The sequence below is a fragment of the Streptosporangium sp. NPDC002607 genome (genome assembly GCF_053592655.1).
On record NZ_JBSFWD010000001.1, the window covers coordinates 160439 to 218109 of the forward strand.

The 57671-nt window shown below is 67.2% G+C and carries 53 protein-coding genes (2 of these 53 running past the window's edge); 32 read left to right on the top strand and 21 right to left on the bottom strand.

Annotated features, from left to right (window positions below):
- The 3 genes from ACWD3H_RS00745 to ACWD3H_RS00755 form a co-directional block, all read right to left on the bottom strand.
- On the bottom strand, positions 1-1629 hold the 5' portion of the coding sequence (locus ACWD3H_RS00745) for a sigma factor (protein ID WP_451953534.1). Its footprint begins 198 nt before the window's first position; the window shows 1629 of its 1827 coding nt (coding positions 1-1629); it begins with the start codon at positions 1627-1629; the stop codon falls past the left edge of the window.
- A gap of 185 nt (positions 1630-1814) precedes the next feature.
- Positions 1815-2633, bottom strand: a complete 819-nt coding sequence (locus tag ACWD3H_RS00750) for a hypothetical protein (protein WP_451953535.1) — start codon at positions 2631-2633, stop codon at positions 1815-1817.
- 63 nt (positions 2634-2696) lie between these two features.
- Entirely contained in the window at positions 2697-4307 is a 1611-nt protein-coding gene (locus ACWD3H_RS00755; RefSeq protein WP_355615323.1) for an ABC-F family ATP-binding cassette domain-containing protein, read from the bottom strand.
- 213 nt (positions 4308-4520) lie between these two features.
- Here ACWD3H_RS00755 and ACWD3H_RS00760 point away from each other — a divergent pair, with 213 nt between their 5' ends.
- The 5 genes from ACWD3H_RS00760 to ACWD3H_RS00780 all read left to right on the top strand — a co-directional run bounded on the left by ACWD3H_RS00760 (position 4521) and on the right by ACWD3H_RS00780 (position 11743).
- On the top strand, positions 4521-5867 hold the full coding sequence (locus ACWD3H_RS00760; RefSeq protein WP_451953536.1) for a WD40 repeat domain-containing serine/threonine protein kinase: 1347 nt from the start codon (positions 4521-4523) through the stop codon (positions 5865-5867).
- 387 nt (positions 5868-6254) lie between these two features.
- The gene (locus tag ACWD3H_RS00765; protein ID WP_355547208.1) at positions 6255-6842 is read left to right on the top strand and encodes an RNA polymerase sigma factor; all 588 of its coding nucleotides are present in this window, start codon (positions 6255-6257) and stop codon (positions 6840-6842) included.
- Complete coding sequence (locus ACWD3H_RS00770) at positions 6839-7783, top strand: CU044_5270 family protein (RefSeq protein WP_451953537.1); 945 nt, start codon at positions 6839-6841, stop codon at positions 7781-7783. Before ACWD3H_RS00765 ends, ACWD3H_RS00770 begins: the two co-directional genes overlap by 4 nt.
- 277 nt (positions 7784-8060) lie before the next feature.
- Positions 8061-9893 carry an ABC transporter ATP-binding protein gene (locus ACWD3H_RS00775; protein WP_451953538.1) on the top strand — a complete coding sequence of 611 codons (1833 nt, stop codon included), beginning with the start codon at positions 8061-8063 and terminating at the stop codon, positions 9891-9893.
- On the top strand, positions 9893-11743 hold the full coding sequence (locus ACWD3H_RS00780) for an ABC transporter ATP-binding protein (RefSeq protein WP_451953539.1): 1851 nt from the start codon (positions 9893-9895) through the stop codon (positions 11741-11743). Before ACWD3H_RS00775 ends, ACWD3H_RS00780 begins: the two co-directional genes overlap by 1 nt.
- Positions 11744-11812: 69 nt before the next feature.
- Here the strand turns inward: ACWD3H_RS00780 and ACWD3H_RS00785 are convergent, their stop codons facing one another.
- Positions 11813-12742 (bottom strand): superoxide dismutase, encoded by a 930-nt coding sequence (locus tag ACWD3H_RS00785; RefSeq protein WP_451953540.1) that lies wholly within the window; start codon positions 12740-12742, stop codon positions 11813-11815.
- Between the two features lie 211 nt (positions 12743-12953).
- Between ACWD3H_RS00785 and ACWD3H_RS00790 the strand changes: the two genes are divergently transcribed.
- Positions 12954-13442 (top strand): aldo/keto reductase, encoded by a 489-nt coding sequence (locus tag ACWD3H_RS00790; RefSeq protein WP_451953541.1) that lies wholly within the window; start codon positions 12954-12956, stop codon positions 13440-13442.
- A gap of 27 nt (positions 13443-13469) precedes the next feature.
- On the opposite strand, the gene ACWD3H_RS00795 is transcribed toward ACWD3H_RS00790, so the two are convergent.
- Entirely contained in the window at positions 13470-13919 is a 450-nt protein-coding gene (locus tag ACWD3H_RS00795) for a MarR family winged helix-turn-helix transcriptional regulator (protein ID WP_451953542.1), read from the bottom strand.
- A 69-nt stretch (positions 13920-13988) separates the two neighbouring features.
- Here ACWD3H_RS00795 and ACWD3H_RS00800 point away from each other — a divergent pair, with 69 nt between their 5' ends.
- The 7 genes from ACWD3H_RS00800 to ACWD3H_RS00830 all read left to right on the top strand — a co-directional run bounded on the left by ACWD3H_RS00800 (position 13989) and on the right by ACWD3H_RS00830 (position 19028).
- Complete coding sequence (locus tag ACWD3H_RS00800) at positions 13989-14459, top strand: MarR family winged helix-turn-helix transcriptional regulator (protein WP_451953543.1); 471 nt, start codon at positions 13989-13991, stop codon at positions 14457-14459.
- Between the two features lie 166 nt (positions 14460-14625).
- On the top strand, positions 14626-15423 hold the full coding sequence (locus tag ACWD3H_RS00805) for a tetratricopeptide repeat protein (protein WP_451953544.1): 798 nt from the start codon (positions 14626-14628) through the stop codon (positions 15421-15423).
- 193 nt (positions 15424-15616) lie between these two features.
- A complete protein-coding gene (locus ACWD3H_RS00810) occupies positions 15617-16189 on the top strand; it encodes a hypothetical protein (RefSeq protein ID WP_451953545.1) in 573 nt (190 codons plus the stop codon).
- Between the two features lie 175 nt (positions 16190-16364).
- Complete coding sequence (locus ACWD3H_RS00815; RefSeq protein WP_451953546.1) at positions 16365-17168, top strand: GNAT family N-acetyltransferase; 804 nt, start codon at positions 16365-16367, stop codon at positions 17166-17168.
- A gap of 148 nt (positions 17169-17316) precedes the next feature.
- On the top strand, positions 17317-17916 hold the full coding sequence (locus ACWD3H_RS00820) for a DUF1707 SHOCT-like domain-containing protein (protein ID WP_451953547.1): 600 nt from the start codon (positions 17317-17319) through the stop codon (positions 17914-17916).
- Between the two features lie 297 nt (positions 17917-18213).
- A complete protein-coding gene (locus ACWD3H_RS00825; protein WP_451953548.1) occupies positions 18214-18771 on the top strand; it encodes a dihydrofolate reductase family protein in 558 nt (185 codons plus the stop codon).
- 122 nt (positions 18772-18893) lie between these two features.
- Complete coding sequence (locus ACWD3H_RS00830; protein WP_451953549.1) at positions 18894-19028, top strand: hypothetical protein; 135 nt, start codon at positions 18894-18896, stop codon at positions 19026-19028.
- An 83-nt stretch (positions 19029-19111) separates the two neighbouring features.
- Here the strand turns inward: ACWD3H_RS00830 and ACWD3H_RS00835 are convergent, their stop codons facing one another.
- The 3 genes from ACWD3H_RS00835 to ACWD3H_RS00845 all read right to left on the bottom strand — a co-directional run bounded on the left by ACWD3H_RS00835 (position 19112) and on the right by ACWD3H_RS00845 (position 21594).
- Positions 19112-19606, bottom strand: coding sequence for a TIGR03618 family F420-dependent PPOX class oxidoreductase (locus tag ACWD3H_RS00835; RefSeq protein WP_451953550.1), 495 nt, complete (start codon positions 19604-19606; stop codon positions 19112-19114).
- A gap of 187 nt (positions 19607-19793) precedes the next feature.
- On the bottom strand, positions 19794-20441 hold the full coding sequence (locus ACWD3H_RS00840) for a DUF6461 domain-containing protein (protein WP_355547244.1): 648 nt from the start codon (positions 20439-20441) through the stop codon (positions 19794-19796).
- Between the two features lie 358 nt (positions 20442-20799).
- A complete protein-coding gene (locus tag ACWD3H_RS00845) occupies positions 20800-21594 on the bottom strand; it encodes an MOSC domain-containing protein (RefSeq protein WP_451953551.1) in 795 nt (264 codons plus the stop codon).
- Positions 21595-22070: 476 nt separating this feature from the next.
- On the opposite strand from ACWD3H_RS00845, the gene ACWD3H_RS00850 reads away from it, so the two are divergent.
- The 3 genes from ACWD3H_RS00850 to ACWD3H_RS00860 are packed head-to-tail and all read left to right on the top strand — an operon-like array spanning position 22071 to position 23440.
- A complete protein-coding gene (locus ACWD3H_RS00850) occupies positions 22071-22466 on the top strand; it encodes an ArsR/SmtB family transcription factor (protein WP_451953552.1) in 396 nt (131 codons plus the stop codon).
- A complete protein-coding gene (locus ACWD3H_RS00855) occupies positions 22399-22881 on the top strand; it encodes an SRPBCC family protein (RefSeq protein ID WP_451953553.1) in 483 nt (160 codons plus the stop codon). The genes ACWD3H_RS00850 and ACWD3H_RS00855 overlap by 68 nt, the downstream gene beginning before the upstream one ends.
- Positions 22868-23440 (top strand): maleylpyruvate isomerase family mycothiol-dependent enzyme, encoded by a 573-nt coding sequence (locus ACWD3H_RS00860; RefSeq protein ID WP_451953554.1) that lies wholly within the window; start codon positions 22868-22870, stop codon positions 23438-23440. Before ACWD3H_RS00855 ends, ACWD3H_RS00860 begins: the two co-directional genes overlap by 14 nt.
- Here the strand turns inward: ACWD3H_RS00860 and ACWD3H_RS00865 are convergent.
- Positions 23406-23774 (bottom strand): hypothetical protein, encoded by a 369-nt coding sequence (locus ACWD3H_RS00865; protein WP_451953760.1) that lies wholly within the window; start codon positions 23772-23774, stop codon positions 23406-23408. The two genes, ACWD3H_RS00860 and ACWD3H_RS00865, sit on opposite strands and share 35 nt — an antisense overlap.
- Before the next feature lie 200 nt (positions 23775-23974).
- Between ACWD3H_RS00865 and ACWD3H_RS00870 the strand changes: the two genes are divergently transcribed.
- Entirely contained in the window at positions 23975-25222 is a 1248-nt protein-coding gene (locus ACWD3H_RS00870; RefSeq protein WP_451953555.1) for an alkyl sulfatase dimerization domain-containing protein, read from the top strand.
- An 87-nt stretch (positions 25223-25309) separates the two neighbouring features.
- Here the strand turns inward: ACWD3H_RS00870 and ACWD3H_RS00875 are convergent, their stop codons facing one another.
- From ACWD3H_RS00875 to ACWD3H_RS00890, 4 genes are all read right to left on the bottom strand, one after another.
- On the bottom strand, positions 25310-26821 hold the full coding sequence (locus ACWD3H_RS00875; protein WP_451953556.1) for a flavin-containing monooxygenase: 1512 nt from the start codon (positions 26819-26821) through the stop codon (positions 25310-25312).
- A 65-nt stretch (positions 26822-26886) separates the two neighbouring features.
- Positions 26887-27651: an amino acid ABC transporter ATP-binding protein gene (locus ACWD3H_RS00880; protein WP_350925526.1), complete on the bottom strand. Its 765-nt coding sequence runs from the start codon at positions 27649-27651 to the stop codon at positions 26887-26889.
- Positions 27648-28592: an amino acid ABC transporter permease gene (locus ACWD3H_RS00885; protein ID WP_451953557.1), complete on the bottom strand. Its 945-nt coding sequence runs from the start codon at positions 28590-28592 to the stop codon at positions 27648-27650. The genes ACWD3H_RS00880 and ACWD3H_RS00885 overlap by 4 nt, the downstream gene beginning before the upstream one ends.
- A gap of 26 nt (positions 28593-28618) precedes the next feature.
- Positions 28619-29482 (bottom strand): transporter substrate-binding domain-containing protein, encoded by an 864-nt coding sequence (locus ACWD3H_RS00890; RefSeq protein ID WP_451953558.1) that lies wholly within the window; start codon positions 29480-29482, stop codon positions 28619-28621.
- Positions 29483-29648: 166 nt separating this feature from the next.
- Between ACWD3H_RS00890 and ACWD3H_RS00895 the strand changes: the two genes are divergently transcribed.
- Entirely contained in the window at positions 29649-31268 is a 1620-nt protein-coding gene (locus ACWD3H_RS00895) for a PucR family transcriptional regulator (RefSeq protein ID WP_451953559.1), read from the top strand.
- Between the two features lie 68 nt (positions 31269-31336).
- Here the strand turns inward: ACWD3H_RS00895 and ACWD3H_RS00900 are convergent, their stop codons facing one another.
- Entirely contained in the window at positions 31337-31498 is a 162-nt protein-coding gene (locus ACWD3H_RS00900) for a hypothetical protein (RefSeq protein WP_451953560.1), read from the bottom strand.
- Positions 31499-32368, bottom strand: a complete 870-nt coding sequence (locus tag ACWD3H_RS00905) for an alpha/beta fold hydrolase (protein WP_451953561.1) — start codon at positions 32366-32368, stop codon at positions 31499-31501. It abuts the gene before it with no gap.
- Between the two features lie 155 nt (positions 32369-32523).
- Between ACWD3H_RS00905 and ACWD3H_RS00910 the strand changes: the two genes are divergently transcribed.
- A complete protein-coding gene (locus ACWD3H_RS00910; RefSeq protein ID WP_451953562.1) occupies positions 32524-33192 on the top strand; it encodes a GNAT family N-acetyltransferase in 669 nt (222 codons plus the stop codon).
- Positions 33193-33350: 158 nt separating this feature from the next.
- Here ACWD3H_RS00910 and ACWD3H_RS00915 read toward each other — a convergent pair whose 3' ends face one another.
- Positions 33351-34313 (bottom strand): PLP-dependent cysteine synthase family protein, encoded by a 963-nt coding sequence (locus tag ACWD3H_RS00915; protein WP_451953761.1) that lies wholly within the window; start codon positions 34311-34313, stop codon positions 33351-33353.
- Between ACWD3H_RS00915 and ACWD3H_RS00920 the strand changes: the two genes are divergently transcribed.
- The gene (locus tag ACWD3H_RS00920; RefSeq protein WP_451953769.1) at positions 34216-34437 is read left to right on the top strand and encodes a hypothetical protein; all 222 of its coding nucleotides are present in this window, start codon (positions 34216-34218) and stop codon (positions 34435-34437) included. The genes ACWD3H_RS00915 and ACWD3H_RS00920 overlap by 98 nt on opposite strands.
- Positions 34434-35111: a winged helix-turn-helix transcriptional regulator gene (locus tag ACWD3H_RS00925; protein ID WP_451953563.1), complete on the top strand. Its 678-nt coding sequence runs from the start codon at positions 34434-34436 to the stop codon at positions 35109-35111. Before ACWD3H_RS00920 ends, ACWD3H_RS00925 begins: the two co-directional genes overlap by 4 nt.
- 105 nt (positions 35112-35216) lie before the next feature.
- Here ACWD3H_RS00925 and ACWD3H_RS00930 read toward each other — a convergent pair whose 3' ends face one another.
- Positions 35217-35645, bottom strand: a complete 429-nt coding sequence (locus ACWD3H_RS00930) for a VOC family protein (RefSeq protein ID WP_451953564.1) — start codon at positions 35643-35645, stop codon at positions 35217-35219.
- A gap of 724 nt (positions 35646-36369) precedes the next feature.
- Here ACWD3H_RS00930 and ACWD3H_RS00935 point away from each other — a divergent pair.
- The gene (locus ACWD3H_RS00935) at positions 36370-37113 is read left to right on the top strand and encodes a dienelactone hydrolase family protein (protein WP_451953565.1); all 744 of its coding nucleotides are present in this window, start codon (positions 36370-36372) and stop codon (positions 37111-37113) included.
- 14 nt (positions 37114-37127) lie between these two features.
- Entirely contained in the window at positions 37128-37400 is a 273-nt protein-coding gene (locus ACWD3H_RS00940; protein ID WP_355547307.1) for a DUF6295 family protein, read from the top strand.
- A 32-nt stretch (positions 37401-37432) separates the two neighbouring features.
- Here the strand turns inward: ACWD3H_RS00940 and ACWD3H_RS00945 are convergent, their stop codons facing one another.
- Both ACWD3H_RS00945 and ACWD3H_RS00950 read right to left on the bottom strand, forming a co-directional pair.
- Entirely contained in the window at positions 37433-37759 is a 327-nt protein-coding gene (locus ACWD3H_RS00945) for a dihydrofolate reductase family protein (RefSeq protein ID WP_451953566.1), read from the bottom strand.
- A 282-nt stretch (positions 37760-38041) separates the two neighbouring features.
- Positions 38042-39244: an FAD-dependent monooxygenase gene (locus tag ACWD3H_RS00950; protein WP_451953567.1), complete on the bottom strand. Its 1203-nt coding sequence runs from the start codon at positions 39242-39244 to the stop codon at positions 38042-38044.
- A 141-nt stretch (positions 39245-39385) separates the two neighbouring features.
- Between ACWD3H_RS00950 and ACWD3H_RS00955 the strand changes: the two genes are divergently transcribed.
- Complete coding sequence (locus ACWD3H_RS00955; RefSeq protein WP_451953568.1) at positions 39386-40333, top strand: TetR/AcrR family transcriptional regulator C-terminal domain-containing protein; 948 nt, start codon at positions 39386-39388, stop codon at positions 40331-40333.
- An 81-nt stretch (positions 40334-40414) separates the two neighbouring features.
- On the opposite strand, the gene ACWD3H_RS00960 is transcribed toward ACWD3H_RS00955, so the two are convergent.
- A complete protein-coding gene (locus tag ACWD3H_RS00960; protein ID WP_451953569.1) occupies positions 40415-42583 on the bottom strand; it encodes a transglycosylase domain-containing protein in 2169 nt (722 codons plus the stop codon).
- Between the two features lie 552 nt (positions 42584-43135).
- Between ACWD3H_RS00960 and ACWD3H_RS00965 the strand changes: the two genes are divergently transcribed.
- The 8 genes from ACWD3H_RS00965 to ACWD3H_RS01000 all read left to right on the top strand — a co-directional run bounded on the left by ACWD3H_RS00965 (position 43136) and on the right by ACWD3H_RS01000 (position 57107).
- Positions 43136-43483, top strand: a complete 348-nt coding sequence (locus ACWD3H_RS00965) for a hypothetical protein (RefSeq protein ID WP_451953570.1) — start codon at positions 43136-43138, stop codon at positions 43481-43483.
- Between the two features lie 1151 nt (positions 43484-44634).
- On the top strand, positions 44635-45495 hold the full coding sequence (locus tag ACWD3H_RS00970) for a thioesterase II family protein (RefSeq protein ID WP_451953571.1): 861 nt from the start codon (positions 44635-44637) through the stop codon (positions 45493-45495).
- Positions 45496-45528: 33 nt separating this feature from the next.
- The gene (gene scoE, locus ACWD3H_RS00975) at positions 45529-46413 is read left to right on the top strand and encodes a (3R)-3-[(carboxymethyl)amino]fatty acid oxygenase/decarboxylase (RefSeq protein WP_451953572.1); all 885 of its coding nucleotides are present in this window, start codon (positions 45529-45531) and stop codon (positions 46411-46413) included.
- A gap of 9 nt (positions 46414-46422) precedes the next feature.
- Entirely contained in the window at positions 46423-47013 is a 591-nt protein-coding gene (locus tag ACWD3H_RS00980; protein ID WP_451953573.1) for an FcoT family thioesterase, read from the top strand.
- Positions 47014-47048: 35 nt separating this feature from the next.
- On the top strand, positions 47049-47360 hold the full coding sequence (locus ACWD3H_RS00985) for an acyl carrier protein (RefSeq protein WP_451953574.1): 312 nt from the start codon (positions 47049-47051) through the stop codon (positions 47358-47360).
- A gap of 17 nt (positions 47361-47377) precedes the next feature.
- The gene (locus tag ACWD3H_RS00990) at positions 47378-53752 is read left to right on the top strand and encodes a type I polyketide synthase (RefSeq protein ID WP_451953575.1); all 6375 of its coding nucleotides are present in this window, start codon (positions 47378-47380) and stop codon (positions 53750-53752) included.
- A complete protein-coding gene (locus ACWD3H_RS00995; RefSeq protein ID WP_451953576.1) occupies positions 53749-55350 on the top strand; it encodes a fatty acid--CoA ligase in 1602 nt (533 codons plus the stop codon). The genes ACWD3H_RS00990 and ACWD3H_RS00995 overlap by 4 nt, the downstream gene beginning before the upstream one ends.
- A gap of 833 nt (positions 55351-56183) precedes the next feature.
- On the top strand, positions 56184-57107 hold the full coding sequence (locus tag ACWD3H_RS01000) for a hypothetical protein (RefSeq protein ID WP_451953577.1): 924 nt from the start codon (positions 56184-56186) through the stop codon (positions 57105-57107).
- Between the two features lie 201 nt (positions 57108-57308).
- Here the strand turns inward: ACWD3H_RS01000 and ACWD3H_RS01005 are convergent, their stop codons facing one another.
- Positions 57309-57671: the end of a serine/threonine protein kinase gene (locus ACWD3H_RS01005; RefSeq protein ID WP_451953578.1), read on the bottom strand. 1287 nt of this gene lie beyond the right edge of the window; only the last 363 of its 1650 coding nucleotides appear in the window; its start codon lies beyond the right edge, outside the window — the gene reads right to left on this strand; its stop codon occupies positions 57309-57311.

A 57671-nucleotide genomic window follows, 5' to 3' on the forward strand; every position in this document is an offset into this window, starting at 1 on the left:
CCCGGAACGCGGAGGTCTCAGGTCTCCCCGCGACGGCCCGGGGCCGGCGGACGGAGCCTGCGGATCGGCGAGCGGCGGCATGGGACCGGCATACGGCGGCCGAGGATTCGCCCGCGGCGGCCGGGGGTCCGCCTGCGGGGCTCTCGGGGTCCCCTGAGGGGGCCGGGGGGTCATCCGGGGTGGCCTGTGCTCTCCTCGCGGAGGCCTCGGGCCGCCCCGCCAAGGCGCCGGGCTCGCCTGCGGGCCGCCCGGGTCCGTCGATCGCCATGTGTCGCGGCAGGGGCGGAAGGACCGGTGTCCGTGGTGGTCACGGTGCGGGAGGCGGCCGTCCGGTGCACCGGCCCCGGGAGCCCCCGGCAGCACCGGCCCGCCACCCGAAGGTCCGCCGGTCGAAGGTCCGCCGGTCGAAGGCCCGTTGCCCGGTGGTGGGGGCGGGGTCTCCGCCGGGTGGCCGGTCGGGCCCGGCACCGGCACCCGACGGTCGATCTCGGGGCCGGGCCCGGTGACGCCGACCGGCTCCGTCACTCCGGGCGAGCCGGTCCGCCCGACGGCCGTTTCCGCGCGGACGGGCGCCGGCGCCTGCGGCGCAGGCGCCGGCGCCTGCGGCGCGTCCACCCGTCGGCGCTCCCCCGGCCTCCGGTGCTCCTCCGGCCGCTGGGCGGCCGGAGGCTCCGCCGACGCCGAGAACGCCTCCGGGGCGACACCGGGGCTCGCGTCTTCGGACAGGAGGGTGGTCTGGGTGAGGAGCAGAGCGAGCGCCACCGACGCGGCGACCGCGGCCGCCGTACCGGCCATCACGCAGGGCCGGCGACGACCTCCGCGCGCCGTACCGGCGGGAAACCCGGCACCGTCGAGGGGGCCGGCCCGGTGGGCGACGTCGTGCCGGTAGGGGATCCGCGCGGGGTCGGTGAAGCAGTCCATCACCCGCGCGCGCAGTGTCGGCGGCGGCGCGACCACCGGGAGCAGGTCGAAGACCTTGGCCGCGGAGACCTGCCTGACCCGGTGCGGGGCGCAGGTGTCGCACCGGTTCACGTGGCGGATCACCCGCTCGCGCGTCCGCGCGGTGAGCTCGCCGGTGAAGCCGGTCAGCATGCGGGCTCGGCTCGCGCAGTCGTGGGGCCCCTTGCGGACGAGGACCTCCGCGGTGACGACGTCGCGCAGCTGCTCCCTCGCCGATTCGTACCGCGCGGCCGCGACCTTGGTGGTGACGCCCAGGACCGCGGCGAGGTCGACGGGCCCGAATCCGTGCCGGCAGCTCAGGTCGAGGACCTCCCGGTCCTCGGGCGACAGGCTCCGGGTGGCGTTCCACGCCATCACCCGCAGGTCCGCCTCGCCGGCGTCCGCCGGAACGGGGACCTGTGGGTCAGGCTCCCCGGCAGGATCGCGCCGTACGCACTCCCCCCGAGCGAGTGCGTACAGCCACGCCTCCAGCCGACGGGAGTCGGCGAGCGCGTGAATATGAGCCTCGGCCGCGACGAAGGTGTCGAGGAACGCCGGTTCCGCACCCGCCGAGGTGCCGAGCATTGAATGGCAGTATCGGTAGACGCTTTCCGCATACGAGTCGTAGAGGCCGGAAAGGGCCGCAGGTTCCCTCGCTCGCAGCGCTTCGACCAGGACACCGTCAGTCATGCAACCGAAGGTAAACGGTTGGCAACTATAAGTTCCAGCCATTTCTCCACGGTGACTACAACTGTCTCAGCGGAGTCAGCGAATTCAGTAAACCACTCCTCACGACCCGTAGTCATAAATGTTGAAGAATGGCCATTTAGCTGAATTAATCGCGCTTATCGGTACGTCATGGGGAGGATTCCCGATCACGGGTGGCCGGCGTTCGCGAGCGGGGCCTGCCTGCCCCGGTCCTTGGCGAACGGGGGCATCTTCGGCTTGACCGTGTGCAGGGGCAACACGCCGCCGAGGGCGAGCTGTTCGAAGGGGCGGCTGCTCGACCCCCAGGTACGCGCGGTCACCTCGGCGGAGGCGATGTCGCGGGTGTTCTGGACACTCTTGATCTGCAGGATGAACCGGCGGTTCTCACCCGCCTGGAGGTTGTCCACGAACGTGCTCCCACCACCGAGCAGCTTGCCCCGCTTGTCGCGCAGCAGCGCGGTGACGGCCAGGCTGCGGGTCGGCATCACGTACGGGGTGCCGACGTAGCCGGTGACGAGATAGTTGCCGTCGGCGGTGCGGTCGGTCAGCACGCCGCGGACCGGGAAGGGCTGGAAGGCCGAGACGATCCGGCCGGCCAGGTGCCAGCGTGCCGGGCGGTACGCGATGCTCACGTTGGCGGGCTTGTCCTGGGTCACCACCTGGCCGGTGAAGGGCAGGGTTCCGGCGGGAGGCACCGCGTCCAGCGGCTGTTCCAGCCGGACCACCTCCTTGCCCTCGGCGTTCTTGGCCACCACGGTGGCCACGATGTGCTCGCCGAAGTGCCACGGGTTGGTGTTGGCCAGCACTCCTGCCCAGTTCACCACATACCCATCGTCACCCTTGACGATGGACGATGCCTGTTCCCTGACCGCGATCGGCTGGAGCGCGGCGGCCCGCTTCTGCTTCTCCTCCTCATCGGTGCATCCGGCACTTCCGATGAGGAGAAGGAGGGCGAGGGCGCCGACGATTCGGGTGCTGTGCGTCACCTAGCCGTGATAACCGGTGGCGGTACCCCTCCCACTCCGACGCGCCGGGAACGACCCGAGTCTTTACCTCTGGCGGACCACCCTGGTCTCATCCCATACCGGTTCGGATGATTCGTAGACCTTTCCATCGGCACCGAAGACCAGATAGCGGTCGAAGTCATCGGCGAACCAACGGTCGTGGGTGACGGCGACCACGGTCCCGTCGAAGGCGTCCAGCCCTTCCTGGAGAGCCTCGGCGCTGGCCAGGTCGAGGTTGTCCGTCGGCTCGTCCAGCAGCAGCAGGGTGGTGCCGGACAGTTCGAGCAGCAGGATCTGCAGCCGGGCCTGCTGGCCGCCGGAGAGGGTCTCGAAGCGCTGCTCGGCGATGGTTCCGGCCAGTTCGTATCGGGACAGCGCCTTCATCGCCTCGTTCTTGAGCCGGGCGTGCTCGGTCATGACGATCTCGCAGGGCGTCCGGCCGATGAGCTCTGGACGGGCGTGCGTCTGGGCGAAATGCCCGGGGACGACCCGGGCGCCGAGCCGGGCCACCCCGGTGTGCCTGACCTCCTCCCCGGCGATCAGGCGCAGGAAGTGCGACTTGCCCGAGCCGTTGGAACCCAGCACCGCGACCCGCTCGCCGTACCAGATCTCCAGATCGAACGGCTTCATCAGGCCGGTGAGCTCAAGCCGCTCGCAGATCACCGCCCGCTTGGCGGTCCGGCCGCCCTTCAGCCGCATGCTGATGAACTGCTCCTTGGGCGCCGCCTCCGGTGGCCCGGCCTCCTCGAACCTGCGCAACCGGGTCTGGGCCGAGTGGTAGGCGGCGGCCATGGTGTCCATGTACTTGGCCTTCTGCTTGAGCATCAGGACCAGCCGCTTGATCTTGGCGTGCTCCTCGTCCCAGCGCTTCTTCAGCTCGTCGAGGCGCTCGTTGCGCTCCCTGCGCGCCTGGGCGTAGCCGCCGAACCCCCCGCCGTGGACCCAGATGTTGCCGGACTCGACGGTGATGATCCGGTCCGCCGCGTTGGCCAGGAGCTGCCGGTCGTGGCTGACCAGCACCACCGTCTTGGGGGTCTCGCGGAGCGCCTGCTCCAGCCAGAGCTTGCCCGGCACGTCGAGGTAGTTGTCCGGCTCGTCGAGCAGCAGCGTCTGGTCGGGGCCGCGCAGCAGCGCCTCCAGCACCAGCCGCTTCTGCTCACCGCCCGACAGCGTGTTGACCTCGCGGTACTTGCAGTCGTCGTACGGCATGCCGAGCGCGGCCATCGTGCAGGTGTCCCAGAGCACCTCGATGTCGTAGCCGCCGGCGTCGCTGTAGTCGGTGATGGCCTGCGCGTAGCGCATCTGGGCCTTCTCGTCCTCGCGCTCCATCATCACGAGCTCGGCGGCCTCGAGTTTCGCCGCCGCCTCCCGCACCCGCTGAGGGGCGACGCTGACCAGCAGGTCGTGCACGGACCGGCCGTCCCGGATGCTGCCGATGAACTGCCGCATGATCCCCAGGCCGCCGGAGCTGGCGACGCTCCCGTCGACCGGCTGCAGGTCACCCGCGATCAGCCGCATCAGCGTCGTCTTGCCCGCCCCGTTGGGCCCGACGAGCGCCGCCTTGACCCCCTCGCCGACCCGGAAGGACACGTCGTCCAGCAACGGCCGCCCGTCCGGCAGAACGTACGTCAGATGGCCAACCTCAACGTGTCCCACAGCCCTACCCTCTCCACGCGTTCCTCGCGCAGGGTATCCGTCCTTCTTGTCCCGAGGCATCTCAATTCCATGCCACGGTCAGCCCTTGTTCCGCTGGTCAAGCCCGCCGGAGCCGTCGGCTCACGGTGAGACGCTCCGCCGTCCCGATTTCCGCCATGCCTGGTGCTTCGCAGCCACTGGTCCTTTGTCATCCAGAATGGTTATCGTCCGATAATGACGGAGACGAACGGCGAACTCATCGGCAGGCGATACCGCCTGATCGAGCCAGTCGGCACCGGTGGTATGGGGCGGGTCTGGCGAGGCCGGGATGAGTTGCTGGACCGCGAGGTGGCGGTCAAGGAGATCCTGTTCCCGCCCAGCATGGACGCCGCCCAGCGCGAACTGTTCGGTAAGCGGGCGATGCGTGAGGCACGCGCGGCGGCTCGGCTCAACCATCCGGGCGTCATCACCGTCTACGACGTGATCAGTCGGGACGGGGTCCCGGTGATCGTCATGGAGTTCATCCGTGGGCTGTCGCTACAGCAGCGAATCAACCAGCAGGGACGGCTGGCTCCGGCCGAGGTGGCGCGGATCGGCGCGATGATGGCGGAGGCGTTGGGCGAGGCTCACGCGGCCGGGATCGTTCACCGTGACCTGAAGCCCGCCAACGTGCTGCTGACAGGGAACCGGGTGATCATCACCGACTTCGGGATCGCCAGCCTGACCGGGGACGCCACGCTGACCGAATCCGGAATCCTGTTCGGAACCCCGGCGTACATGGCGCCCGAACAGGCCCACGGCCTGGTCGACGCCGCGTGTGACCTGTGGTCGCTGGGCGCGACGCTGTACGCGGCGGTCGAGGGCCGTCCGCCCTATGTCGCGCCCAGCCATGTGGCGATCCTGGCGGCGCTGCTGAGCCAGGAGCCGGCACCGCCGAGACATGCCGGCCCGCTGACGCCGGTGCTGACCGGTCTGCTGCGCAGGAATCCCGACCAGCGTCTCAGCGCCGCCCAGGCACTCACCGCCCTCGCCCGGCTGCCGCACGCGAACCCGGCCACCGCGTCGCTGTCCCGGCGTCGCGTCCTGCTCCTGTCCGGGCTAGGCGCCGTCACCGCCATCGGCGTACCGGTCACGATCGTCCTGGCCGGCCCTGACCACGCGTCGCCGTCCACCACCCCCGCGAACGCTCCCGGCACCCCCGACGTGGCATCGAAGGCCCCGCTCCTCGGCCACACCGGCGACGTCCGCTCGGTGGCGTTCAGCCCGGACGGTACGAGCCTCGCCACCAGCGGCGGCGACAACACGGTGCGATTGTGGGACGTGGCCGACCGCGAAGCCGTCGCCACCCTCACCGGACACACCAACACCGTCTTTTCGGTGGCGTTCAGCCCGGACGGGACCACTCTCGCCAGTGGGAGCCGCGACGGCACGGTTCGGTTGTGGGACGTGGCCGACCGTGTGACCGTCGCCACCCACACCGGCCACACCGGCTGGGTCTACGCGGCGGCCTTCAGCCCGGACGGGGCCGTCCTCGCCACCGGCGGCGGCGACCAGACGGTGCGTTTGTGGCGGCCCCGCTGAACCTGCGGGTATCGACGGTGAGATTCGCCTGCGCACAGCCGCCCCCACCGCAAGGGGGTCATGGCTTGCACGTGGGCTGGCCAACCTCGACATGTGCCACTGCGCTTTCCTCTTTCCAAGTCCCCGCGCAGGCTACCTGCCGGTTTCAGGTCCAGCATCCCGGTTTCCAGCCGGTACGGCCCGGCGATCCGGTCGTCACGCCCACGGCGGGCAGGTCTCCCCGATGCTCGTGAGCTGGTGAACTCTCCCTGAGACACATCGCCGCCAAGCCGGACGGGATCCCGCGTGGGCCCTCGCCGCGTTCACGGACGAGCATCCCGTCTCTCTCCTGCGAGAACCCGTTCCGGCTCTCCGGGAGACAGCAGGCATGGAACCACGAGGACCGAAATGACCGCGCAGCCGGTGGAAACGGTCGAGACGGATGACGCCGAGCTGATCCGCCGCTCGCGTGATGATCCTGAGCAGTTCGCCGCGCTGTTCGACCGCTACGCCCACCAGATCCACCACTACGTCGCCCGGCGGCTGAGCACCCAGGCGGCCGACGACATCACCGCGGAGACGTTCCTGACGGCTTTCCGCCGTCGCGACTCCTACGACCTGGCCCGGCCGCTGGCCAGGCCCTGGTTGTACGGCATCGCGACCACCCTGGTCGCCAGGCACCGGCGCGACGAGGAGCGGTTCCTGCGGGCACTGAGCCGTACGGGGGCGGACCCGCTGCCGGAACCGATGGCCGACACGGTGATCAGCCGCGTCGCCGCGCAGGAAGAGGAGCGACGGATCGCGAAGGCGTTGGCGGGGCTGTCGCGCGGTGACCGTGACGTGCTGCTGCTGGTGGCGTGGGGGGACCTGTCCTACGAGGAGGTCGCGCAGGCGCTCGGCGTCCCGGTAGGGACCGTGCGCTCCCGGCTGCACCGCGCGCGCAAGAAGGCAAGGACCGCCTTCGGCGGCGACCCGACCCGGGAGGAGAAGCAGTGAAAGAGATCCAGCGGTTCCGCGCGTCCGTTCCGACGATCACCCGCGAGGCGGAGGAGTCGGCCCGTGCCCGCCTCCTGCACGAGATCCACGCCCTGCCCGCGCCCGCGCGGCGGCGCCTGCCCCGGCTGGCCTGGAGGGTCGCGCTCGCCGGTGCGTTCTCGGTGGTGATCGGTCTCAGTGCGGTCCGATTGCAGACGCCCCCGGCAACGCCCGTGGCCAGCGTCCAGGAACTCAGCGAGCGCGCAGCCGAGGCGGCCGAAGCCCGCGGCGGGGTGAAGCCCTCGCCGGGCCAGTGGCTGTACATCAGGGAGAAGCTGGCCGCGCCCGGTGACGGGTTCGGTGTGAATCTCGATGAGCGCACCACCAATGAGATCTGGACCAGCGTGAACGGCGAGCAGACCGCCTGGTATCAGCCCGGCGGCGAACTGCTCGTTCAGGGCACCCATCCCGGAATCTCCGCAGCCGACCTGGCCGAGCCTCCCGTCACCCCGCAGGAACTGCTCAGCCGGATCGACAAGGTCACGGCGGAGTCCATGGCCAGGATGTTCAACAGCGATGGCAGCCCTCATGAGGAGTCCAGGGGGCAGCGGCTCTTCCAGGCGATCTACCAGCTCATGGGCGAGCAGGCTCTCAGCCCGGAGGTACGCGCCGCCCTGTTCCGCGCACTGCCCCTGATCGAGGGAGTGGCCGTGCGTCCGGATGCCGTGGACGCCGAGGGCCGGCACGGGGTGGCCTTCAGCTACACCGACGACTGGGCACGCTACGAGCTCATCCTGAGCCCGGATGATTTCCGCTACCTGGGGACGTACGGGGTCACTGTCGCGGACCGCACGATCAGGTACACGGACTCGGACCCGGTCTTCGTGGCGGCGGGCACCTCTCTCGTGCTCAGCGCCCAACTGGAGGCCCACCTGGTCGACAAGGCCGGGCAACGGCCTTAGGACATCCTGGCCGATCGGCCCCCTTCCAGAGCAGGAAGGGGGTCATATCTTGCATGTGGGCTGCCCGACCTCAACGTGCGCCACGACGATTCCCCTCCTAAGGTCCTCGCGCAGGGCACCCGCCGATTTCGCCTGACGGTATCCCGATTTCCGGGTCGGCCCGCGTGTCCGCCCGTGACGGGCAGGGCGGGGCCGAGAAAATGCATGGGAAAGTGTCGGCGCCCGGTGATAGAAAGCAAGTTCGACTTTCATCCTCGATCTGCTTGGGAGCGAACCTGTGACCATCAGCAGTTCGGAGTTCTCCGTCTCCGGTCGCCCGCATGACAGGCGAGGTCCGGTGCGCTGGTTCTGGTCCCATGTCCGCCGCCATCCGCTCCAGCTGACCGGATTCCTCGGCGCATCGCTGATCATGGTCGTGCTCAACGCCACGGTCCCCGGGCTCACCGGCGCGGCCTTCGACACCGTGCTGGGCGAGAACGGTGGCGGGGCACGGGAACTGGGCCTGATCTCGCTGGGACTGCTGGCGATCGTGCTGGCCCGCGGCGCCTTCGACCTCATCGCACGCCTGGCCAGCGAGGTTCTGGCCAAGCGGCTGGAGCGGGACACCAGGGACGAGCTCTACGTCAGCCTGCTCGGCAAGAGCCAGACCTTCCACAACAGACAGCGGGTCGGCGACCTGATGGCGCGGGCGGCCAACGACATCCGGCAGCTCTCCATCATGATCTCCCCGGGCATCGACCTGATCGTCGACTCCAGCTTGACCGGCCTGGTGCCCCTGGTCTTCATCGCCACGATCGACCCGCGGCTGCTGCTGGTGCCCGGTGTCTTCGCGGTCGTCTTCGTTCTCGCACTCTGGCACTACATGGGGCAGCTCAACCCGGTGGCGACCCGCATGCGCGAGCAGTTCGGCGATCTCAACGCCGGGCTGAACGAGGCGGTCCGCGGCATCGAGGTCATCAAGGTGTCCGCGCAGGAGGACCAGGAGCGGCGGCGGTTCCGGGCGCGCGCGCGACGCTATCGCGACTCCTTCGTCCGCAACGGCCTGGTCCAGGCCCGTTACCTGCCGACCCTGCTCTTCGCCTTCGCGATGGCCGGGGCGCTCTGGCACGGCTTCTACCTCCAGGCCGCGGGCGACATCACGATCGGCGAGCTGGTCGCCTTCATGAGCCTGGTGAACATGATCGGTTTCCCGACCAATATGTCGATCTTCACCTTCTCACTGGTCCAGCTCGGCATCGTGTCCGCCCGCCGGATCCTGAGCATCATGAACACCGAGACCGAATTCGGGCGGCGCGCCGACGGCCACGCCGCACCGATCAGCGGGGCGATCCACTTCGAGAACGTGACGTTCGGCTACGGGGAGGACGATCCGGTGTTGCGCGGGGTGACGTTCACCGTGCAGCCGGGCGAGACCGTGGCGATCGTCGGCGAGACCGGCTCGGGCAAGAGCACCCTGACGAAGCTGGTCCCCCGGATCTACGACGTCACCGCCGGCCGGATCCTGGTGGACGGCGTGGACGTGCGCGAGTGGGACCTCGACTCGCTGCGCTCCCAGATCTCCACCATCGAGCAGGACATCGTGCTGTTCTCCAGGTCGGTGGCCGAGAACATCGCCTTCGGGCTTGGCCAGCAGGTGGAGCGGAGCGCCGTCGTGAAGGCGGCGGAGGAGGCCCAGGCCGCCGAGTTCATCGGCGAGCTCGACGACGGCTACGACACGGTCATCGGTGAGCGCGGCATCACCCTCTCCGGCGGCCAGCGCCAGCGCCTGGCCATCGCACGGGCACTGCTGACGGATCCGGCGATCCTCGTGCTCGACGACTCGACGAGTGCGATCGACTCCGCCACGGAGGACAGGATCCAGCAGGCCGTCGATCGCGTTCTCGACGGGCGCACCACGCTCCTGATCACCCACCGGCTCTCCCAGATCCGCTGGGCCGACAAGGTTCTGCTGCTCCGCCGAGGCGAGCTGGTCGACTACGGCACGCACGACGAACTGCTCGCCCGCAGTCGCCTCTACCGGCGGATCTTCGCCCACTACGACGAGGTCGACCTGGCAGGCACCACCGACCCGGGCGTGGTCCTCGCGGGCGAGCAGGGAGGGCAGGGCTGATGGGCTTCATCATGGACGGCCTCGACGCCGAGGACTACGACCGCACCTACAACGATCGTGATCTACTCCGCCGGATCCTGTCCTACTTCCGGCCGAAGCTGGGCGCGATGGTCCTGGTCGCGATCATGATCGTGCTCTTCTCACTGACCCAGGCGGCCATGCCGTTGCTGGTCAGCTGGGGCGTGGACGGGATCGAGGACGGCACGATCGCCGATGTGGGCCGGCAGCTCATCGTCGGCCTGCTGCTCGCCGGGGTGCTCGGCTGGCTGTTCAACTTCGTCCGCCAGTGGTACAGCGCGAAGGTCACCGGAGACGTCGTCCTGCGTCTCCGCGAGGACGCGTTCGACGCCGTACTCAAGCGTGACCTGTCGTTCTACGACGAGAACCCGTCGGGCAAGATCGTCAGCCGGGTCACCTCCGACACCGATGACTTCGCGACCGTCTCCACCCTGACGATGGACCTGATCAGCCAGGTGTTGATGGTGGGCTTCGTCACGATCCTGCTCTTCCTGCGCAGCGTCGAGCTCGCCTTGCTGACCCTTCTCGTGGTGCCGGTCGTGGTGGGCATCGCGCTGCTGTTCCGGCGGGTCGCCCGCAGCAGCACCCGCAGGGCGCAACGCTCGCTGAGCCGGGTGAACGCCACCCTGCAGGAGACCATGGGCGGAATCACCGTCGCCAAGAACTTCCGCCAGGAGCAGCGGGTCTACGACGAGTTCCGGCCCATCAACGAGCAGAGCTACCAGGTGACGCTCAGGCAGGGTTTCGTCTTCTCCGGCATCTTCCCGGTGCTCTTTCTCGTCGCCGGGCTGGCCACGGTCGCGCTCGTCCAACTGGGCGGTACCACGGTGCTCGGCGGCGGTCTGTCCGCCGGCGACTGGTATCTCTTCCTCCAGGGGGTCGCGCTCTTCTGGTTCCCGCTGACCTCCATCGCCGCGTTCTGGTCCCAGTTCCAGCAGGGCCTGTCCGCGTCAGAGCGGGTCTTCGCCCTGATCGACGCGCCACCCCGGGTCGTGCAGACCGACCCTCAGCCGGTCGGCAGGCTGGCGGGCCGCATCGAGTTCCGCGACGTCCGGTTCGGTTACGAAGCCGACAGCACCGTCCTGCGGGACTTCAACCTCACCATCGAGGCGGGTGAGAGCGTCGCACTGGTCGGTCACACCGGTGCGGGCAAGTCGACGCTCAGCAAGCTGATCACCCGGTTCTACGAGTTCCAGGACGGCCGGTTGAGCATCGACGATCGTGACATCCGCACGCTGGATCTGGCCGGGTACCGGCGGCAGATCGGCGCGGTTCCACAGGTTCCGTTCCTGTTCAGCGGCACTGTCGCCGACAACATCAGATACCCGAGGCCGGAGGCGAGCGACGAGGAGGTGCTCGCCTCCGCCACGGCGGTCGGCGGCGGCGACTGGATCGACGCCCTGCCCGACGGCCTGCGGACCGACGTCGGCGAACACGGCCGCGCCCTGTCCATGGGCCAGCGCCAGCTCGTCGCGCTGGCCCGCCTGCTCATCCAGGATCCGGCGATCGTGGTCCTGGACGAGGCCACCGCCAGTGTCGATCCGCTGACCGAGGCCCAGATCCAGGAGGGCCTGGACCGGGTGCTGGCCGACCGCACCTCCATCGTCATCGCACACCGGTTGTCCACGATCGAGCACGTCGATCGCATCATCGTGCTGGATCACGGCCGGATCGTCGAGGAGGGCGACCACAGCACGCTGCTGGCTCGCGGTGGTCACTACTGCCAGGTCTACAACACCTACTTCAGGCACCAGTCCCCCGACTACCGTCCCGGTTCCGGGTTCGTCTCCGTCACCGGCCCTGTCACCGGCCCTGTCACCGGCTCCGCGTGATCGAGGCTGCTCGAACCGGGGTCCGGGCACCGGCCGGGGATCCACGATTCGAGCAGCCCGCCAGGACGGTCAGCGTGCCCGCGCCGCGCGGATCCCGACCACGTCGTAGGGGGTGTTCGGCTCGGGTGGCGTCGTGAAGCGGGCGTTCGGCAGGTAGAGCCGATCGCCGAACCTCGCCACCGTGGTCGGCACGTCGAAACGCTGGTCGGTGAGCCGGTCGACGACCCGCCCCGAGGAGCCGTCCCGGCTCATCCGTACCGCGGTCACGACGTTGAGCCGGTTCTGCACGACGTACAGGGTGCGGCCGACCAGCAGCAGGCCGTCGCCGTTGACGAGGGATTCACCGCCCAGGTCCACCGACGTGGTCACGCCCGTCACCGGGTCGGCCTTGAACAGCCGTCCGGTGTTGGACTGCACGATGAGCAGCGCTCCACCGTCGGGGGTCTCGGCGATGCCGTTGGCGTTGATACCCGGGCCGTACTCGATGGCACCGGTCAGCGGCACCGTGTCGGCCGTGGCCGGCAGGGTGCCGCCCGCGCCCAACCTGAGCCGGTAGAGAACGGGATTGGTGGAATCGGTGAACCAGGCCGCCTTCCGGGCCAGTACGACGTCGTTGACGAAGGCGGCTCCGCTCACGAGCGAGTAGCTCTTGAGCAGCCTGCCGGTACGGGTGTCGATCACGCGTGCGTCGCCGCCGGTGCCGCCGGCGACGAACAGCCGTCCCGTCGCGTCGGTCTTCAGCCCGAGCGACGGGGTGCCCGGCCCGTCGCTGAGCACGCTTCCCCTGCCCGTACGCAGGTCGGCCCGGTAGATCGCGCCGGTCGCCCGCGAGCCGAAGAAGGCCACCGGTCCGGGTCCGATCGCGATGCCCTCGGGCTGGAATCCCGCGGGCAGCGGGAAGCCCGCGGGGGGAGTCGTGGTGGTGTCGGCCTGTGCGGGAGCGCCTAACAGGCCGACGAGCATGGCGCACAGTGCGGTCGTGAGGATCACAGGTCTCATGAATCTCACTATTCCTCCCCATACCGTTCCGGGAAAGGCGGCTCACAGAACGCGATCTCGCACCGCGGCGCAGAAGATCGCGAACTTCGGACCGCCGGGAGACCGGTCGTAGCCGGCTCACGTCGTTGGGGTACAGAGCCCCGCCCGGATCGGCCAACCCCGACGTACGCCACCGCGAGCACCGGCTCCATTCGAAGGTCCGGAGAAGTGCTTGACGTATGACGTCAAGTACTTGATAGTTGGCGACTTCTACGGCCCGCACGTGGCCAACGACCTCATCCGCGAGGCACTCCACCCCTACCCCGACGACCTCGTGGTCGCCCCCGTGGTCGCGGTACAGAACCGGTTCCGCCTCTTCGACCGGGACAGCGAGGACGTCCTCACCGCCTGCGAGGAGCATGGCATCGCCTTCGTTCCCTACTTCCCCCTCGCGGCGGGAATGCTCAAGCCGGGACTGGACACCTCACAGGCCCCGCCGGGCATGGCGCCCACCGAGGAGCAGCAGCGGACGCTCGACGAGGTGGCCGGGCGTCATGGCGCGACCCGCACCCAGGTGGCGCTCGCCTGGCTGCCGGCCCGTTCACCGGTCATCCTCGCGATCCCCGGCACCGGCTCCGTGGCACACCTGGAGGAGAACGTCGCCGCGGCCGACCTGCGGCTGACCGAGAGCGACATCGCCCGGCTGGACGAACTCGCCTGATCGGCGGACCCACCGCGGAAAGAGGAGTCAGCCTTCCCGGTGGCGTCGGCCCAGCTCCGCGACGAAGGCCGTGAGCAGGCGGGCGAACTCCCGCCTTTCGTGCTCGGACCAGCCGCACATCGCCGCGTCGAAGACCTCACGGCGGAAGCGGTGGACCCGCTCGGCGTGCCCGGCGCCCAGTTCGGTGAGCTCCAGCGTGCTGCGGCGGCCGTCAGCCGGGTCGGCCACCCTGCGCAGCAGCCCCGCCTCGACGGCCCTGGCCACCAGTCGGCTGGCGCGGGGCTGGTCGACGCCCATCCGACCGGCGACGGAGGTCACCGTCGCGGCCTCCGGCCCCTCCTCCACAGCGTCGATCACCCCGAAGAGTGCGGGGTCGAGCTCGACGTCACCCGCGAGGCGCTGGAGGGCTCGGCGGGTCTGGCTGCGCCGGATCGCCACCATCGCCCGCTCGACGGCGGCCACCTGAGGATCTTCCATGTCTCAATGATACATGTACTAATACATGTTATTGTCAAAGTACATGTACCGGGCAAGGAAGGCGGCGCCGTGAACATCTCCGAGATCACCGGCCAGAGACGTCCCATCGGCTACTGGATCAAGCACCTGCACGGCCTCGTCGAGGGCTCCCTCGACGGCCTCCTCGCCGACCAGGGCCTGACCCGCCGCCACTGGCAGGTGCTGAACGTCATCGCCACCGACTCCCCCACCCTCGCCGACCTCGACATCGCCCTCGCCCCCTTCCTTGACGACCGGCGGCCCTCCCTGCGCCCGGTGGCGGACGACCTGCGCGAGCGGGGCTGGCTGGAGGGAGCGGAGCGGCCGACCCTCACCGCCGCCGGGATCCGGGCGCACGAGGAGTTACGACGGCAGGTGAACGCCGACCGCGCCCGCCTCACCGAGGGGATCAGCGCCGAGGAGTACCTGGCCACGATCGACGTCCTGACACGGATGTCGGCCAACCTGACGGACCCGATGGAGCCCGCAAAATCACCCACCAATCCCGGAAATATCACCTAAAATATATTAGGCAACACTCAAATGTCTATTATTGCCTCTCCGAAGAGAGGCAGAAAACCGATCTACGCGAGATGACAGAATTACTTATGTCACCTTAATATCGTCTATTTTCGCCGTCCGCAGGCTCCATACGGAGTGATGATGTTGCGACGAGTGGCAATGAGTGATGAGCCGCGATGAGAGCGGCGGTCAGCTCCGGCGGCCGCCCGACATCTCCAACCGGACCGCTGCTCTCCCCAATGGGGCGGGACAGCCCGGAGACCACAACCGCGCCGCCGGCGCCGGACGCGTCCGCGACGGCCGGCGGCCGGTCGAGCCGCAGGAGACGGGCAGGACCGAAGAGGCGATCGCCGCCTACCGGCACGCCGCGGAAGCCGGGAACACCGACGCCTGCTGGCAGCTGGTCGAGCTGTTCCAGCGGGTGGGCCGGACCGAGGAGGCGATCACCTGGCTGCGCACCCGGGCGGAGACCGGCGACATCGACGCCCTGTGGAAGGCGGTCGAGTTACTCCAGGAGTCCGAGCGGGCCGAGGAGGCGATCACCTGGCTGCGCACCCGCGCCGAGGCAGGCGACACCCACGCCCTCAGGCGGCTCACCGTCCTGCTGTACCAGCTGGATCGGGCCGAGGAGGCGATCACCTGGCTGCGCACCCGCGCCGAGGCGGGTTACCCCGACGCCCTGGCGCACGCGGTCGACCTGATGCACGAGACGGGCCGCACCCAGGAGGCGATCACCTGGCTGCGGACCCGGGCGGAGACCGGCGACGTGCACGCCCTGATATGGGCGGTCCTGCTGCTCTGCGAGACCGGTCACGCGGAGAGAGCGGTCCTTGCCTACCTGAGCGCCGCCGAACTGGGCCGCCCCGACGTTCTGGCCCAGGCGATCGGCCTGCTGAGACGGCTCGGCCACACCGACGAGGCCGAACGGCTCCGACGGTGCGGGATCACCCCCGGCAGGACGTGACCCGTATCGGCCCTCGCCGATCGGCTCAGCGCTCGACTCCTCGGCCGAGGACCGGCTTCGCTTCCACGACAGATGTTCCGTCCAGCGCCTCCAGGTCACATACGTGCACCCGTGCCCCGTCTATCGCGATGATTTCCATCAGGTGCCAGAGAGATCCAACCAGCGCACAAGTGCACTGGGCCATCCTCACGCCATGAACATCGCAAGAATCTCCCTCATGACGCTCGCGGTCGGCGTTCTCGCGGGATGTACCTTCACCGTCGAAGCGGATCAGGAGGACGCCTCATCGGCCCAGAACCCGCCGAAACCCCCGGGAACCTTCGCGACGCCCTTCCCCACCGCGATCGGAGCACTGGACCTGGTATCGGCGACCCCCGCCGAGGAGCGCTTCAAGCTCCCGGACGGGCCGCACCACAAGATCTCCGGCACCCAGCTCACCACGTTCTACCAGGACACCCCGCGCCTGAAATCCTTCTACGCCACCGGGGCGCAGGCCGAGGTGACCGATCCCAAGGCCGCCGTGGACTGGCTGACCGCTCAGGACCGCGAGAGGGAGAACCCGCAGACGGACTGGGTCTACGTGGGAACCGGTCCGCTCCGCGGCGCGGCCTCCTGCCGGAACACCGACGACGGGACCTACTGCTACTGGGCCGACGCCGACACGGTGGGTTTCCTTGAGATCCCGCGCGGCCTCGCCGGGAAGATCACGGAAAGCTTCGCCATGATCAGGAGCGCGCTGGAAGGAGAGCCCGCCAAGAGCCGGTGACCGAGGAGCCATGCCGGTCTGTGGGCCGGCAGGTAGGTCTGCTGCGTCGTCTCTGCTCTCATTGGGCTCGCGCAGCAGCTGGGCACGCATGACCAGCCCGGCCTGGCTCAACAGGCCGGCGATCTGGAAAACCTGGGTTCTGGTGAGGCGATGAGAGCACCGGTACGGTTTGACCATGGCTGTGCGGTCGTTGGGATACCAGAGTGATCTGATGTTGCTCGGGCTGCAAGGCAGCGTCGTCGACCGGCGCGACGGTTACCTGGCTGTCCGGACGCCCGCCAACCCGACCTATCACTGGGGGAACTTCATCCTGCTGGACACCCCGCCGGCCCCCGGAACGGTGGCCTCGTGGGTGAGCACCTTCCACCACGAGTTCCCGGACGCCGGCCACGTCGCCCTCGGTGTCGACGGTGTCACCGGCGACGCCGGCGAGCCGGAGGAACTGGCGGCGGCGAGCCTCGATGTCGAGCGGAGCACCGTGATGACGGCCAGTGCGGTGCACCCGCCGCCGCGCCCCAACCGTGACGCTCACTTCCGCGTCCTGAACGGCGACGAGGACTGGTCCGCCGCGCTGGCACTGCAGGAGGCCACCAACCCCGGTCCCGACATCGAGGGATACCGGGTGTTCGCCCAGCGCAATCTGGCGGCGATGCGCCGGCTGCAGGAACGCGGGTGCGGCGCGTGGTTCGGAGCCTTCGTGAACGACCGCATGGTCTCCGGGCTCGGCCTGTTCACCGATGGTTCGGGGCTCGCGCGCTACCAGGCCGTCGACACCCACCCGGCACATCGAAACCAGGGCCTTTCCGGAACCCTCGTGTACACGGCCGGCCGGCACGCTCTGGAACATCTGAACGCGCACACGCTCGTCATGGTGGCCGATCCGAGCTACGTCGCGATCCGCGTGTACCGCTCGGTCGGATTCACCGACGCCGAGACACAGGTCCAACTGGAGCCGTCAACGGCTTCCACACCTCGCTGACCGTCACCGGCGTGCTGTGCGTCATCGGCACGCTCGCCGCGGTGCGGTACGTACGACGCAGCCAGGTGCCCGTCGACATCCCGGCCGCCCACTGACCAGTGATCGGCAGTAGCCGCGTTTGTACCCACATCTCCGTATCATCGACTACATGACCGCTGAGTACCCGGAATCCTTCCGTCGTGGTGAACTGCGCGTCTCCCATGCCGAGCGCGAAGCGGTGGTGACACGGCTGAACGAGGCGGCGGCTGAGGGCCGTATCGAACTGACCGAGCTCGACGAGAGGCTGGAACGGGCGCTGACCGCCAGAACCTACGCCGATCTGACGCCCCTCACCGCCGACCTGCCGCCCGTGGTTCCGCCGGACCCGGGACAGCCGCTGGTCCTCAAGGGAGGCCTTCACGGCGCGTCGCGCGTCGGGCGCTGGCAGGTACCCGCGAAAGTGATCGCGTACGGCGGCATGGCCGGCGTCAAGATCGATTTCACCCAGGCCGACTGCCGGCTGCCCGAGGTCGAGGTGGAAGCACACGGCCAGATGGCCGGGGTCACGATCATCCTCCCTGACGGCTGGGCCGTGGAGACCGGCGGGATGGATCCCGGCCTCGGCGGTCTGAGGGACAAGACCACTCCCGACCGACTGCCGGGCACACCACTGATCCGCCTCACCGGCACCGGCGGCCCGGCAGGCGTGGTCGTCCGCCATCCCAACGCCCTCGAACGCCGCAAGCTGAAACGCGCTCAGCTGCGGTGAGCGACAAACGGCTGGAGTGGCCTGCGCGGAGTTCGAATCTTCAGCCGGGTTGCCGTGGATGGTCGAAGATCATCAAGGGTCGTTAGCATGATCTGACGTGAGAGATCTCCGACTGCTGACCACGGCATCGCCCCTGGGGGGCGAAACCCGGCCGGTCTGACGGTGGCGGAGCGCCGCTCGCGCGCCCGGGCCCCGACGACCTTCCGAACGAGCGAGCGTCCGGCCGATGAGTCTCACGTGTCGTTTGAGTCTCACGTTCGTGGTCTCACTTACGAACCCGGCAGGAAGGACGAGTTAGTGCATCGCATCATCTACTCGGTCGCATCGTCTCTTGATGGCTACCACACTGACGCCCAGGGCGACTACTCCTGGGCGGTCCCTGACGAAGAGGTCATCGCGGCGCTCAACGCTGACGCCGACGAGGTGAGCACCTACCTTTACGGGCGGCGGATGTATGAGGCGATGGCAGGGTGGGAGACCGATCCGGCGATTGCCGCCCAGTCGCCTGAGTCCTCAGCGTTCGCGACCACGTGGCAGGCCGCACAGAAGGTCGTCTTCTCGGCCGGCCTGCCCGAGGTCTGGACCAAGCGCACTCGGCTGGAGCGAAAGCTGACGGCCGAGGCGATCGAGAGGGCCCGGGCCGAGGCATCCGGGGACTTGACAGTAGAGGGCCCGACCTTGGCCCACAGCGCGCTTCGGCTTGGGCTCGTCGACGTGATCGAGCTGTTGCTCTGTCCCATCATCGTCGGCGCGGGGACACCGGTCCTGCCAGACGGGCTTCGAACCGCTCTCTCCCTGAAGCGAGAACGCCGATTCGGCAACGGCATGGTGCAGATCACCTACGACGTCCGATAGCCGATTCCTCAACGAGACACCGAGATCATCCGCCGCCTGGCATGGCGACCTGCGGAAACTTTGTCTCGTTAGACCAGTCCGCGAAATTGTCCGGTGAGGGGGGTAAACGGCACGCTTCCCAGGTGGGAGAACTGATCGGCTACGCCAGATGCTCAACCGTGCTGCAAGACCTCACCATCCAGCGCCAGGCGCTGGCTGGGCTCGGTATCCCGGATGACCGGATCTACCTGGACAAGGGGCTGACGGGCACCAGCTGAACCCTGCTGGACCAGGGCCTCGGCATAGTGACTTGATGTCCGGTTCGGATCCGCTGCGGGCAGGTGGAGCGGATCAACGTGCGCTATTCACCAGAGGGGACGTCCACCGCGATCCCGTACAGGCGAGACACGCAAAGCCTGATCACCAGGCGCCGATCCGCGACCATGTTCTCAAGGAACGCGGCCTCGTCCTCCGGATGGTCAAAGAGCGGCTGCATACCAAGAAGCTCCCGTCCGGCCGCATCCCCGGGCACAGCGCTGACCGCCGAGAGCTCCGCCTCCCCCTCGGCCACGACGTAGGACATGAAGTCGCTGCTGGACACATACAGGGCGGTCCGGGGGTCTCTGCGCAGGTGACGTACCTTGAGCCGGTCCTCCGTCGTGCTGATTCGCGCGATGCGTTCTTTGGCATCCCACACATAGGCCACGGTGGAGAGCTGAGGATGACCGTTGCGCTTGTTCGTCGCCAGCGCACCCATCTGGTGAGCGCCTAACAGCTGCGCGAGCGCGTTATCCGAGAGAACCAGAGCCCCGGGCCCCCGGCCCGGCCCATAGGTGGCCTTCTCCGCCTCAGCCATATTTCCCATTTCCATATCTCGCCTTGGTGGATGAATTTATACCGAGGACAGCTCGCCGACGGTCCAGTTCCGAGTCAAGTGCCTGGCTTGTACGGGATCCCCGCGCCGGTTCAGGGAGGCTTTTTCATTCCGATGGCCAGCCCCCGTGGAACCCGCAAAAGCTCGCAGCGGAGTGATCCACCACCGCTCACCTCGGTCTGGAAACGACTCCGCACAGGTAGGTGGACTCCTCCAGCAGCTGCGGCGTCAGCGTGATCCCGGTGAGGCGCTCGGCCAGGAGGAACGCCGGCCCTTCGTAGGGGTCGGCGCCTGGGTAGACGGAGTCGATCCGCTCCATGGTCTCTGCGAGTTCGTCCGGCATCTCCTCTGAGTAGCCTTCCTCGTACGGGAACTCGAGCTGGATCCTTCCGTCTTCGATCCAGTGGGAATAGCCTTCCTGGTGCGCGAACTCGAACCGGATCTTTCCGTCTTCAATCCAGTAGAAGTGGTCGATCAGTTTGACTTCGAGGAAAAAGTGGGAGACGAGGCGGGTGCCCGCCGACAGCGGCATGGTGATCTCTTCGGTGATGCCGAGCCCGCCGAGGGCCTCGACGATGAGCACCCAGTCGCCGACGGCGACGGCACCGAAGAACAGGTTCTTCCCGTCGTAGCCGGAGTAGGCGGTCTTCGTCAGCTCATCAAGCGTCATGCGAGAGCAGTCTTCAACCCGGACGCCGAGCCGGGTCACCAGTTCCTCAGGCGTCAGGCCGCGGACGTAGGTGAAGCAGTAGGCATCCGCCAGCTCGGGGAAGCGCTCGCGGGAGAACCAGGAATAGTCATCAGGAGTCGCGATCATCCCGGCATGTTCGCAGCACCCACCGACACAATGAGCTCTCCTCATGGCGAATTGCTCCCATTTCTTATCGTCGGGTTCGCCCCTCGGGGCGTGGGCGCAGCAACCCGGTGATCTGCTCGGCGTCGGTGTACAACCGGATGCCGCACACTGTCATGAGCAGCCAGGACGGCTTCAACGCCTGGAACGCGTTCACCGAGGAGCTGCACGCCGACTGCCGCGCTCGTACCGGTCCGCTGTACGACCGTCGACTCCGTCGACGTCGCCCGTGACATGGACGTGCTGCGCGCCGCTTCCTGCTCAACTCGCTCCCGCCTTACGACCCCGCGGTGGTGAAGGCGGCCCTGAAGCGCCTGACCGGCTAGCCTGGCCGGACTTCGTCGCCGACTCTCAGCTCGCCGAGGTTCCTGGGCACCAGGCGGATGCCGAACCAGGTCTTTCCGTCCCAGCGGCGGTGTTTGGCCAGGGTTCTCAGGGGTTCCTTGCCGCGGTCCTGAGTGGCCGGGTCCCAGATGGTGGCGGCGCAGCGGTCGCACAACCCCGAGACGCGGAAGTCGATCTCGCCGATGCGGACCGACGTCCAGGCGTCCTCCGCGAAGGGTTCCGCGCCGTCGATGACGGCGTTGGGCCGGAAGCGGGCGACGTCGAGGGGGTCCGGGGGGTGCTCCTGGCGTTCCATGGCGCCTTCGGCGATCCAGTCGTCCAGGCGCTGGAGCGAACTCCTGGCGACGAGCAGGAGGGGTCCGTCCCAGAGACCGCCCTGTTCCTCGGTGATGGTCCGGCGTCTGGGGTCGTCCAGCCAGATGAGGCGGGCGGGCTTGCCGAGCAGGCGGGTGAACCATTCATGGGCGTCGGCGTGGGCGAGCACGGCTCGGTCGAGGTTGGAGCAACCTAGCGGGATCGCGTCGCCGGTGGCCGGGGGGACCTTGAGTTCGCCCATGCTCTTCGCCGACAGGCGAAGGCCGCCTTCGGGGGTTTCGGCGGCCGAAACCGAGAGAAGCTGGGGATGTTCGCCTACCCAGATCAGTTCTCCCAGCGGGTCCACCACGGCCCAGCGGCGGTCGCCTTCCAGACCCCAGGGGAGAACTTGGGCGGATGGGCGGGAGATGCCTTTGGTGGACTTGATGGAGTAAGTGCGGATCTCCGCTAGTTCCATTGGGCAAGGATAGGAGAAAGCGCTCTCTTGGGGTATGGGAGCGTGCCCACGGGGCGTCCGGAGCGGGGTATTGGGCCCCTCTGGGACGCGGGTTTCGCATGCTCTTCGATGAGGCGGCGGGGTCCGTTCGCCGGAAGCCCTGTAGCGGCTTCTGGTGAAACACTCATTGCGGGTGCCGTCGGAGGACGCGGCTTGGCACCTTCTCTCCAAGCGGGCCCGGCGGCATCGCCCAGGTCTGCCGCTTTCACTCACGACAGGCTCGGAGGTCTTGCCGGGCCGGAGAAGGGCAGCGATTTCGCGGGTTCCGTAAAAGTCGGCTCGGAGCCGCTTGTACGGGTCGCGGTCACCGGTGAACAGCGAAATCCCCGCGCCGGTTCAGGGGGTGGTACAAGGGACGCGCACTTTCAACCACCGGGTTGACCGATGGGCGATCTACGGCCTACCGTCCTTTAAACCATTGAGTTGAAACTAGGGGGATGACCACGGACACGCTGCCCCGAGTCTTCGCTGCCCTCGCGGATCCGACCCGGTGCGACATGGTGGCCCGGCTCGCCGAGGGCGACGCGACCGTGAGCCAGTTGGCCGAGCCGTACCGAATGACGCTGCAGGCCGTCTACAAGCACTTGCGGGTGCTTGAGGACGCCGGGCTCGTCAGCCGACCGCGAGGGCCGCAGCCCCGGCCGGTGCGCCTGGAGGTCCAGGCCCTCGACCTGATGGACACCTGGATCGAGCGCCACCGGGACCGCGTCGAGCAGCGCAACCGCCGCCTTGACGCCGTCCTGGCGGAGATGAACGGAGACGAACATGAACAGGATCACGGAGACAGCCATCGAAGCCGACCCGAGGCTGCCGGTCATCCGGATAACTCGTGACTTCGCGGCCACGCCCGAGCAGCTGTTCCGCGCACACACCGATCCCGCGTTGTTCGCCCGGTGGGTGGGCCCCAACACCACGGCCACCCGGATCGAGCACTGGGACGCGCGTACCGGCGGCAGTTGGCGGTACGTCTCGGTGCACGACGGCACGGAGTACGGGTTCCACGGCTGCTTCCACGAGGTACGGCCGGACCGTATCGTGCAGACCTTCACATTCGACGGCGATCCCGACGGAGTCGCACTGGAGACGTCGTGGTTCGAGGACCTGGGCGACGGCCGTACGCGGCTGCGGACACAGTCGCTGGTCGACAGCTTCGAAGGCCGCGATGCGTGGTTGCGCAGCGGTATGGAGGTCGGTGTCAACGAGGGTTACGCGAAGCTGGAGAGGATGTTCATCGATGGCACTGTCTGAGCGCCCAGCCGAGCGACACCTGCAGGTTGCCGGGCTGTTCACGGACCGGGTTCGCGGTACCAGGTTCTGGGACGCGCCGTCCCCGGTCGCCGGCTGGGCCGCTCGCGACGTCGTGCGTCACCTGACCGAATGGTTTCCCGGGTTTCTTGCCTCCGGTGCCGACATCGAACTGCCCTGCGGACCGTCGGTGGACGAGGACCCGGTCGCCGCGTGGCAGGTTCACTGCGACGGTGTGCAGGCGGTGTTGGACGATGCGGAGACGGCGCACCGGGAACTCGTCAATCCACACATCGGCAGCCTGCCTGTGGAGACCGCGATCGACCGGTTCTACACCGCCGACGTGTTCATGCACACCTGGGATCTCTCCAGGGCCACCGGCCAGGACGACCGGCTGGACCCCGACTTCTGTGCCCAACTCCTCGGTCCGATGGAGCAGATGGAGCAGGTTCTCCGCTCTTCCGGCCAGTACGGCGCCCGGGTCGAGGTACCCGACGGTGCGGATACCCAGACCAAACTGCTGGGTTTCATCGGCCGGGACCCGTTCTGGTCGGGGCGGTGAGCCGGACGCTGATCGCGGCGTGTCGGAGATCAAGAATGGGCGAGGTCTTTCCCTGTATCCCCGGATTCTGGGTGCGGAACGCTCGGGAGTACTTCGACGAGCTGGGGATAACCGGTCTCAGCGCGAAAAGGGTGGACGGTGGATCCAGGTGGACCAGCGCCAGAGCCATTGCAGGAGGCCCTGGCGATGGCGGCACAGCCAGAGCGTGGACACCAGCCACTGGGCCGGCGATCAGGAGCACCGTCGCCGAGGACCAGCCGTCCGGCGAGCCACCGCCGAGGCGGGCGGCCACCAGGACGAGGACCGTGGCGGACAGGTAGTTGGTCAGAGCCATCCGGCCCAGCGGCGCGAAAACCCGCTGAAGCGCCGAGCGAAGCGGCGTTCTGAGGGCGATCACCGATCACCCGCCGCCGTCCTCGTCGCGGCCCTGACCCTCGACCCGCACCTCGACCGGCAGGAGGCGAAGCGGGTGCGCTCATGATGGTGGTGGGGGTCGTCGCCCCCCGAGCGGGACAAGGAAAGGCCGGCTTCCTCATGAACATCGTCGAGTACGCCGACACCGTGTGGCAGGGCGGGGCCCCCGACAGCATCGTGCACGTGGGGCTCGCCGGGCAGGGCTTCGTGGAGGTCGTCGACGGAGTCGGCTTCCGCAGCGGCTTCGGCAACGTGATCGCGCTCCGGCAGGGCGGGGAGGTGACGCTGTTCGACACCGGCAACCCGTTCGACGCCGACCGGCTCCACGCCGACCTGCGGGCCTGGACCGACGAGCCGGTGAGCACGGCGATCTACTCCCACGGGCACATCGACCATGTCTCGGGGGTCGGGCCGCTCGACGCGGAGGCCGAGGCGGCGGGGCGGCCCCGGCCGATGGTGGTGGGGCACGAGGCGATCACCGCCCGGTTCGAGCGCTACGTGCTGACAGCGGGCTACAACGCCGTCATCAACCGGCGGCAGTTCCAGGCGCCCGACCTGACCTGGCCCACCGAGTACCGCTACCCCGACGTGACCTATCGCGACGAGCTGACGGCCGGCCACGTCGAGCTCTTCCACGCCAAGGGCGAGACCGACGACGCGAGCGTGGGCTGGATCCCCTCCCGGCGCATCCTGCTCCCCGGCGACCTGTTCATCTGGGTGACCCCCAACTGCGGCAACCCGCAGAAGGCGCAGCGCTACCCGCGCGAGTGGGCGATCGCGCTGCGCCGGATGGCCACGCTGCGGCCGGAGATCATGCTGCCCGGCCACGGCGCCCCGATCTTCGGCGCCGACCGGGTCGAGCAGGCGCTGACCGAGACCGCCGAGTGGCTGGAGTCCACGGTCGAGCGCACCCTGGGGATGCTCAACGAGGGCGCCCGGCTGGACGACATCGTGCGCGCGGTACAGCCGCCCGCTCATCTGGCGGAGCGGCCCTACCTGCGCCCGCACTACGACGAGCCGGAGTTCGTGGTCCGCAACATCTGGCGGCTGTACGGCGGCTGGTACGACGGCAACCCCGCCCGCCTCAAGCCCGCCCCCGACGCCGAGCTGGCCTCGGCGATCGCGGAGCTGGCCGGGGGCGCGGAAAAGCTGGCCGACGCCGCGCTCCGGGCGCTGGCAGGCGGAGACCAGCGGCTGGCGGGACACCTGGCGGAGATGGCCGTGCAGGCCGCGCCCGACGACGCGGCGCTGCACCGGGTCCGGGCCGAGGTGTACGCGACCAGAGCGGAGTCGGAGGCGTCCCTGATGTCGAAGGGTGTGTTCACCTGGGCGGCCGAGGAGTCCCGCAGGACCGCCGGAGAACTCTGACCGAGTTCGGTCCCGGAGGACGGAACATGTTACGGCTCCGACGGAGGTGGAGGATCAGATCTTCCGGGCCGAGCCAGTCGAGCGGGCTCACGGCACGGAGACGTGCCTGTCGTCCGGCGACGCCGGTGCCATCGGAGCGCGGAAGAACCGCGCGGCGCGGGCGTGCTGGGTCCGGGTCAGCAACCAGTAGACCGAGGCGCCGTCCGGCCACTGGGTGACCACCCGGCCACTCGCCGAGCGGAAGTAGTTCGGTGCCTGGGCGAACGAGCTGGCGTCCAGCCGGCGCTTCAACCACCGGTTCAACCGCCTGACCGCCTCGGGCCGGACCTCGACGGCCGAGGCCCCTCGGCGGCGCATCTCCCGCAGCGACCGGACCACGAACTTCGCCTGCTGCTCGAAGTTGAACACCGGGGCGTAGTAGTTGGTGTTGGGGCCGTACATCATGAAGAGGTTCGGCATCTCGTCCACCATGATCCCGAGGAACGCCATGGGGTCGTCGCCCCACTTCTCCCGCAGGTCACGCCCGCCGCGTCCGCGTACCTCCAGACTGCAGAGGAACTCGGCCGCGCGGAAGCCCGTCGCGGTGATCACGACGTCGAGTTCGTGCTCCCGGCCCGCGGCGTCCACCACCCCGGTCTCGGTCATCCGCTCCACCGCGTGGGGAACGAGGGTGACGTCGTCGCGGAGCAGGGTCGGGTAGAAGGTGGAGCTGTGGATCGCCCGCTTGCCCAGGTAGGCCGAGTTCGGTGTCAGCGCCGCCTTGAGGTCGGGGTGGTCGCCGAACACCTCTTCGAGGTAGTCCTGGCAGACCTTGACCGCCCGGGTGTCGACGGTCCCGCCGGGCCGGATGATCCGGCCACCGAGCCACTTGCGCTCCAGCTCCAGGAAGAGCCGCCACCGGATGAGCCGCCGCGTCACCGGGTGGCGCCGCCGGGCGCGTTCCTCCTCGGTGAACGGGAGCGAGACCTTCGGGTCCACCCAGGCCGGCTGGCGTTGGAACACCGTCAGGTGCCCGGCGCGGCCACCGAGCTCCGCGACGATCTGGGCGGACGTCGAGCCGGTGCCGACCACCCCCACCCGGCGTCCGTCGAGCGCCACGTCGGGGCGCCACCGCGCGGTGTGGAAGATGTCGCCGGTGAACAGCTCGCGGCCGGGCCAGGCGGGCTCGTTCGGGACGTTCAGCAGCCCGACTGCGGTCACCACGGCGGTGAAACGCCGCACCTCCCCGGTGTCGAGGTGCACGGCCCACTGCTGGCCGTCCTCCTCCCAGACCAGCCGCCGGACGGTGCGGCCGAACCGGAAGTGCGCCCTGAGGTCGAATCGGTCGGCCACGTGCTCAAGGTAGGACTGCAGCTCCGCCTGGCCGGGGTAGGACCGTGACCAGTCGTACGGGGCGAATGAGAACGAGTACATCGGGGCCGGCGTGTCGACCTCGGCACCGGGGAAACGGTTGACCCGCCAGGTGCCGCCGGGCCCGTCCTCGGTCTCGAACACGGTGAACGAATACCCGTGCCGCTTCAGCTGGTGGGCCGCCGCGAGTCCGGCGAACCCACCGCCGATCACGGCCACAGAGGGCATGGCTCCGCCCGTCGATGGCATGACTGCTTCTCTCTGTCGAGTTCGTGCCGGGGCACGATGGTGTGCGGCGCTCGCGGGCGCCGGGGCTAGAGGACCTTGCTGAGGAAGTCGCGGGTGCTCGGGTGCTCGGCCTCGCCGGACAGCCGGCTGGACGGACCCTCCTCGACGATGCGGCCGTCCTCCATGAACACGAACCGGTCGCAGACCTCGCGGGCGAATCCGATCTCGTGGGTGACGATGATGGTGGTCATCCCGTCGAGCACCAGGCCGCGGATGACCTGCAGCACCTCGTTGACCATCTCGGGGTCGAGCGCCGAGGTCGGTTCGTCGAAGAGCAGCACCTGGGGCTTCATGGCCAGGGCGCGGGCGATCGCGACGCGTTGCTGCTGACCGCCGGAGAGCTGGGCCGGGTAGGCGTCGGCCTTCTCGGCCAGGCCGACCCGGTCGAGCAGCTCGTGCGCGTCACGGCGCGCCTCGTCGGCCGGGCGGCGCAGCACCCGGATGGGCGCCTCGACCACGTTCTCCAGCACGGTCTTGTGCGAGAACAGGTTGAACTGCTGGAACACCATGCCGAGGCGCTGGCGCTGCCTGGCCTCCCGCTTCGCCGACAGCCGGTGGATCTTGCCGCCGCGCTCCTCGTAGCCGAGCAGTTCGCCGTCCAGCATGACCACTCCCGAGTCGGTGCGCTCAAGCAGGTTGAGGCAGCGTAGGAAGGTGCTCTTGCCGCTGCCGGAGCGGCCGAGCAGGCAGACCGCCTCCCCCTGGTGGACGTCCAGCGACACGTCGTGCAGGACCGTGTGCTGGCCAAAGGACTTGCGCACGTGCAGCGCGCTGATCAGCGGTGTCGTCATGGCTGGGCCCTCACTCGTCCGGCGCGGCGCGTCGTCGTGGCGGTGCTCCGGCCGAGCACGCGCTCCAGGTAGTACTGGCCGACCGACAGCACGCTGACGAGGATCATGTACCAGATGGTCGCCACCATGAGCAGCGGGACGACCTCGAACGTGCGGTTGTAGATCTGCTGGACGCTGTAGAGCAGGTCCGAGACCGAGATGAAGGCGACGAGCGAGGTGGCCTTCATCAGGTTGATGAGGTCGTTGCTCACCGGCGGCACCGCGATCTTCATCGCCTGGGGGAAGACGATGCGGCGGAAGATGTCGAACGGCGTCATGCCCAGGGCGAGCGCCGCCTCGCGCTGCCCCTTGGGGACCGCCAGCAGCGAGGAGCGGATGATCTCCGAGGTGTAGGCGGCCTGCTGGAGGCCGAAGGCCAGCACCGCCGACCAGTAGGCGGTCATCAGGTTGCGCGTCTGCAGCGCGAACAGGTCGCCGCCAAAGGGGTTGGGCAGGCTGAACGTCGGATAGATCAGCGAGATGTTGAACCAGAGGATGAGCAGGACCAGCAGCGGGATGGACCGGAAGAACCAGACGTAGGTCCCGCTGACCGCGCGCAGCACCGGATTCGCCGAGAGCCGCATGTTCGCGATGACCACCGAGACCACCAGGGCCAGCCCCATCGACAGGGCGGTCAGCGTGATGGTGTTGAGCAGGCCGTTCAGCACCCGCTCGGAGAAGAAGTAGTCGGCCACGGTGGCCCACTCGAAGGCGGGGTTGCGGGCGACGCTGACCGCGAGACCGGCGACCGCGACCACCATCAGCACCGCGACGGTCAGCCGGCCGAGGTGGAGCGGGCGCCCGTGCGGGAGCCGCGAGATCTCCTCCATCCGCCGGCGCCAGTCCGCCGCCGCCCCGCCTGGCCCGTCCGGCCCGGCCTGGCCGGTGGGTACGGCGCTCACGCCGGCCCCACCTGTCCGGATCTCACTCATGCGTTCGGTTCTGGGTTGATCACCGAGGTGGTGATCGCCATGTTCTCGGTGCCGTACCTGGCGAGGATCTCGGCGTAGCTGCCCTTCTTGATCAGCGCCTCGGTGGCCTGCTGCAACTTGGCCGCCATACCGTCACCCTTCATCGAGGCGAACCCGATGTCGATCGCCTGGTACGTCGGCCCGGTGATCTTCCACACGCCGGGTTCGGTGCGCGTCTGGTAGCCCAGGCCGCTGGCGGTGGCCGTGGAGGTGTCGGCCCGGCCGCTCTTGACCGCGAGGTCGGCGGTCGCCTGGTCGGCGAAGGTCTGCACGTCGATGGGCTTCTTTCCGGCGGCCTCGCACTTCCCGGACTGGTCCTGGAGGGCCGAGACCGGGCTCGAACCCGCGGTCACCGCGACGGAGAGCCCGCACAGGTCGTCGAGTGAGTCACCGATGGCGATGCCGTCGGCCTTGACCCGGAAGCCGTAGCTCTCGACGAGGGTGGTGGCGAAGTCGAACTTCTCCAGCCGCTCGGCCGTGACGTCGGCGCCCGGCACCCAGGCGTAGGTGCCGCGCTGCAGGCCCAGGAGTGAGTTCTCGAACGACGCCTGCTCGTTCTTGACGGTCACCCCCATCTCCTCGCCGAGCGCGGTGGACAGGTCCGGCAGCAGGCCGACGAGCTTGCCGCCCTCGTCCAGGAAGCTGTACGGCGGGACGCCGATCTGCTGGGGGATGGTGTAGACCTGCGAGCCGGAGCCGGAGCCGGCGTCGGGGCCGGACGCGGAATCGCTTGAGGAACTGCCACACGCTGAGAGGACGGCGGCGCCGAGCACGCCTGCGGCGACAACGCGGAGGGCGCGCCGGGTGCGAACCAACGTCATGTCGGTCCTCCTGATTCCTGGGTTCCGGCCGGTCGGCCGTGGTGAGTGCTGTCACCCTAAAATGCCGAACGACCCAAGGGCTTTGTACGGCTCTCTATATTTTTGTCCAGTTCACTGGATACTCGGACAGGTAGGTTTCATCCAAATCACAACGTGCCGGAGTCCTGTGAAAACTAGGTACCCACGCTGGTCATCCACCCTGACCGAGCTCCTCGACGCGGTACGCGCCCCCTTCGTGTCGGCGGTCCACGCCCCCGAGGGGCTGGATGTTCCCATCGGCGGCTGCGTCGTCCTCGACCTGTCCGACGGGACGGACCTGCCCGATGACCACGAGCTGGACGGCGCCGTCGTGCTGCTCCTCGGCACCGGCGGGCCGGCGGCGGTCGAGGCGGTCGCCGACCTCGCCCGCCACCGGCCCGGGGCGCTCGTCGTGAAACTCGGGGACGTCGATCCGTGGTCGCTGCGCGACGTGCCGGTCCCGGTCCTCGGGGTCACCGACCGGGCGCCGTGGTGGCGCCTGATCGCCGCGGTCGAACGCTTCGGCCGGGAGTTCGAGGAGCGGTTCCCGCAGGGAGCCGGTCCCGCGCTCGGCGAGCACAACGACCTCTTCGGACTCGCCAAGGCGCTCGGCATGATGACCGGCACGCTGATCTCCATCGAGGACGTGCAGGGGCGGGTGCTCGCCTTCTCGCCCTACAGCGACCAGGCCGACGACATCCGGCGCCGCACCATCCTCGGGCGCGAACCCCCGGCCGGGCACATGGCGGAGCTCCAGGCCATGCGGGTCTACGACCGGCTGCGGCGTCCCCGTACCACGGTGACGCTGAACGAGAAGATCGGGTTCCGGCGCAGGCTCGGGGTCGGCATGCACGACCCTCGGTCCGGCGAGTACCTGGGCACCATCTGGGCGCAGGAGACGGGCCGGCCCTTCTCCCGGCAGACCGAGGAACACCTGGTCGCGGCATCGGTCTTCGCCGCGCGGCTCGTCGGCCAGAGCCGCCTCATCCACAGCATGGGCACCGAGTTCGTGCAGCGCATGCTCGCCCCCAACCCGCAGCGCGACGACGCCGGGTTCGTCCGGCAGCTGAGCCTCGACGCCCCCGAGGAGTTCGCCGTGGTGGCCTTCGAAGCGGTCGGCGACGCCGGCGCGCGCCAGTGGCTCTCCTCCACCGAGGCGGTGACGATGCTGACGGTGCACGCCCACTCCGTCCGCGACGAGTCGATGGTGGCCCCGGTCGGGCTGCGCCTGTACGCCGTCCTCCCTGGCCGGGTCGAGGTGGACCGCTACCTGAACTGGGCCCGGCGCACCCTGACGGCGTTCGAGCGGCACCGGGGGTCCACCTTCCGGGCGGCGATCGCCTCGTCCCTGTCGGTGCCGACCGTGGCCGCGGCCCGCGCGGAGGTCGACCGGGTGTGCGAGACCGTCGCGTACACGCCCGACCGGCCGGTGATCAGTCTCGACGGCCAGCTCACGGCGGTGCTGCTCTCCGAGGCGCTCACCACGCTGGGGGTGACGGATCTGCTGAGCGACGAGCGGTTCCGCCGTCTGGTCGAGTACGACCGGAGCCACCACAGCTGTCTCATCGAGACCATCGCCGCCTACCTCGGCACGTTCGGCGATGTGGGCGCCACGGCACGGACACTGCTCGTGCACCCCAACACCATCCGCTACCGGCTGACCCGGCTGGAGCAGGTGGGCGGCTACCGGCTCGACGACCCCGATGACCGGGTGGTGCTGGACCTGCAACTCCGGCTGTGGAACCGCGAGGGGCCGGGCACCACCTGATCCCTCCGCAGGTCCGCACGGTGCCGGACCCGCGACCGCGCCCCTCCGCACCACCGGATCGGCGCGGGTCAGGACGGTCGCTCGACCCGGCGCCAGGAGTCCGGCACCATGAGGGTCCTGGTGCCGATGACGTTTTCGGCGCGGCGGATCTGGTCGATCGACCGGTGCAGGTGCTGGAGGCTGTCGACCTGGCCGCTGACCACCGTGCGCGGAGCTGGAAAGCTCGTCACTCAGCCGTGGTGTGACGGTTCGGAGGTCAGGAAGCCGCGGATCCTGTCGGCGATGGCGGGGTAGTCGTCGGCGAACCAGATGAAATGGCTGCCTGCCCGGCTCTCGACGAGCTCGGCGCGAGGCAGGCGTGCCATCAGGGATTCGGCGTGCGCGAACGGTACGGCACCGTCGTTGCGGGTGGCGACGACCAGGGCCGGTTGGGTGACCTGCGCGGTCTCCTCGGCAGAGGCGCGCAGATCGTTGCGAAAGCCGTGGCCCGAGCGCATCAGCGAGAAGAGCGCGATCAGGGTCGCCCGGTCCCCAGGGGTGAGTGCGGCAAGGACCTCGCGCGCCGGTCGCGTGGACAGATCACCCAGCATCATCCGCAGCCCGAGGCCGGGGGCCAGGCGTAGCAGCGCGTGCACGGCACCCCAGGTCGCCCTCTCGGTGGCCGGGGGGAAGGCGATGTCCGCGGCCAGCCGGGTGCGGCGATCCGGCCACGGCAGGAAACCCAGTGCGCTCTGCAGGATGAGCCGCTCGACCAGATCAGGGTGCCGGGCGGCCATCGACACCGCGGTCCGCCCACCGGCCGACACCCCGACGACCGCGGCCACCCGCTCGATGCCCAGGTGACCGCAGAGGTCGCGGACCACATCGGCGAAGGCGGCCGGTGTCGCACCGGCCGACAGCGAGGTCCGGCCGTAACCGGGCCTGGACGGCACGAGCACGCTGACCTTGGACAGGTCGGCCATGTCCCGGGGGCCGGCGGTGTCGTAGCCGAAGGCTGCGAACTCCGGTGGGAGCAGTTCGGCTCTCCACGCGCCACCGGCGTGCAGATGGCCGTGCGCGCGCCGGCCGGCGACCTGGAGGAAGGACGCAGTCGAAGCCAACGTGCCGGAGCCATGACGCGTTCACGCTCCGGTCGGTGAAGCAGGGACGGCGCCCTCGCCTCCCCTGACGGGGACGGCCTAGAGGGGGCAGGCTTATTGCGACCTACTTGCAATAAACTGTCGGAGGCAGGAAGCCACCCCTCAGGAGGATGTTCATGAGCGTGATCGATCAGGAGCAGCCCACGGCCACACCCGAGGTGGTCCGGGCCTGGGTCGGCGGCTGGGCCGTTTCCCGTTCGGTGCGGCCCCCGGTCGAGGTGACCGGGGGATTCCGGCTGGATGTCGGGCTGCCCGGACATCGCGTCCGCTACGTGCTCTTCGACGTCGACCAGGTGGCCGAGCTGGCCCTGACCAGGACTGCCCCCGGCACCTGGATCAAGACCTCCGCGCCCGCCGAGCGGGTGGTGCCCCTGCTCACCCCGGCCTGGACCGTCGGCGAGCCGGAGTATCTGATGACCGTGCCGCTGCGCCGGGCCACCGCGCTCGCTCCGAACGGCTACACGCTGCACACCGCGACGGACGGCGGAGTCACGACCGTACGGATACACGACGCCGACGGAACGACGGCCGCGAGCGGCCGGATGGGAGTGGCCGGCCCGACAGCCGTGGCCGACCAGATCCTGACCGATCCGGCACACCGCCGCCGGGGCCTGGGCAGCGTCGTGATGACCGCGCTCGGCGACGCGGCCGCCGAGCAGGGCGCCACGACCGGAGTCCTGGGCGCCTCGCGGGACGGCCTCGCGCTCTACCGCGCCCTGGGATGGACCCTGTGCGAAGTGCTCACGCCCGCGTACATCCCCGAACCGGACCTGGCGGACGCGTAACGAGAGCCCCGCACGCCCCGCTTGAACCGGATACCGCATTGCGCGAGTCCGCCCTCAACGGCACCGATCACGCCGGCCACCGCGAGGTGGGCAGCATGATCCGCCGTTACGCTGCCTGGCGGAACCGCAACACCGGCGACTCCGCCTGCGCCGGATCGTCACGAGGGCGAACCTGGCCTGACACGGTACTGACTCCGGTACACCTCGGTGCTGAGGTACTTCAGTCCCGAGTCCACCAGCAGGGTGACGACCCTGGCGGCCGGCCCAAGGCGTTGTCCGGCCTGGATCGCGGCGAGGACGTTCGCCCCTGACGACGTTCCGGCGAACAGGCCCTCCTCCCGAGCCAGGCGCCTGGCCATCTCCTCCGCGTCGGCGGTGGGGATCGGAACGATCTCGTCTACCAGGGTGGGGTCCCACATGGGCGGGAGGTAACCGATGCCGATGCCTTCGATGCGGTGGGCGCCGGGCCGGCCTCCGGACAGCACGGCGGACTCGGCCGGTTCGACGGCAATGACCCGAAGCCCCGGATGGCCGCGCCGGAGAGGGGCCGCCGCCCCGCGCAGCGAGGCCGCCGTGCCGATCGACTGAACGAACGCGTCGATCCGCCCGCCTGACTGCTCCCAGATCTCCTCGCCCATCGGGTGATAGCCGGCGACGCTGTCGGCGTTGTTGAGCTGATCGGTCCAGTAGGTGCCCGGCCGGCGGCCGAACTCCCCGGCTTTCTCGATCATGCTCAGGATCAGCGCCTTCGTGATCAAACCCCCCTCACTGGGAATGATGGTGAGTTCCGCGCCGAACGCCGCCATCTGAAGGAGTTTGTCCGCACTGAACGCATCCGAACTGACGATCTGCAGCCGATATCCCTTCGCCGCGCAGACCAGGGCAAGGGAAGCACCTGTGCTGCCGCCCGTGTACTCGACAACGGTGTCGCCGGGCCTCAGCCGCCCGTCGCCTTCGGCCCTGGCGATCATCGCCTGCGCCATGCGGTCTTTCATGCTGCCTGTCGGGTTCTGGCCTTCGACCTTGACCAAGATCTCCGCACACCCGGGCGGCACGACCCTGCGCAGCCTCACCAGCGGCGTGTTTCCGATCGTCTGCAGTACGTCGCCACTGAGGCCCATGATGCCGCCGGTCCTTTCGATGCCCTCACTCATGACCTCGATCGTCGAGCCGACCACGCCACCACCACCAGTTCAACTTCTGAACCAGCGCCTCCGGCGCATGGTGCGTACCATGCACCAGTGAACGGATACGGGCAGTTCTGCGCGGTGGCACGCGCCCTGGAGCTTCTGGGCGAGCGGTGGACACTGCTGATCGTGCGAGAGTTGCTGCTGGGCGCGTCAACCTTCACCGGCATCCGCCGCGGCCTGCCTCGCATCCCGCGAGCGACGCTGTCCGCACGACTACGCGCACTGCGCGCCGCCGGCATCGTCGACGACGACTACCGGCTCACCGAGGCGGGCGCCGCCCTGGCTCCGGTGGTGCGGGAGCTGGCCCGATGGGCGGTCGCCACCGACAGCGCCGCCCTGACCGAGGACGATCTCGACACCGCCGCACTGACCTGGGACATGCAACGCCGGGTGGACGCCACCGCCCTGCCCGAGCGCACGGTCGTGCTCGCGATCGAGTTCACCGACCGCAGGCCGGCCGACAGCAGATACTGGCTGCACCTGTCCCGGACGAGCGTCAACCTGTGCCGGCAGGACACCGGGGCACCCGTCGACGTCTGGCTCACCGCCCCGACGGCAGCGGCGACCCGGTGGTGGCTCGGTGACCTGTCCTGGGCGCGACTGCTGCGACAGCAAGGAGTACGCGTGCACGGTGACCCGGCCCTGCGGCGCCAGATGCACCGCTGGTTCAAACGCTACGTGTTCACCCCGGAAGCCCTCGGCCTGAATCCAGGCTCTCCTTACCACTGATCGTTGTCGAGTCCGGTTGCCCGAACGGGCCGGGTGGGCGGACCCGCCCGCGTCACGCACCGCACGGCCGGTACGAAGGAGGGCCCGCCCTACCTCAGTACCTGTCTACGGTTGCTCGGCCTCCTTGGCCGCCCTGTATTCACGCTCGGCCACCGCACGTTCCGCCGCGCTGCCCTCGACGCAGAACTCGTTCCCGGCCGGATCCGCCATGACCACCCAGCCCCTCCCGTTCGGCTTGCGCCGGTCCTCGACGATGATCGCGCCGAGGGCCGACAGCCGCTCGACTTCCTGGTCCCGCGACCGATCCGGTTCCAGGTCGAGATGGAGCCTGTTCTTCAGCGACTTCTTCTCCGGCACGCGCACGAACAACAGGATCGGCTGACCGGCCGGCATCGCCAAGGCCACCTCGTCGTCACCCGGTTCGTCCACTGGATCAACCGGATGATCGAGCACCTTGCTCCAGAACTCTGCCAGCTCGTATGGTTCGTGCGGCTCCGCGCAGTCGAAAGTGATGTGTCGGATGATGGACGTCATGTGATCTCCTTGGGCATGGCCCGGCCATCCTGCCGAGGGGTGACTGAACCTCGTGCTCGGTGGCGGGGCTTCCCCCGAAACAGGGGCATCGGTTGTTGGGCGGCTTGCCGCCGCCACTTCCGGCGAGAGATCCACCGTGAGCTGGTCACATCCCGGCCACGACTCGAACCCGACCGGCTCACCGAGCGTCGCCGCCCACCACGAGCACGGAAGATTCCGCCGATGCTGAGAGAAACCGACGCACCGGGGGCACGCGCTCGAAACGAGCGTCTCACCTCACCGTCAGCGGTAGTCGGCGCTCACGAACCTCAGCCCCCGCACCCCCAGAAATCACAGACCAGACGCGGTGCCCTAATAGCGTCCCAAAACCATCAAACCATGGAAGATCACGAATGTAGAAGGCCACGCGGCAAGTACGGCGAGAGAATCCCCGAACGCGGCAGTTCGCCGGGACGTGGCCCATCCTCCACGCGAGCCGTACGAGCCGGGCATCTAGCATCTGTCTTGAGCCTTGAAACAGATGTGGCAGTAGAGACGGGTGATGATCGCGTCCGGCGGGCCCGCGGCTGATCACCGCCATCGCCGACGAGCTCGCCGATGAGGAGACGTCTCGATTGCGCGACGCGGCGAGGCCGCTGAACAAGATCATATATAGGAGCAAGGCAGTGGCACCTGACGGATCCGGCTCCGCAGCCGCTCCTGTGGGGCACCGGGAGGCAAGAACATGAACGATGCGATATGGGCCGGGACGGTCACGGTCACCGGGCACGAGCAGGCCGAGCTGGAGGCGTACCTGGCCCGGCCGCTCGGCGAAGAGCCGCGCGGCGGTGTGGTGGTGATCCACCACCTGCCCGGGTACGACGACGCGACCAAGGAGATCGTCCGCAGGTTCGCGGCGCGCGGGTACGCGGCGATCTGCCCGAACCTGTACTCCCGTGAGGGGGCCGGGGTCAGCCCCGACGACCAGGCCGCCGCCGTACGGGCCAAGGGCGGGGTCCCGGACGAGCAACTCGTCGGGGATGTCGCCGGAGCCGCGGCGTACCTCAACTCCCTCGACCACGCCAACGGCAGGATCGGTGTGATCGGGTACTGCTCGGGCGGCCGGCAGGCGTTCCTGGTGGCCTGTGCACTCCAGATCGACGCGGCGGTGGACTGTTACGGCGGCTTCGTGGTGAACACCCCGCCCGCGGACTTCCCACTCCAGAAGAAGCCGCTGATCTCCAAGGCCGCCGACCTGTCCTGCCCGCTGCTGGGGTTGTTCGGCGCCGAGGACAAGTACCCGGGGCCGGAGGAGGTCGCGGCGCTGGACGCCGAACTGGAGAGGCTGGGCAAGGAGCACGAGTTCCACTCCTTCGAAGGGGCGGGGCACGCCTTCTTCGCCACCGACCGGCCCGCCTACCGGCCCGCCGCCGCGGTGGAGGGCTGGAAGAAGATCTTCAATTTCTATGGCCGTCACCTCAGCGCCTGACCGGAGCGATCAGCATGTGCACCTATCTCACCGAGAAGATCGAACTCGACGGCGCGGGCAAGGGCGGCAGCGGCTGGTTCACGCTCAGCCAGGGCGCGGTCTATGTCGATCACCCCTACCACGCCTGTCACGAGCACACGGTGAACATCGACTTCACCAACCCGGCCGAGGGCCCCTCGGCGCGGGTCGCGGTCGAGCTCACCGAGGAGTCGGCGCTGGCACTGATCGACGCCATCCAGAAGGCCCTGGCCGCGGCGCCTCCGGGACTCGCCTCCGGCCGCCGCTGAGGCGTGTCGGGTCCTGCCGCGGCCGGGATCGGTCAGGGTCTGACCCGGTACGTCACGTGGGTGGCCTCCGGGGTGTCCACCGTGTCCAGATGTTCCAGCCGGGGTCCGGCACCGTCGAACAGGACGGTGCCGGACCCCGGCAGCAGCGGGACGATGTGCAGCCGCAGATGATCGACCAGGCCGGTCCGCAGCGCCTGCTGGACGATGGACGCACCGCCCATCACGTGGACCCACCTGTCGCCGGCGGCGGCCGCGGCCGCTTCGATCGCGGCGACGACCCCGCCGGTCACGAACGTGAACGTGGTGTCGCCCTTGCGCACCGCCTCGTGCGGCCGGTGGGTCACCACGAAGACCGGCATCCGGTAGAAGCCGTCGTCGCCCCCAGCCGCCGGTCGCCTCGTACACCGACCGGCTTGTCACGACGGCGCCGGACACGGCGAACGTCGCCCCGCTCAGCCGCCGCCCCTCGTCGTGCTCAAGCCACGCGTGCAGCCGCTCGCCGCGATGGACGTGTTCGAAGCACCCGGCCTGTTCACCGCGCTCGGCCTCCCGGCGAGCCTGGACCACTAGGGTTTGGGGCGGCCGGGCTCGGTACGTAGCCAGATGATTTCGAACGGCGGCCCAGGGGCCGTACGGAACGCTCAAGGTCGCGGGGAGGCGGCGAAGCCGTAGTTCTTAAGGGTGATGGCGTCGGACCTGCCGGCCATTCTCTCGACCAGACCGGCCCATGGCATGTGGGGTAGCAGTCTGATCGACAGGTTGCGCAGCCGGATGACCGACCGCGTCTTGGGCACGAAGCCGTTGACGCCGCCCGGCGGGAGCTTCTGGCACTGCTGGACGAAGTCGCGCATCTCCCGCTCGTACGCGGCGAAGGCGGCCGGATGGTCCCCGCCCGCCTCGGCCAGCTCTCCGGCCAGCACGTAGGCGCCGACCACCGCCAGCCCGGTGCCGCCGCCGCCCAGCGGCGACGGGCTGTATCCGGCGTCGCCGAGCAGCACGACCCTGTCGCGGGACCAGGTGTCCATGACGACCTGGGTGGCCGCGTCGAAATAGAAGTCGGTGGCCGCCGCCATCTCCCGGAGCATGGCGGGCACCTGCCAGCCCGCTCCGGCGAAGACCTCGGCCACGATCTGTTTCTGCCTCCGCACATCACCGTGGTCGAGCGGCTTCGAGGCGAAGCCGAACAGGACCTTGACCTCCTCGGCCCGCCGGGACGGGCGCAGCGCCGCCACCCTCCTGCCCGGCATGTTGTGGAACAGCTCCCAGTCCTGGATGCCGAAGACGTTGGGCGCGGTGAAGTACGCCAGGTAGCAGCCGAGCTCGCGGCCGAAGCGCGACTCCTCGCCGAAGGCCAGGGACCGGGTCACCGAGTGCGCGCCGTCCGCGCCCACCACCAGGTCGAAGACGCGCGACGCGGACCGCTCGAAGGTGACCCGTACGCCGTCGTGGATCTGGGTCAGCGAGGTGATCGTGTCGTCGAAGACGTACTCCACCTCGTCCCCGGTCGCCCGGTGGAGGATGTCGACCAGGTCGCCGCGGAGGATCTCCACCTCACCGACCAGGCCGTTTCCACCGAGGAAGGAGGCGGGCATGTCGGCCACGCGCCTGCCGGCGGCGTCCACGTAGGACATCCCGCCGGAGTCGACGGCCGCGCGTCGGACCTCATCGAGGAGCCCCATCCGCCTGACCACGTCGACGGAGACACCGCGCAGGTCGACCGTGTGGCCCTGGGCGCGCGGAGCCGGGGCTCGCTCGATCACGGTCGGGGTGAAGCCGTGGCGATGTAGCCAGTAGGCCAGGGCGTGCCCCGCGATACCGGCACCGGAGATCAGAATGCTCTTCATAAGCGCTCCCTGCTCGACGATGCGTATACCGTACGCATAGTGCGCTTACGTTGTAAATTGTGTACTAGTGCACCAAGATTACGGCAGTATGTGACCAGGTCATTGGAGAAATGGTGCACTAGAGCACTGGGAGGACGGACAGTGGACGGGACAGAGCCTCCGTACCTGCGGATCGTCGCCGAGCTGCGGCGGCGCATCGTGACGGGGCGGCTACGCCCGGGCGACCGGGTGCCCTCGACCCGGCAGATCATCCAGGAGTGGGGCGTGGCGATGGCGACCGCCGGCAAGGTGCTGGCGACCCTGCGCCGGGAGGGGCTCGTGCGGGTCGCCCCCGGCGTCGGGACCCTCGTCGCGGACGGCGCCGTCGCGGACGCCGGCCCCTCCCGCAGGCCCGTGCCCGAGCTCACCAGGGAACGGATCGTGCGCGCCGCGATCGGGATCGCCGACATGGAGGGGCCGGCGGCCCTGTCCATGCGCCGGATCGCGATCAGCCTGGAGGTCTCGGCGATGTCGCTCTACCGGCACGTGTCGGGCAAGGAGGAGCTGATCATGCTCATGACCGACACCGTGCTGGCCGAGTGCGCGCTCGATGAGCCGCCACCGGGCTGGCGGGCCCGGATGGAGCTGACCGCCAGGGCGCAGTGGGCCCTCTACCACCGCCACCCCTGGCTGGCCCAGCTCACCTCGTTCACCCGCCCACTGCCCACGCCCAACGCGATGGCCCAGGCCGAGTGGGCGATGCGCGCGGTGGACGGCCTCGGTCTCGACCCGGCCACGATGGTCCACGTGTACGCCACCGTGGCCAACTACGTACGCGGGACCGCGATCAACCTGGAGGCCGAGACCGAGGCCGCGCAGCAGACCGGCATGACCGACCAGGAGTGGCTCGACTCGGCGGTGCTCCCGCGCATGGCGGAATTCCCGCTGCTGTCGAGCATCCCGCCCGACTCCCTCGACCTGGACACGCTCTTCGAGTTCGGACTGCGACGCCTGCTGGACGGCCTGGAGGTGTTCATCGAGGCCCCCGGTCCCGGAGATCCGCAGGACACTCGGCCGGATTACCGTCGCTCCGACGGCCTCGCTCATTGACCAACAAAATCCCGCCGGTGGACCCAACCTGCGACAAGGGCCCGCACCGGCGATCGGACCGGTGTGAGCCCTCGCGTCGCGTCAGTCGCCGTAACCGTCGAGGGGGATGTTGATCTGCTCGTTGCCGTCGGGGGCGTCGTCGTTCGACGGGGGCTGCGCGGGCCGGCAGCTCTGGCCGCAGCCGCCGAACCGTGCCGAGTTGATCGGGGTGAACGACGTCGGCTCGACGTTCCTCAGCGCCGCCAGCATCGTGTCCTTCCAGATCGGGCCCGGAATGCTGCCGCCGAAGACCGAGCCGTAGTAGCGTCCGCCGATCGTGACGCCGGTCAGCTTGTACTTCTGCGAGCCGCGCGGGTCGCCGATGCTGACCGCGCCGGCCAGGTCCGGGGTGAACCCGGCGAACCAGGCGGTGGCGTAGCCGTCGGTGGTGCCGGTCTTGCCCGCCGCGTCGCGGCCGATGCCGCCGACCGCCCGCATCGTGCCCTTGGTGAACACTCCGGACAGCACGTCCGCCGCCGCGTCGGCGACCTCGGGGTCGAGCGCCTGACGGCACTTGGACTGGTATTTGGAAATCTTGCCGTCGCGGTCGGTGATCTGGGTGATCGCCATCGGCGCGCAGTACTTACCGCGCGCGCCGATCGCGGCGTACGCGTTCGCCACGGTCACCGGGTCCATCTCGTTGATGCCGAGCGTGAACGTCTCGTACTCCTGGAGCGCGAGCCCGTCGGAGCGGTGGATACCCAGCGACTTGGCGATCTTGACCGTGTCACAGAGCCCGACGTGCTGCTCCAGGGTCATGAAGAACGTGTTGACCGAACCCCAGGTGCCGGTCTGCAGGGTCCGCCAGCCGGGGCTGCCCTCATCGTTGGTCACGGTGTGGGTCGGGTCACCGATGTTCTCGCCCTTGCAGTTCTTGAACGCCGAATAGCCCGAGGCGAGGTAACCGGCGCCGACGTTGAAGCCGTCGTCGACCTTCATGCCCTTGTTCAGCGCGTTGAGCAGCGTGAACGTCTTGAAGGTCGAGCCGGCCTGGAAACCGACGCCACCGCCGTGCGCGGCGTCCGCGACGACGTTGTAGGAGATCTCGTTCCTGGCCTTGCTCTGACCGTACGCCCGGCTGGCCGCCATGGCCTTGATAGCCCCGGTGCCCGGCTGGACCAGGGCCTCGGCCGCCACCGGGTTGTCGGTGGGGTTGACCCATTTCCTGATCGCCCGGTCCGCCGCCGCCTGCATGGTCGGGTCGATGGTGGTCCTGATCGTCAGACCGCCGCGGTTGAGGAACGCCAGACGCTCCTTGGCAGTCTTCCCGAAGTCAGGATTTTTCAGGATCTCGTTGCGGACGTAGACGCAGAAGTACGGATAGTCGCTGGCCTCGCAGCCACCGGGCAGCTTCGTCCCCTTGTAGCCGAGCTTGGTGGCCTTCGCCTCGGCCGCCTCGGCCGTGGTGATCTTGCCCAGCTCGGCCATCCGGTTCAGCACCACGTTGCGCCGGTTCAGCAGCCGCTCACGCTGCTTCACCCCCAGGTTGGGGTCGGTGGCGTTGGGGTCCTGCACGGCGCCGGCCAGCGTCGCCGCCTGCGGCAGGGTGAGCTTGGCCGCCGTCACGCCGAAGAACCGCTTGGCCGCCGCCTCGACGCCATAGGCCCCCGCGCCGAAGTAGGCGATGTTCAGGTACTTCTCCAGGATCTCGTCCTTGGAGTACTTCTGCTCCACCGCCATCGCGTGGCGCAGCTCGTTGAGCTTGCGCGCGTAGCTGGCCTCCAGCGCCTTGTCCTTCTCCGCGTCGGTCTCGGCGGAGTTGAGCAGCACCTGCTTGACGTACTGCTGGGTGATGCTGGAGCCGCCCTGGCTCACCCCGTCCGCCTGGAGGTTCTTGGCGAACGCGCGGAGGGTGCCCTCGATGTCGATCGCACCGTGCTCGTAGAACCGGTAGTCCTCGATCGAGACGATCGCGGTCTTCATGACCTCGGACACCTTGTCGAGCGTGACGACCTCGCGGTACTCCTCGTAGAACCGGGCGATCTCCCTGCCCCTGGCGTCCTGCACGACGGTGACCTCAGCCGGCGGAGGTTCGACGAGCTCCTCGGGGTTGAGGTTCAACCCGTTGGTCGCCGACACGATGCCGAGCCCCGCACCCCCCACGGCCGGTAGTGCGATCCCCGCGACCAGCACCCCCGCAGCCGTCCCCACCGCGGCAAGACGCATGATCTTCGACGCGGCCCCCGACTGATCCTTACCCCGTTCCGACATAAGCGTAGATTCTAGACTTTAACCCTGTTTGGTGCACATAAAACGCTTTCTGCCACATAGGGCACAGCGCCGACCATCCCCCGGGGCGGCCCAGATCACCCGGCGGGAAGAGGGCTCTAGATCATCTGCGAACACACAGCCTAGGGGAACTTCCTGACGCCGCGGGCGAGGATGGCGGCGGCGCCCCGGGAGCGCCAACCGCCCGGCGGGAGCCTTGGCTGTCCCGCCAAGACGCCCGGCAAAGACTCCTGCACATCGTGGCGAAACCGACCCTCAAGCGAGATCCAAGCTACATCCAAGACGCCGGGAGCAGGATCCTCCGTGAGATCTTCCGGGGGGAGGAATCATAAAAGTCGCCTTTCAGGCTGGATGTCACATTCGCCGTCGGGCCGGTGAAAAGAAGTCCGGAGGCCCTTCGACCGCCACGGCGAGAGCCTGGTGGTCCGCACCGCCTCATCATGTGTTCGCATGACAGGCCGCTTGCCGCGCCCGTTCCCGCCATTCCGGTACGGCTTTCCGCGCCCCGGAAAACACAACACAAGGAGAAATATCATGAGAGTACGCAGAATCGCTGGTGTAGCGGCCGCCGCCGCCCTGGCCGGTGGGCTTCTCAGCACCGCGCTCCCGGCCGCGGCCGCCGCCGAACCCGACACGGTCACCATCACGACCAGCAAGCTCCTGGCACCATGGGCGACCGCCACCCTGTGGCTCAAGTGCCCCGACTCCCACCCGTACTTCAAGAGGACCTGGTGGGAGGGTCCCTACGTGCGCTCGGTGTCGCCGCCGGCCGGATTCCCGGGATACAGGCAGCAGGCGACGTTCTTCTTCAACAACTCCGGGACCACGCAGTCCAAGACGGCCTCGATATGGATGGAGTGCACTCCGGTGATGCCGTCCTAGTTCCGGTAAGGGGTGACACCGGCGTGGCCACCGTGAACGGCGACCCGGTGCCCGCTTCGCACTGACCGGATGTATACCGCACCGGGAGCGCCTCCTGAGAGAAGGCGCTCCCGCAGGTCAGAGCGAGGCCTTCTCCTCGGTCTATCCGACCGTTCCCGGCAGGACAGCCGGTACCACGGTCGAAGATCGTGTCGATTCCGGCAAGGACACGCTCGTCCGGGCCGAAGGCGCTGAACCGATAGGGCCAAACGTGGTGATCCGGTCGCCGCACCGCGCTGTGAAACCAAGCTCGGGATGGGACCGGAACCGCGGAGTTTCCACTGAGACCGATGTCGGCCTGCGGGCCCGGGTAGGCGCGCAGCAGGACCGGGACGTTCGCCGCCGGGACGAGCGTATGGGAGTAGCACGAGTTCGGTGTGAAGGCGGACCTGCCGGCCGGTGCAGTCGACGACGATCCACCCGGCTGCCGCCCTGGGGAATCGAACCCCAGCCCCCTTCATCACGCGGAAACCGCGGGCGCGGCCGCCTCGACGGCCGGTGCGCCTCCCCCGGTCGGCCGATCACGTGCGTCGATTCCCACCCGCGTCCTGTCGATCGGCGACGCCGACTCCCGGGGCGAGCGGGTCGACCACTCCTCGCAGAGGCCCTGACGCCCGCGAACCGAACCTCGTAACACCTCGCGGTCAAAGACCGGAAAGCCGCTCTGACACTCTCAAGTTCCTGGTCGCGCGTTCACAACCCCCATTGAGGAACAGTTCACAACTGATCCGCAAGTGGCCTGCAAGTGGGAATCCCAGGTAGGCAGATAAACTACGGTTCCGCTTCCGTACAGCAGATCCACAAGATCTTCATGCCTCTTCGATGGGAAAAACCAGCGGAGTGCCGCGGCAGGAGACATACGGGGCGATCGAGGGCTCATCAAGGCCATGGGCAACACCAGGTCTTGATGCCAAAGACACATGGAGTGATTAGGAGTTCGTCCTATAGGGCGGGGTTGCAGAAGTGCGAACCGGACGGCAAACAGACCGAAAGCCAGCCGGGGATAGCGCGGGCCGATGCCAGGGCTCGTTTTCCGGTGCTGCGACGTAGTACCGGCGGCCAAGCAGGGTCGGCGTGCGGCCGTGACCACTCGAAGTCGGGCCGGATCATTCGTGGTCGATGCGAAAAAATCCCGCACGTATCGACTGATAGTCACCACACGTCAACCCATGATTATCTTGAACACATTCCTTGAGAGGCAGTCGCAATACATGCTTGATCCACAACGGGCTAGTGATCTTTGGATCAGGCGATTTACGGCAAAATCCGGCGGACAAGTTCGATTGGTGTGCTTCCCGCATGCGGGAGGATCCGCCGGATTCTTCTATCCACTCTCAAGGAACCTGGAGCATCCCTATGAGGTCGTAGCGGTTCAATATCCCGGTCGGCAAGACCGCCGGAGTGAGGACATCGCCGGCGGCGTCGAAGAGCTGGCCGATCGTATATTCGAGGCACTGAAGCCCTGGGCGGACGTTTCGCTGGTTCTCCTGGGGCACAGCATGGGGTCGATCATCGCTTTCGAGGTGGCAAGAAGGCTCGAAAGCTCGGCGACCGGCACACTTGCCGGATTGATCGTCTCTGCGAGACGCGCGCCGGCGGTACACCATGAGTACGACAAAAGCCCATGGACGATGCATGACGCACAAGCTGTCTCCGAAGCGATGGGCGGAACGGATCCCGTGTTGGCAGCCGATCGAAGTTTCATGGAGCTGACCCTTCCGGTCCTCAACGGTGATTATCTTGTCGATGCCTCCTATCGCTATCGTCCAGGCCCTCCGCTCAGGTGCCCCCTCACGTTGTTCACAGGGGATTCCGATCCGTTTGTCAATGACGAGGAAACGAAAGGATGGGGTGAGCACACGGCCGGTCGGTTCCGATATCGCAGGTTCACCGGCGGGCACTTCTACCTGACAGAACGGCGGGACGCCTTCTATAGCGCATTGTCCGAAGAGTTGTCCAGCTTCACCATGTAATCATCTGGTTCACATCTACGGAGATAATTCCTTATGCATGTCGAGAGACAGAAGTTCGGGTCAATAGGGGTTTCGGTACACAATTTCGACGCCTCCCGGGCCTCCGGTGAGATAATTGAGAAAATCAAGGGTCTCATCTACTCCGAGAAGATCGTTGTTCTTAAAGAGCAGCGCCTGGACCCGGTCGAATTCATTGCCCTGGGCCAGCTCCTGGGAGAGATCGAGGCCTACTACGAACCCATGTACCACCACCCGGACCACAAGGAGATCTTCGTCTCCTCGAACGTCCCGCAGGATGGCGTGAAAATGGGAGTCCCACAGACCGGAAAGTTCTGGCACGCGGACTACTCGTTCATGCCGCGCCCCTTCGGCATTACGATGATCTATCCCCAGGTAGTGCCCAAGAAGAATCGGGGAACCTACTTCATCGACATGGGCAGGGCTTACGCGAGACTCTCCGACGAGTTGAAGTCGCGTGTCGCCGGAAAGCGGACGCAGCATAGCCCGCGGCGATACTTCAAGATCAGACCGGAGGACGTCTACCGTCCTGTCTCCGCGCTGTTGGCGGAGATCGAGGAGAAAACCCCTGCGGTGAATCATCCCCTCACCTTCACGCACCCGGCCACCGGGGAAACGATCCTCTACATCAGCGACGGATTCACCGAACTGATCGAGGGGGCCCAGGGCGAGACGGTTGACGATGCGCTGCTGCACGAGCTCCTCGAAGGCAGCGGTCAGCGGGATTCAACGTTCAAGCACGAGAACATCCACCTCCAGAATTTCGAGGAAAGCGATATCCTGCTCTGGGACAATCGCAGCCTCGTTCACCGGGCGCTGCACACGACGGAACCCGAGCCGACGGCTTCCTACCGCCTGACCATGCACGACCAGTACGAATTTTTCGGGCACGTCTCATAGGGAGAGGCAATGTCGGAGAATGCATCTGGGCGGGTCCCGCAGGAAGAAGCCGTCGTATCGCCGAATGATCCCGACCTCATGGCCCAGGTACTCAAACCCTATAAGGAGAACTGCCGCTATCTAAAGGCGGCAGACCTTTTCCAGCAGGTCACGGATACCGGCGAAACCCGACTCTACATACTATGCGAGCTCGGGATAGACGAATCCTGCTACATCGATGACACTGGCCACTTCAATGCCGTGGAATACAACATCTCCTTCAATCAGATGATGTACTACATCATCGCGAAGATCATCAAGGAAAGAGCATCCTCGGCGTTTGAAGAATGGACACTCGAAGACTTCTGGAAGAAGCAGCTGCCGGATATTCTGATCGTTGACTACCACGCCTTCTTCCGGAGACCGATTTCTTCATCCAGATACTTCGGCGAGCTGGAGATCACCGACATCATAAAGCGCGACGACAGTAGCGGGACGCAGCCATTGGTTTTTGTGGACTTCGCATGTCGATTCTGGGGCGAGAACGGCGGAAGAGCTCGCGGAAACGTCAGAATGGCCCTTCTGAATCCTCCGGTGCCCGCCTCGGAGGGTAGCGCATGAGAGCGGATACGGCTACTGTCCACAGGTTGCGTTCGATGCCGCTTTCCGAACGCAGGGACGCTCTCTTGGAGTTCTTACAGGAGATGTTCAAGGAAGCGCTGCTCATGCCGGAGGGAGAGGAGATCGGGCTCGATGAGAACTATTTCGACCTCGGCCTGACCTCCATCAGGGCGGTAGAGATAAAGCAGCACCTGGAGGATCGGTTGGGGTGCGAAGTGAACATAACGCTGATGTACAGCAACCCGACCCTGCAGGCTCTCCTGAAGCAACTGACAGACGATGCTCTTGCAGATCTTTTTCCCCAGTCACGCAATGCTCCAGCCGATGGTGCGAGGGCCGTTTTATGATAGGCGATGACTTGCCCATGCAAGTAGATGATCTGGTTGCCTTGACCGATCAGCAAAAAACCCTCATCGAGCAGCTGAGGCGCGAGAAGGATGAGCCGATCGCCATCGTCGGCATGGGCTTACGCTTTCCCGGCGAGAACAGCACTCCCGATGGCCTGGCAGATTTCCTCAGAGCTGGAGGATCCGGGATCGGGCCGATTCCGTCCGAGCGCTGGCACAACGAAGAACTGTTCTCCGACGATCCGCTCATGAGGGGAAAGATACGCTCGGCCGGTGGGGGCTATCTGCGTGACATCTACAAGTTCGATCCCACCTTCTTCAATATCTCCCCCAAAGAAGCGCCCTCCCTCGACCCGCAGCAGCAACTGATCCTGGAAACAGCATGGGAGTCGCTGGAACACGCCAATATCGACCCGGCGAGACTACGTCACACCGACGGTGGCGTGTATGTCGCGGTCAGTGGCACCGACCAGGCCACACGTGTCTCGTCGCTTCCTTATGAAGAGCTGGACATGCACACCGCCATGGGCTCCGCGCACAGTGTGATCTCGGGGAGATTGTCATACTTCCTCGGATTGCGAGGGCCGAGCCTCAGTGTCGACACGGCCTGCTCCTCTTCCCTGGTCGCCCTGCACCTGGCCGTCCAGGGGCTGCGCCGTCGCGAGTGTGAGATCGCCTTGTGCGGTGGAGTCAACGCCGTTGACGACCCTCGGCCGTACATCATGGCCTCGCAAGCCGACATGCTGTCGGCAGACGGTCGCTGCAAGACCTTCGACGACTCCGCCGATGGTTACGGCAGAAGCGAAGGCTGCGCCATGGTGGTGCTCAAACGCCTGTCGGATGCCCAGCGGGACGGGGATCGTGTTCTGGCCCTGATCCGCGGGTCGGCGGTGCGCCAGGACGGCGAAAGCGCCGGCTTGATGGCGCCGAACGGCGTAGCGCAGGAGGCGCTCCTTCGTGTCGCCCTGAAAGACGCCGGGCTCGGCCCTCAAGACATCCAGTATCTCGAGGCCCATGGAACCGGCACTCCCCTGGGTGATCCCATAGAGATGGGGGCCATCGCGGCCGTCTTCGGGTCCAGTCATACCTCGGAAGACCCGCTGATCGTCGGATCACTCAAAACCAATCTCGGGCACATGGAGGCCGCAGCCGGTATCGGCGGGGTCGTCAAGACCGTGCTTCAGTTGCGAGAAGGTGCGATCTATCCGCACTTGAACTTCGAGAACCCTTCCAAACGCATTCCCTGGGACCGTTACCCCGTGTCCGTTCCCAGGAAACTCACGCTGTGGCCGGCTGAGGTTCGCCGAGCGATCGTCAACTCCTTTGGATTCGCCGGAACGATCGCAGCGGTCGTTCTCGAGCAAGCGCCGGCCACGGTCGGCCGGACACCCGGCGAAAAGGATGACGGTTCCCCGCATGTGATCACTGTATCGGCGAAGAGCAGTCAGGCGCTGGAACAGCAGCTCACGCGCTATCGGCAGCATGTGGACACACACCCACACGATTCCGTGCGGGATCTGTGCTACACCAGCAATGTAGGTCGTTCGCACTTCAACGCACGATTCGCCGGTGTGGTTCGAAGCCGCGCCGACCTCACCGATCTACTGGATCGCACGCTCAGCCGTGAGAAGAAACCAGGCAATAAAAACCAAAAAGCGCGAAAAATTGCCTTCCTGTTCGGCGGCGGCGGCGCACAGTATGTCGGCATGGGACGCCCCCTGTATGAGCGATTCCCGGTGTTCCGCAAATGGGTGGACGAGTGCGATCGGCTCTTCGAGCAGCAGCTCGGCTATTCCATCAAAGCGATCATTTTTGGCCACTCCGAAGAGGCCGACAAGGTCCACCTCATCCACTACACTCAGCCTGCGCTGTTCACCATAGAATACGCCCTGGCTCAGTTGTGGATCTCCTGGGGCGTGCGGCCGAATGTGGTGATGGGTCACAGTCTCGGAGAGATCGTCGCGGCGACGGTCGCCGGGCTGATCGACCTTGACGACGCCACCACGCTCATGGCGGCGCGTGGTCGGCTCATGCACACCACGGCGCCGGGCAGCATGGTCGCCGTCCAAGCCACCGCCGCGGACGTCCTCCCCCTGCTCAAGGAGTACGCGGACGTCTCTCTCGCAGCGATCAACGGCCCCGAGCAGAGCGTGATCTCCGGCGGTCGACGGTCCGTGGAGAAGATCACCGCTTCCCTTGACGCCAAGGGCCTCAAGACGAAGACGCTTCCCGTGTCGTGCGCGTCTCACTCGCCTCTCATGGCTGAGGTGTTCAACGCCTTTCGAACGGTCCTGGAAGGCATCTCGTTCCACGATCCGGAGATCGCGCTCGTCTCCAATCTGAGCGGCACGGTGTCAGGGCTCGCGGATATGGGCAACGCGGACTACTGGGTGCGCCATCTAGGCGGAACGGTCGACTTCGCAGGCGGCATGCGAGCCATCGAGCAACGCGGCGAGCACATATTCGTGGAAATCGGCCCATCCACCGAGCTGATCGGCATGGGCAGGCACTGCGTATCCGCGGAAAACCATCTGTGGCTCAACAGCCTGCATGCCGCCGACACCGACGCGGCGGTCATCCGTACTTCCCTCGCGCAACTGTACACCGCTGGAATACCGATCTCCTGGGCCGCCTATCACGACGCGTGGGAAGGCCGAACCGTCGACCTGCCCGCCTATGCCTTCGATCGGAAGGATTACCGGCTTCCCGTAGAAAAGCAGCACCTCGGTCCCATGCGTGGTTCCGGTGTCATGGGCCACCCACTGCTCGGCACCGAGATCTCCACGGACGAGCAGCGCCGTGCGGGTATACGAGAATTCTCGGCCAAGCTGTCCGAAGATTATCCCGGGTATCTTCAAGACCATAAGGTGTTCGATCGGGTGGTCTTTCCCGGCGCGGGTTACGTCGAAATAATCTTCGCACTACAGGAATCGGTCTTCGGCCTTACCGGGCTGCCGATATCAGACCTACGCATTCATGAAGCGCTCTTCTTGGAGAAAGCCCCGGCGACCCTGCGTACGCGGCTGCACATCCATGCGGACGGCCGGGCGACGGTCGACATCGTCAGCCGCTGGGAGGAGGCCCGTGCGGCGTCCGAACGATGCCACGCCACCGCCGTCATCGAAATCGACTCCGACCAGGAGAGCCCCCTTAGAGAGCTGACCCTCGATCTGAAAGCGGCCTCGGAGGCGACGGGCACGCCGAAGGCGGTATGGCGGGCGGAGGATCTGTACCTGGACTTCGCAGATCACGGTATCGACTACGGACCGGCATTCCAGGGGATCAAACGTGTGATCCGACTCCCCGACGGCACATCCGTCGCGGACCTCACCGGGCACGACACTCCGGTTGGGGAACACCTTCCGCCCGCTCTTCTGGACGCCGCGCTCCAGACTGTGGCGACTCTCGTCGTGAGCGACGCCACGTGCGTGCCGGTCCGATTTGACCGTTGCAGGTTGCTCAAGAAGCCGATGGGTTCGGAACTGGTCACGGTTGCCCGGCTGTCCTCTGCCGTCAATGCCGACGCCGACTTCACCGCCGACATCCTGGTACTTGAGGGAAAGCGCCCAGTTTTCATCCTCGAAGGACTGGGCATCAAGCGGCTGGAGACCGCCACGCCGCGATCCGGTCAATCGTTGTTCCACGACGTACGCTGGCTGAAACGCTCTTTGCCCGATACGGAGCGAGAGCCGCGGAATGTGCTCGTCGTCGGCGGGCCGGGCGCCGGCTCAGCGGACTTCATCCGAGAAGCCACCGCGGCCGGGGTCGAACTGTCCTTCGCCGAGACCGCCGAAGAGATCGCAAGCGCCCTGTCCGGCAAGCCCAGCGATGTCTGCTGGTTCTGGCGGGCAGGTGCCGCGCCGATCAACGTGTCGGATCTCAGACACGAGTGCCAGGCCAATTATCTGGCGCTGCTTGACCTGCTCCGGCTGCTCAACGAGGCGGGCTTCGGCCACTCGCAGCGGCTGTGGCTCGTGACAGAACGCGCGCAATGGTTGCCCGGTGATTCCGCGGGCGACGGGAGCGGCCTGGCGGCGGCGACTCTGTGGGGTTTCGGCCATGTGATGTGGAGCGAGTATCCCGCCTACAAGGTCACGCTGGTGGACATGCCCGAGGGAGGCGGGGGTTATCAGAGCCTGGTGCGCGAATGGCTCGATGGGAATCCGGATGAATTCCAGGTCGCCTACCGAACTGGGCATCGCTACGTCCGGCGTATCACCACAGTCGACGCGGCGCTTTCCCGGAACGGTTCTCCGGTCAAGCTCATCGTCGGTGAATACGGAAACTTTGGCAGGATAATTCCCGTACCGCTGGAGGACCGGAAGCCGGAGGGAGACGAGATACAGGTACAGGTTCACGCCTCGGGCCTGGTGTTCGAAGACGTCTTCAACGCCCTGGGACTACGGCGGCAACACGCGCGAGAGCACGGCCTTGAACACGAAGACGTACCTCTCGGTTCCGAGTGCGCGGGCACGGTCATCGACGCCGGCCCCGAGGCGGACTACCAGGTCGGTGACGAGGTGGTCATCCGCCACAGAGGTTGTCTCAGCCAGCGGGTGACCGTCTCGTCGAAGTACGCCCTGCGCAAGCCGGTGTCCGTGAGCTTCGCCGAAGCCGCCGGCCTTCCTACCGCCTACCTCACCGCCTACTACGCGCTGCACCACCTCTGCGACATCAAGGCGGGTGATCGTGTTCTCATCCATTCGGCAGGTGGCGGTGTGGAACAGGCCGCCGTCCAGCTCGCGAAGCTCGCCGGTGCCGAGGTTTACGCGATGGCCTCCCCTGGTGAGTGGCCACAGCTCCGGGCACTGGGCGTGCAGCGCGTCATGGACCCTCAGACGCCTGACTTCGCTGAGGAGATCCGGCGGCTGACAGGCGGTGAGAGTGTCGACATCGTTCTCAACAGCCTGAGCGGCGATTTCATCCCTTCGGTTTTCGCATACGTCGCGCCTGGTGGCCGCTTCGTCGATCTGAGTAAAATCAGCGCCTGCTCCGGAGAAAATGATCAGGCCGCGAGAACGGACGTCGCCTATCACGTGGTCGATCTCGACGAGATCCCCGAGGGGGGCCTTCCGCAAGTCACCACCGATATCCTGAAAGAGGTCTTCAGGCTCCTGGACGAAGGACTCCTGCAACCGCTCGTAACCACGGTCTACACCCTTGACGAAGTCGAGGAGGCCTTCAGTGTGGTCAGCCGGGGGGCGAACGCAGGAAAGCCGGTCATCGACCTTCGTCCCGATACCGGGATGTCGAATCCCCCGGTGAACATCAGCTCCGAAAAAACCTATCTTGTCACGGGTGGATTCGGCGCGCTCGGTATCGCGACCGCCCAGAAGCTCGTTGATCATGGTGCTCGCAAGCTGGCGCTGGTGAGCCGCTCGGCCATACCCGAAGATGAGGTGGCAGAACTCAGGGACCGCCTGGGACCGGACGTCCGGCTCACCGCGTACCAGGGTGACATCGGTGATCCCGAAGACGTGCGCAGGATCTTCGACTCGCTGGGGCGTCACCCACTGGGCGGTATCATCCATGCCGCGGGAATCCTTGCGGATACGCCGATCGAGACTCAGACCTGGCAGAACATCGACAAGGTGTTCCAGTCCAAGGTCTATGGAACCTGGTTGCTGCACCAGGCCTCTGAGATGCTCCCGGACCTTGACTTCTTCATCGGATATTCTTCGATATCCTCCGTCGTCGGTCATCCGGGGCAGTCTAACTACGCGGCGGCGAATGCTTTCGTCGATGGCCTCATGCACTGGCGCCACCGGCGTGGCCTGCCCGGCAAGAGCATCAACTGGGGGGCCTGGGGCGAGATCGGCCTGGCGGCGAACCTGAACGAGCAGCACATCAAAGCCATCGAGCGTCAGGGGGTGAAATTCTTCAGGCCATCGGTCGGTCTGCGCGCCCTGATCAAGTCGTCAGGCTGGGATGTTCCTCAGATCATGGTCGGCGACATCGACTGGACGACGTCCGCCGCGGCACGGCCGTTGGACAACGCGCTGTACGAGCTTGTCGCGAGGCGCGACGAGGGCGCGGTCGCCGACATCGACTCCGAACTGCTCCTCGGACTTCCCGAGAACGAGCAGGAGGAGGCTGTCAACTTCTTCATCCGCTCTCACATCGCTCAACTTCTGCACTTCGACGGACCGGAGTCCCTGCCGCCTGACGTCAGATTCTTTGAGGTGGGCATGGACTCCCTCACCTCTGTGCAGCTGAAGAACATCCTGGAGATCACCTTCCAGATACCGCTGTCCACCGCGATCATCTTCGATCACCCCGCTGTCGATCTGCTCACCGCCTTCGTGACTCAGCAGATTCGACAGAATCGGGAAGATCCCGACGAAGGCCAGGCGCCGGACAGCGGTACCCGGCCGAAGAGCGAGGTCCTGTGAACCGGAACACCGATACCTTTCCGCTACGAACACTCGCATCGGTTGCGGCTCACCATTCGGCCTCGACCCCTCAGGCGGTGGCCGTCATGTGCGAGGGGCGTCGAACGACATATGCGGAACTTGATCACCGAAGCGGCCGGACAGCGCATCATCTCGTAGCACTCGGGGTCGTCAGGGGTTCCCGGGTGGCATACCTGGGAAAGGACTCCGAAGACTACTACGAGCTCCTTCTCGCCTGCGCGAGGATCGGGGCTGTCCTGGTCCCGATCAATTGGCGCTTGACCTCCCCGGAGATTCAGCACATTTTACGGGACTCTGATGCCAAACTTGTTTTCGTCGAATCGGCCCTTGTCGGTACGGTGGATCAGGTCAAGGAGTCACTGCCCGCTCTGGAAGGCATCATTCCGTTGAACCGGCCTGGTCGCCAGGAGGACGGGCTACAGGGCTGGAATGCGGGAACGCCGGAATCCACCTTCCTCTCGGAACCATCAGCGGAAGATCCACTCGTTCAAATTTACACAAGCGGCACCACCGGCATGCCCAAAGGCGTGGTTCTCACGCAGCAGGGTTTCTTCGTGGTACGGGAGCTGCTGGCACGAAATGGACTCGATTGGATCGATTGGCTGCCGGACGACAAAAGCCTGGTGGGCATGCCAGGATTCCACATCGGCGGCTTATGGTGGTTCATACAGGGGTTCTGTGCCGGTGTGACCAACGTCATCATGCCGACCTTCGACAGCCGTAAGGCCGTCGAGCTGATCCGATCCCATCACGTCACCACGATATGCGTCGTTCCCGCGATGCTTCAGATGATGCTCTCAGAGCGGGAGACAGAAGCCGGGGGTTTCCCGAGTCTCCGCAAGGTGACCTATGGGGGGTCCCCGATCTCCGGCAGGTTGCTGCAGGAGTGCATGGACGTCTTCCAGTGCGGTTTCGCACAAATCTACGGACTGACGGAAACGGGGAACACCGCCGTCTGCCTGCCTCCCGAGAGACATGTTCCCGGAGGTTCCCATACGGAGGCGGCAGGTATTCCCTATCCAGGTATACAGCTGGAAATCAGGGACGAGAAGGGCGTTCCACTGCCGGTCGGCGCGGTAGGGGAGGTCTGCATCAGGACCCCCGCACGGATGCTCGGTTACTGGAAGCTCCCGGAGGCGACCTCGGAAACTCTCGTCGACGGCTGGATCCGAACCGGCGATGCCGGATACCTTGACGCCGAAGGGTATCTGTTCATCTGTGACCGCATCAAGGATATGATCATCACTGCCGGGGAGAACATATACCCAGCAGAGATCGAGAATGCCCTGGCCACGCATCCTGCCATCAAGGAATGTGCCGTGATCGGTATCCCCGATGATCGATGGGGCGAGGTCGTCTCGGCATACGTGGTCCCGAGGCCGGGAGCCCACGTGACGGCTCGCGACTTAATGCTCTTCTTGCGGGGGCGTATCGCCGACTTCAAGATCCCGAGACAGTTCAATATAATTGATCAAGTGCCTCGTAATGCGAGCGGGAAGATTCTTCGCAGAAAGCTACGAAGCACCGTCGCCGATATGCCAGGCAGGTCCCCTCACATCGCGGATGAGCGGAAATGATCGATCCCGATCTCTCCGACGACCGGAGCTCCGGATAAGGGTCGAGGTCGGAACACCTTCCTCCGTATCAGCAGTCGCCTGTTCACTTGGAGTGATCCAGCGCCAAGTGAACAGGCGTCGCCGGTTCGCGGGAGTCCGAGATCGATCGGCTCGTCCCACCCGGTCAGGCGCTTGCGGGTGTCGACGTCACCGACTGAGCACGATCAGGGGTGTCGGCCTGATCCTGGTGCTGGAGGGTGACCGGGTCGTCGAGGGCGGCGTGCACGACGTCCTGGCCGGCTCAGGTGGCCGTACGCGAACCTCACCCGGGCCACGTCGAGCCGGCGTACACCGCTCGCGGGCCCACCCGGCGGCTGCCGCACGACGCTGATCCCTGTCGGTCGCACAGTTGCTGTATTTCGCCGCTGTACGGACATGACGAAGGCCCTCCGAGATCATCCCGGAGGGCCTTCGACCTGCGGAGCCGCCTTGGGGAATCGAACCCCAGACCCCTTCATTACGAGTCAGAACAGGGCCGTCCACGGCCGTCTTCCGGGCCTGGTCGGACAAACTCTGTGAGGTCTCTCAGTCCATCTGGTCGCCAGGAAGGCCCGAGAGCTGGATGCGGTAGTCCCATGGGGCCTACCTGGATTCGAACGTTGAAGTCGGCATGCCCCTTCAGGTACTCGGGTCGCGGTGCGCATCTCCACAGCTCGGCGACCGGCTGTGGCAGGGCGAAGTGATCGCGGACCTTGACGGAGTAGACCTCTCGGTGCGGGTAGCCGGCCCGGTTTCGAAGACCGGGCATCCACCACGGCAAGCGGGCTGCAAGCGGGCTGCACACAATGGCTGGCATGAAAGCCTCCCCCACCGGACGCCTCAGCATGCCCCTCCGGCTTGCCGCCGGCGTGACCCTTGTGCTCCTGACCGTCACCGGATGCGGTGCCGGCGTTGACACGCTCCAGAGTGATCAGCCCGTTCCGGAACGCGTGACCAGCACAGCGACCGCCGAGACCCCCCAGCCCACCGAGACCACCCAGCCCACGGAGAACAGCGAGCCCACGGAGAACAGCGAGCCGGCCGAGACCACGAACGAGCCGGACGACCCGGCCCAGGCCCAGGCGGCTGTGCAGCCGGGTGGGACCCTCGCCGACGGCAGCACCGTCGCGGCCGAGCTCACCCGCGCCGGACAGCGGGACAAGTTCACCCTGGACCTGGGCGGCACCAGGGAGTTCTATGTCACCGACATGACCGGTGACGATATCCAACTCCAGGTGTTCTCCGAGGTCGACGGCCAGCCGGTCAGCCCGTCCGGCATCGCTCTCAGCTGGGGCACCTCGGTCATCAAGTTGACCAAGGCGGGCAAGCACCGGCTGGAGGTCTTCGGGAACACGAACGTCATCGGGCCGTACAGCCTCAGGATCGCGACGGTGAAGATCCGCACGTTCCCGGCGACGATCGGCCTGCAGATCGGCGAGGGCAACCCGGACGGCGCGGGACGGCTGGACGTCCCAGGACGCATCGACCGCTTCGAGTTCGACGCGGACGGCGCGTCGGCCATCAAGATCCTCGGTGGGGCCGGGGCGTGCACGGCTATCGAGCTGGAGCTCACAGATGCCGCGGAGAAGAACATCGCCGGCCCACGGCAGCCCGTCCCACTCTGCGGATACGAGTTCGACATCCCGCTCTCCAATGGAGACGGCAGGTATGCGCTCGTGGTCAGATCAGGTACGGCGAAGACCGGGGCCTACTCGTTCCAGATCGCGCGGGCGGGCTGAACGCCGGCCGGGCGTCTGGTCGTGGTCGCCAGGTAACCGGAGGATGCCCCGGCCTTCAGGACTCCGTCGCCCAATTCGTTTTCGATCTCCGCGACCTGCGTGTCCGGCACCGGATAACGACGCTGGACGTCGACCGGAGATAATCAGGCAACGGAGTCCTTCAGGCCGGGGAGGATGTCACCTGTCTGTGCCGGTCCCACGTCAGGACCGGCTCAGGCTCCCGCGATACTCCAGCCCGCTGACGCCCTCCTGGCCCACGAAGTCCAGTGTCGCCGGGTCCTTCAGAGTGAGGGTCATGTCTCCCCCCACACACTGATTCCGCTGCATGCGGGTCAGATCGAGCACATTCCCGGCCCTGACCCGGGTCAGCATGACCTGCTGCTCGCACGCATCGGCCCGCCACGTCCCGGCCGACTGGTCACTCAGCAGGATGAGCGTGACCGCGACGGTCTTCTCCCGGTCGTCCTGCGAGACGACCTGGCCCGTCCACGTCCCGGCGAACGCCTCCGGGACTCCGCCTCCCGGCTGGGCCGAGGGCGACGTCGATGGCGGTGTCGACGGTGG

Bases quoted from the DNA above. Each gene is read 5' to 3' on its own strand.
- ACWD3H_RS00780 (WP_451953539.1), top strand. From the start codon at position 9,893: ATGGGCTTCATCATGGACGGCCTCGACGCCGAGGACTACGACCGCACC.
- ACWD3H_RS00910 (WP_451953562.1), top strand. From the start codon at position 32,524: ATGAGCGTGATCGATCAGGAGCAGCCCACGGCCACACCCGAGGTGGTC.
- ACWD3H_RS00870 (WP_451953555.1), top strand. From the start codon at position 23,975: ATGAACATCGTCGAGTACGCCGACACCGTGTGGCAGGGCGGGGCCCCC.
- ACWD3H_RS00950 (WP_451953567.1), bottom strand. From the start codon at position 39,244: ATGAAGAGCATTCTGATCTCCGGTGCCGGTATCGCGGGGCACGCCCTG.
- ACWD3H_RS00890 (WP_451953558.1), bottom strand. From the start codon at position 29,482: ATGACGTTGGTTCGCACCCGGCGCGCCCTCCGCGTTGTCGCCGCAGGC.
- ACWD3H_RS01000 (WP_451953577.1), top strand. From the start codon at position 56,184: ATGAAAGCCTCCCCCACCGGACGCCTCAGCATGCCCCTCCGGCTTGCC.
- ACWD3H_RS00760 (WP_451953536.1), top strand. From the start codon at position 4,521: ATGACGGAGACGAACGGCGAACTCATCGGCAGGCGATACCGCCTGATC.
- ACWD3H_RS00865 (WP_451953760.1), bottom strand. From the start codon at position 23,774: ATGGCTCTGACCAACTACCTGTCCGCCACGGTCCTCGTCCTGGTGGCC.
- ACWD3H_RS00835 (WP_451953550.1), bottom strand. From the start codon at position 19,606: ATGGCTGAGGCGGAGAAGGCCACCTATGGGCCGGGCCGGGGGCCCGGG.
- ACWD3H_RS00990 (WP_451953575.1), top strand. From the start codon at position 47,378: ATGCAAGTAGATGATCTGGTTGCCTTGACCGATCAGCAAAAAACCCTC.
- ACWD3H_RS00805 (WP_451953544.1), top strand. From the start codon at position 14,626: ATGAGCCGCGATGAGAGCGGCGGTCAGCTCCGGCGGCCGCCCGACATC.
- ACWD3H_RS00880 (WP_350925526.1), bottom strand. From the start codon at position 27,651: ATGACGACACCGCTGATCAGCGCGCTGCACGTGCGCAAGTCCTTTGGC.
- ACWD3H_RS00785 (WP_451953540.1), bottom strand. From the start codon at position 12,742: ATGAGACCTGTGATCCTCACGACCGCACTGTGCGCCATGCTCGTCGGC.
- ACWD3H_RS00930 (WP_451953564.1), bottom strand. From the start codon at position 35,645: ATGACGTCCATCATCCGACACATCACTTTCGACTGCGCGGAGCCGCAC.
- ACWD3H_RS00985 (WP_451953574.1), top strand. From the start codon at position 47,049: ATGCCGCTTTCCGAACGCAGGGACGCTCTCTTGGAGTTCTTACAGGAG.
- ACWD3H_RS00960 (WP_451953569.1), bottom strand. From the start codon at position 42,583: ATGTCGGAACGGGGTAAGGATCAGTCGGGGGCCGCGTCGAAGATCATG.
- ACWD3H_RS00820 (WP_451953547.1), top strand. From the start codon at position 17,317: ATGACCGCTGAGTACCCGGAATCCTTCCGTCGTGGTGAACTGCGCGTC.
- ACWD3H_RS00845 (WP_451953551.1), bottom strand. From the start codon at position 21,594: ATGGAACTAGCGGAGATCCGCACTTACTCCATCAAGTCCACCAAAGGC.
- ACWD3H_RS00875 (WP_451953556.1), bottom strand. From the start codon at position 26,821: ATGCCATCGACGGGCGGAGCCATGCCCTCTGTGGCCGTGATCGGCGGT.
- scoE (WP_451953572.1), top strand. From the start codon at position 45,529: ATGCATGTCGAGAGACAGAAGTTCGGGTCAATAGGGGTTTCGGTACAC.
- ACWD3H_RS00980 (WP_451953573.1), top strand. From the start codon at position 46,423: ATGTCGGAGAATGCATCTGGGCGGGTCCCGCAGGAAGAAGCCGTCGTA.
- ACWD3H_RS00810 (WP_451953545.1), top strand. From the start codon at position 15,617: ATGAACATCGCAAGAATCTCCCTCATGACGCTCGCGGTCGGCGTTCTC.
- ACWD3H_RS00815 (WP_451953546.1), top strand. From the start codon at position 16,365: ATGGCTGTGCGGTCGTTGGGATACCAGAGTGATCTGATGTTGCTCGGG.
- ACWD3H_RS00765 (WP_355547208.1), top strand. From the start codon at position 6,255: ATGACCGCGCAGCCGGTGGAAACGGTCGAGACGGATGACGCCGAGCTG.
- ACWD3H_RS00935 (WP_451953565.1), top strand. From the start codon at position 36,370: ATGAACGATGCGATATGGGCCGGGACGGTCACGGTCACCGGGCACGAG.
- ACWD3H_RS00850 (WP_451953552.1), top strand. From the start codon at position 22,071: ATGACCACGGACACGCTGCCCCGAGTCTTCGCTGCCCTCGCGGATCCG.
- ACWD3H_RS00855 (WP_451953553.1), top strand. From the start codon at position 22,399: ATGAACAGGATCACGGAGACAGCCATCGAAGCCGACCCGAGGCTGCCG.
- ACWD3H_RS00840 (WP_355547244.1), bottom strand. From the start codon at position 20,441: ATGATCGCGACTCCTGATGACTATTCCTGGTTCTCCCGCGAGCGCTTC.
- ACWD3H_RS00940 (WP_355547307.1), top strand. From the start codon at position 37,128: ATGTGCACCTATCTCACCGAGAAGATCGAACTCGACGGCGCGGGCAAG.
- ACWD3H_RS00965 (WP_451953570.1), top strand. From the start codon at position 43,136: ATGAGAGTACGCAGAATCGCTGGTGTAGCGGCCGCCGCCGCCCTGGCC.
- ACWD3H_RS00795 (WP_451953542.1), bottom strand. From the start codon at position 13,919: ATGGAAGATCCTCAGGTGGCCGCCGTCGAGCGGGCGATGGTGGCGATC.
- ACWD3H_RS00860 (WP_451953554.1), top strand. From the start codon at position 22,868: ATGGCACTGTCTGAGCGCCCAGCCGAGCGACACCTGCAGGTTGCCGGG.
- ACWD3H_RS00945 (WP_451953566.1), bottom strand. From the start codon at position 37,759: ATGCCGGTCTTCGTGGTGACCCACCGGCCGCACGAGGCGGTGCGCAAG.
- ACWD3H_RS00915 (WP_451953761.1), bottom strand. From the start codon at position 34,313: ATGGGCCTCAGTGGCGACGTACTGCAGACGATCGGAAACACGCCGCTG.